The organism is Mycolicibacterium rhodesiae (assembly GCF_002086695.1).
GTDB lineage: Bacteria > Actinomycetota > Actinomycetes > Mycobacteriales > Mycobacteriaceae > Mycobacterium > Mycobacterium rhodesiae.
The window spans coordinates 1-55,407 of the sequence record NZ_MVIH01000013.1 but is presented as its reverse complement, the minus strand read 5'-3'; the positions used below and the strand labels follow the sequence as shown (position 1 = coordinate 55,407).

The 55,407-nt window shown below is 66.6% G+C and carries 61 protein-coding genes and 1 pseudogene; 39 read left to right on the top strand and 23 right to left on the bottom strand.

Annotation, left to right across the window (positions count from 1 at the left end):
- Nucleotides 1–16: 16 nt before the first annotated feature.
- Nucleotides 17–229, bottom strand: coding sequence for a hypothetical protein (locus BST42_RS22420; protein WP_083121523.1), 213 nt, complete (start codon nucleotides 227–229; stop codon nucleotides 17–19).
- Nucleotides 230–294: 65 nt separating this feature from the next.
- On the opposite strand from BST42_RS22420, the gene BST42_RS22415 reads away from it, so the two are divergent.
- Together BST42_RS22415 and BST42_RS22410 are read left to right on the top strand one after the other, a co-directional pair.
- Entirely contained in the window at nucleotides 295–1,800 is a 1,506-nt protein-coding gene (locus BST42_RS22415; protein WP_083121522.1) for an FAD-dependent oxidoreductase, read from the top strand.
- A 156-nt stretch (nucleotides 1,801–1,956) separates the two neighbouring features.
- A complete protein-coding gene (locus BST42_RS22410; protein WP_083121521.1) occupies nucleotides 1,957–3,123 on the top strand; it encodes a glycosyltransferase in 1,167 nt (388 codons plus the stop codon).
- Here BST42_RS22410 and BST42_RS22405 read toward each other — a convergent pair.
- Complete coding sequence (locus BST42_RS22405; protein WP_083121520.1) at nucleotides 3,098–4,114, bottom strand: DNA topoisomerase IB; 1,017 nt, start codon at nucleotides 4,112–4,114, stop codon at nucleotides 3,098–3,100. The genes BST42_RS22410 and BST42_RS22405 overlap by 26 nt on opposite strands.
- Nucleotides 4,115–4,326: 212 nt before the next feature.
- On the opposite strand from BST42_RS22405, the gene BST42_RS22400 reads away from it, so the two are divergent.
- Together BST42_RS22400 and BST42_RS22395 are read left to right on the top strand one after the other, a co-directional pair.
- Nucleotides 4,327–4,764: an ATP-binding protein gene (locus BST42_RS22400; protein WP_083121519.1), complete on the top strand. Its 438-nt coding sequence runs from the start codon at nucleotides 4,327–4,329 to the stop codon at nucleotides 4,762–4,764.
- 62 nt (nucleotides 4,765–4,826) lie between these two features.
- Complete coding sequence (locus BST42_RS22395) at nucleotides 4,827–5,552, top strand: RNA polymerase sigma factor SigF (RefSeq protein ID WP_237159554.1); 726 nt, start codon at nucleotides 4,827–4,829, stop codon at nucleotides 5,550–5,552.
- On the opposite strand, the gene BST42_RS22390 is transcribed toward BST42_RS22395, so the two are convergent.
- On the bottom strand, nucleotides 5,523–5,924 hold the full coding sequence (locus BST42_RS22390) for an STAS domain-containing protein (protein ID WP_237159546.1): 402 nt from the start codon (nucleotides 5,922–5,924) through the stop codon (nucleotides 5,523–5,525). The genes BST42_RS22395 and BST42_RS22390 overlap by 30 nt on opposite strands.
- Nucleotides 5,925–6,179: 255 nt before the next feature.
- Between BST42_RS22390 and BST42_RS22385 the strand changes: the two genes are divergently transcribed.
- Complete coding sequence (locus tag BST42_RS22385) at nucleotides 6,180–6,725, top strand: nucleotidyltransferase family protein (protein WP_083121516.1); 546 nt, start codon at nucleotides 6,180–6,182, stop codon at nucleotides 6,723–6,725.
- On the opposite strand, the gene BST42_RS22380 is transcribed toward BST42_RS22385, so the two are convergent.
- Both BST42_RS22380 and BST42_RS22375 read right to left on the bottom strand, forming a co-directional pair.
- Nucleotides 6,722–7,042, bottom strand: a complete 321-nt coding sequence (locus BST42_RS22380) for a hypothetical protein (protein WP_083121515.1) — start codon at nucleotides 7,040–7,042, stop codon at nucleotides 6,722–6,724. The genes BST42_RS22385 and BST42_RS22380 overlap by 4 nt on opposite strands.
- Before the next feature lies 1 nt (nucleotide 7,043).
- A complete protein-coding gene (locus BST42_RS22375) occupies nucleotides 7,044–7,394 on the bottom strand; it encodes a DUF1707 SHOCT-like domain-containing protein (RefSeq protein ID WP_237159545.1) in 351 nt (116 codons plus the stop codon).
- 10 nt (nucleotides 7,395–7,404) lie between these two features.
- Between BST42_RS22375 and BST42_RS22370 the strand changes: the two genes are divergently transcribed.
- Nucleotides 7,405–8,223 carry a phosphatase PAP2 family protein gene (locus BST42_RS22370; RefSeq protein WP_083121513.1) on the top strand — a complete coding sequence of 273 codons (819 nt, stop codon included), beginning with the start codon at nucleotides 7,405–7,407 and terminating at the stop codon, nucleotides 8,221–8,223.
- Between the two features lie 4 nt (nucleotides 8,224–8,227).
- Here the strand turns inward: BST42_RS22370 and BST42_RS22365 are convergent, their stop codons facing one another.
- From BST42_RS22365 to BST42_RS22335, 7 genes are all read right to left on the bottom strand, one after another.
- Nucleotides 8,228–10,015: an acetyl/propionyl/methylcrotonyl-CoA carboxylase subunit alpha gene (locus BST42_RS22365; protein WP_083121512.1), complete on the bottom strand. Its 1,788-nt coding sequence runs from the start codon at nucleotides 10,013–10,015 to the stop codon at nucleotides 8,228–8,230.
- Between the two features lie 114 nt (nucleotides 10,016–10,129).
- On the bottom strand, nucleotides 10,130–11,029 hold the full coding sequence (locus BST42_RS22360; protein WP_083121511.1) for a hypothetical protein: 900 nt from the start codon (nucleotides 11,027–11,029) through the stop codon (nucleotides 10,130–10,132).
- Between the two features lie 65 nt (nucleotides 11,030–11,094).
- On the bottom strand, nucleotides 11,095–11,508 hold the full coding sequence (locus BST42_RS22355) for a SufE family protein (protein WP_083121510.1): 414 nt from the start codon (nucleotides 11,506–11,508) through the stop codon (nucleotides 11,095–11,097).
- 2 nt (nucleotides 11,509–11,510) lie between these two features.
- Nucleotides 11,511–12,407: a sulfurtransferase gene (locus tag BST42_RS22350; RefSeq protein WP_083121509.1), complete on the bottom strand. Its 897-nt coding sequence runs from the start codon at nucleotides 12,405–12,407 to the stop codon at nucleotides 11,511–11,513.
- Nucleotides 12,408–12,427: 20 nt separating this feature from the next.
- Nucleotides 12,428–13,072, bottom strand: a complete 645-nt coding sequence (locus BST42_RS22345) for a Maf family protein (protein ID WP_083121508.1) — start codon at nucleotides 13,070–13,072, stop codon at nucleotides 12,428–12,430.
- 4 nt (nucleotides 13,073–13,076) lie between these two features.
- Nucleotides 13,077–13,355 (bottom strand): acyl-CoA carboxylase epsilon subunit, encoded by a 279-nt coding sequence (locus BST42_RS22340; protein WP_083121507.1) that lies wholly within the window; start codon nucleotides 13,353–13,355, stop codon nucleotides 13,077–13,079.
- A gap of 13 nt (nucleotides 13,356–13,368) precedes the next feature.
- A complete protein-coding gene (locus BST42_RS22335) occupies nucleotides 13,369–14,997 on the bottom strand; it encodes an acyl-CoA carboxylase subunit beta (protein WP_083121506.1) in 1,629 nt (542 codons plus the stop codon).
- A gap of 88 nt (nucleotides 14,998–15,085) precedes the next feature.
- Here BST42_RS22335 and BST42_RS22330 point away from each other — a divergent pair, with 88 nt between their 5' ends.
- Complete coding sequence (locus BST42_RS22330; protein WP_083121605.1) at nucleotides 15,086–15,604, top strand: PH domain-containing protein; 519 nt, start codon at nucleotides 15,086–15,088, stop codon at nucleotides 15,602–15,604.
- On the opposite strand, the gene BST42_RS22325 is transcribed toward BST42_RS22330, so the two are convergent.
- The gene (locus BST42_RS22325; RefSeq protein WP_083121505.1) at nucleotides 15,559–16,209 is read right to left on the bottom strand and encodes a GtrA family protein; all 651 of its coding nucleotides are present in this window, start codon (nucleotides 16,207–16,209) and stop codon (nucleotides 15,559–15,561) included. The two genes, BST42_RS22330 and BST42_RS22325, sit on opposite strands and share 46 nt — an antisense overlap.
- 99 nt (nucleotides 16,210–16,308) lie before the next feature.
- On the opposite strand from BST42_RS22325, the gene BST42_RS22320 reads away from it, so the two are divergent.
- From BST42_RS22320 to BST42_RS22310, 3 genes are read left to right on the top strand one after another with little or no spacing between them, the layout of a single operon-like run.
- The gene (locus BST42_RS22320) at nucleotides 16,309–17,487 is read left to right on the top strand and encodes a 5-(carboxyamino)imidazole ribonucleotide synthase (protein ID WP_237159553.1); all 1,179 of its coding nucleotides are present in this window, start codon (nucleotides 16,309–16,311) and stop codon (nucleotides 17,485–17,487) included.
- Nucleotides 17,477–17,983 (top strand): 5-(carboxyamino)imidazole ribonucleotide mutase, encoded by a 507-nt coding sequence (purE, locus tag BST42_RS22315; RefSeq protein ID WP_083121604.1) that lies wholly within the window; start codon nucleotides 17,477–17,479, stop codon nucleotides 17,981–17,983. Before BST42_RS22320 ends, purE begins: the two co-directional genes overlap by 11 nt.
- Nucleotides 17,984–18,024: 41 nt before the next feature.
- Nucleotides 18,025–19,185, top strand: a complete 1,161-nt coding sequence (locus BST42_RS22310) for an acyl-CoA dehydrogenase (protein ID WP_083121503.1) — start codon at nucleotides 18,025–18,027, stop codon at nucleotides 19,183–19,185.
- Between the two features lie 5 nt (nucleotides 19,186–19,190).
- Here BST42_RS22310 and BST42_RS22305 read toward each other — a convergent pair whose 3' ends face one another.
- From BST42_RS22305 to BST42_RS22295, 3 genes are read right to left on the bottom strand one after another with little or no spacing between them, the layout of a single operon-like run.
- Nucleotides 19,191–19,976, bottom strand: coding sequence for a biotin--[acetyl-CoA-carboxylase] ligase (locus BST42_RS22305; RefSeq protein ID WP_237159544.1), 786 nt, complete (start codon nucleotides 19,974–19,976; stop codon nucleotides 19,191–19,193).
- A gap of 10 nt (nucleotides 19,977–19,986) precedes the next feature.
- Nucleotides 19,987–20,700: a TIGR03089 family protein gene (locus BST42_RS22300; protein ID WP_083121501.1), complete on the bottom strand. Its 714-nt coding sequence runs from the start codon at nucleotides 20,698–20,700 to the stop codon at nucleotides 19,987–19,989.
- A complete protein-coding gene (locus tag BST42_RS22295; protein WP_110918727.1) occupies nucleotides 20,700–22,118 on the bottom strand; it encodes an LCP family protein in 1,419 nt (472 codons plus the stop codon). The genes BST42_RS22300 and BST42_RS22295 overlap by 1 nt, the downstream gene beginning before the upstream one ends.
- Before the next feature lie 145 nt (nucleotides 22,119–22,263).
- On the opposite strand from BST42_RS22295, the gene rfbD reads away from it, so the two are divergent.
- The 4 genes from rfbD (at nucleotide 22,264) to BST42_RS22275 (ending at nucleotide 26,121) form a co-directional block, all read left to right on the top strand.
- Nucleotides 22,264–23,142 (top strand): dTDP-4-dehydrorhamnose reductase, encoded by an 879-nt coding sequence (gene rfbD / locus BST42_RS22290; RefSeq protein WP_165760900.1) that lies wholly within the window; start codon nucleotides 22,264–22,266, stop codon nucleotides 23,140–23,142.
- A complete protein-coding gene (locus BST42_RS22285; protein ID WP_165760899.1) occupies nucleotides 23,139–24,026 on the top strand; it encodes a glycosyltransferase family 2 protein in 888 nt (295 codons plus the stop codon). Before rfbD ends, BST42_RS22285 begins: the two co-directional genes overlap by 4 nt.
- 5 nt (nucleotides 24,027–24,031) lie before the next feature.
- On the top strand, nucleotides 24,032–25,108 hold the full coding sequence (gene manB / locus BST42_RS22280) for a mannose-1-phosphate guanylyltransferase ManB (RefSeq protein WP_083121601.1): 1,077 nt from the start codon (nucleotides 24,032–24,034) through the stop codon (nucleotides 25,106–25,108).
- 104 nt (nucleotides 25,109–25,212) lie between these two features.
- The gene (locus BST42_RS22275; RefSeq protein WP_083121499.1) at nucleotides 25,213–26,121 is read left to right on the top strand and encodes an endonuclease domain-containing protein; all 909 of its coding nucleotides are present in this window, start codon (nucleotides 25,213–25,215) and stop codon (nucleotides 26,119–26,121) included.
- 19 nt (nucleotides 26,122–26,140) lie between these two features.
- Here BST42_RS22275 and BST42_RS22270 read toward each other — a convergent pair whose 3' ends face one another.
- From BST42_RS22270 to cofD, 3 genes are read right to left on the bottom strand one after another with little or no spacing between them, the layout of a single operon-like run.
- Nucleotides 26,141–26,680, bottom strand: coding sequence for an NUDIX domain-containing protein (locus tag BST42_RS22270; RefSeq protein ID WP_083121498.1), 540 nt, complete (start codon nucleotides 26,678–26,680; stop codon nucleotides 26,141–26,143).
- The gene (locus tag BST42_RS22265) at nucleotides 26,677–28,020 is read right to left on the bottom strand and encodes a coenzyme F420-0:L-glutamate ligase (RefSeq protein ID WP_435406059.1); all 1,344 of its coding nucleotides are present in this window, start codon (nucleotides 28,018–28,020) and stop codon (nucleotides 26,677–26,679) included. Before BST42_RS22265 ends, BST42_RS22270 begins: the two co-directional genes overlap by 4 nt.
- Entirely contained in the window at nucleotides 28,017–29,018 is a 1,002-nt protein-coding gene (gene cofD, locus BST42_RS22260; RefSeq protein ID WP_083121599.1) for a 2-phospho-L-lactate transferase, read from the bottom strand. The genes BST42_RS22265 and cofD overlap by 4 nt, the downstream gene beginning before the upstream one ends.
- Before the next feature lie 299 nt (nucleotides 29,019–29,317).
- On the opposite strand from cofD, the gene BST42_RS22255 reads away from it, so the two are divergent.
- Nucleotides 29,318–29,677, top strand: coding sequence for a WhiB family transcriptional regulator (locus BST42_RS22255; protein WP_083121497.1), 360 nt, complete (start codon nucleotides 29,318–29,320; stop codon nucleotides 29,675–29,677).
- 12 nt (nucleotides 29,678–29,689) lie between these two features.
- Here the strand turns inward: BST42_RS22255 and BST42_RS22250 are convergent, their stop codons facing one another.
- The gene (locus BST42_RS22250) at nucleotides 29,690–30,112 is read right to left on the bottom strand and encodes a metallopeptidase family protein (RefSeq protein WP_083121496.1); all 423 of its coding nucleotides are present in this window, start codon (nucleotides 30,110–30,112) and stop codon (nucleotides 29,690–29,692) included.
- 162 nt (nucleotides 30,113–30,274) lie between these two features.
- Here BST42_RS22250 and BST42_RS22245 point away from each other — a divergent pair, with 162 nt between their 5' ends.
- The 5 genes from BST42_RS22245 (at nucleotide 30,275) to BST42_RS22225 (ending at nucleotide 35,423) form a co-directional block, all read left to right on the top strand.
- A complete protein-coding gene (locus tag BST42_RS22245) occupies nucleotides 30,275–30,700 on the top strand; it encodes a DUF3499 domain-containing protein (protein ID WP_207569556.1) in 426 nt (141 codons plus the stop codon).
- 77 nt (nucleotides 30,701–30,777) lie between these two features.
- Nucleotides 30,778–32,169: a phosphomannomutase/phosphoglucomutase gene (locus tag BST42_RS22240; RefSeq protein ID WP_083121494.1), complete on the top strand. Its 1,392-nt coding sequence runs from the start codon at nucleotides 30,778–30,780 to the stop codon at nucleotides 32,167–32,169.
- The gene (locus tag BST42_RS22235) at nucleotides 32,166–33,242 is read left to right on the top strand and encodes a TobH protein (RefSeq protein WP_083121493.1); all 1,077 of its coding nucleotides are present in this window, start codon (nucleotides 32,166–32,168) and stop codon (nucleotides 33,240–33,242) included. Before BST42_RS22240 ends, BST42_RS22235 begins: the two co-directional genes overlap by 4 nt.
- 7 nt (nucleotides 33,243–33,249) lie before the next feature.
- On the top strand, nucleotides 33,250–34,476 hold the full coding sequence (gene manA, locus BST42_RS22230; RefSeq protein ID WP_083121492.1) for a mannose-6-phosphate isomerase, class I: 1,227 nt from the start codon (nucleotides 33,250–33,252) through the stop codon (nucleotides 34,474–34,476).
- Between the two features lie 26 nt (nucleotides 34,477–34,502).
- Entirely contained in the window at nucleotides 34,503–35,423 is a 921-nt protein-coding gene (locus tag BST42_RS22225) for a cation diffusion facilitator family transporter (RefSeq protein ID WP_083121491.1), read from the top strand.
- On the opposite strand, the gene BST42_RS22220 is transcribed toward BST42_RS22225, so the two are convergent.
- A complete protein-coding gene (locus BST42_RS22220) occupies nucleotides 35,380–36,771 on the bottom strand; it encodes an FAD-dependent oxidoreductase (protein WP_237159543.1) in 1,392 nt (463 codons plus the stop codon). The genes BST42_RS22225 and BST42_RS22220 overlap by 44 nt on opposite strands.
- A 58-nt stretch (nucleotides 36,772–36,829) precedes the next feature.
- On the opposite strand from BST42_RS22220, the gene BST42_RS22215 reads away from it, so the two are divergent.
- From BST42_RS22215 to ahcY, 6 genes are all read left to right on the top strand, one after another.
- A complete protein-coding gene (locus tag BST42_RS22215) occupies nucleotides 36,830–38,311 on the top strand; it encodes an amino acid permease (RefSeq protein ID WP_083121597.1) in 1,482 nt (493 codons plus the stop codon).
- A 162-nt stretch (nucleotides 38,312–38,473) separates the two neighbouring features.
- Nucleotides 38,474–39,634 carry an alkane 1-monooxygenase gene (locus tag BST42_RS22210; protein ID WP_237159551.1) on the top strand — a complete coding sequence of 387 codons (1,161 nt, stop codon included), beginning with the start codon at nucleotides 38,474–38,476 and terminating at the stop codon, nucleotides 39,632–39,634.
- The gene (locus BST42_RS22205; RefSeq protein ID WP_083121489.1) at nucleotides 39,631–39,804 is read left to right on the top strand and encodes a rubredoxin; all 174 of its coding nucleotides are present in this window, start codon (nucleotides 39,631–39,633) and stop codon (nucleotides 39,802–39,804) included. The genes BST42_RS22210 and BST42_RS22205 overlap by 4 nt, the downstream gene beginning before the upstream one ends.
- On the top strand, nucleotides 39,801–39,989 hold the full coding sequence (locus BST42_RS22200; RefSeq protein ID WP_083121488.1) for a rubredoxin: 189 nt from the start codon (nucleotides 39,801–39,803) through the stop codon (nucleotides 39,987–39,989). Before BST42_RS22205 ends, BST42_RS22200 begins: the two co-directional genes overlap by 4 nt.
- A gap of 86 nt (nucleotides 39,990–40,075) precedes the next feature.
- Nucleotides 40,076–40,618, top strand: coding sequence for a TetR family transcriptional regulator (locus BST42_RS22195; RefSeq protein WP_233209406.1), 543 nt, complete (start codon nucleotides 40,076–40,078; stop codon nucleotides 40,616–40,618).
- Between the two features lie 106 nt (nucleotides 40,619–40,724).
- Nucleotides 40,725–42,185 (top strand): adenosylhomocysteinase, encoded by a 1,461-nt coding sequence (gene ahcY / locus BST42_RS22190; protein WP_083121596.1) that lies wholly within the window; start codon nucleotides 40,725–40,727, stop codon nucleotides 42,183–42,185.
- An 86-nt stretch (nucleotides 42,186–42,271) separates the two neighbouring features.
- On the opposite strand, the gene BST42_RS22185 is transcribed toward ahcY, so the two are convergent.
- Complete coding sequence (locus BST42_RS22185) at nucleotides 42,272–42,826, bottom strand: TetR/AcrR family transcriptional regulator (RefSeq protein WP_083121486.1); 555 nt, start codon at nucleotides 42,824–42,826, stop codon at nucleotides 42,272–42,274.
- A 97-nt stretch (nucleotides 42,827–42,923) separates the two neighbouring features.
- Here BST42_RS22185 and BST42_RS22180 point away from each other — a divergent pair, with 97 nt between their 5' ends.
- From BST42_RS22180 to BST42_RS22125, 13 genes are all read left to right on the top strand, one after another.
- Nucleotides 42,924–43,796 (top strand): LLM class flavin-dependent oxidoreductase, encoded by an 873-nt coding sequence (locus tag BST42_RS22180; RefSeq protein WP_083121485.1) that lies wholly within the window; start codon nucleotides 42,924–42,926, stop codon nucleotides 43,794–43,796.
- 8 nt (nucleotides 43,797–43,804) lie between these two features.
- Entirely contained in the window at nucleotides 43,805–44,434 is a 630-nt protein-coding gene (locus BST42_RS22175) for a dTMP kinase (RefSeq protein ID WP_083121595.1), read from the top strand.
- Between the two features lie 72 nt (nucleotides 44,435–44,506).
- Nucleotides 44,507–45,193, top strand: coding sequence for a two-component system response regulator MtrA (gene mtrA / locus BST42_RS22170; RefSeq protein ID WP_071947075.1), 687 nt, complete (start codon nucleotides 44,507–44,509; stop codon nucleotides 45,191–45,193).
- A 22-nt stretch (nucleotides 45,194–45,215) separates the two neighbouring features.
- The gene (mtrB, locus tag BST42_RS22165) at nucleotides 45,216–46,886 is read left to right on the top strand and encodes an MtrAB system histidine kinase MtrB (protein ID WP_083121484.1); all 1,671 of its coding nucleotides are present in this window, start codon (nucleotides 45,216–45,218) and stop codon (nucleotides 46,884–46,886) included.
- Complete coding sequence (lpqB, locus tag BST42_RS22160; protein WP_083121483.1) at nucleotides 46,883–48,649, top strand: MtrAB system accessory lipoprotein LpqB; 1,767 nt, start codon at nucleotides 46,883–46,885, stop codon at nucleotides 48,647–48,649. Before mtrB ends, lpqB begins: the two co-directional genes overlap by 4 nt.
- 11 nt (nucleotides 48,650–48,660) lie before the next feature.
- Nucleotides 48,661–49,191: a VOC family protein gene (locus BST42_RS22155; RefSeq protein WP_083121482.1), complete on the top strand. Its 531-nt coding sequence runs from the start codon at nucleotides 48,661–48,663 to the stop codon at nucleotides 49,189–49,191.
- 81 nt (nucleotides 49,192–49,272) lie between these two features.
- The gene (locus tag BST42_RS22150) at nucleotides 49,273–49,593 is read left to right on the top strand and encodes a WXG100 family type VII secretion target (protein WP_165760898.1); all 321 of its coding nucleotides are present in this window, start codon (nucleotides 49,273–49,275) and stop codon (nucleotides 49,591–49,593) included.
- Entirely contained in the window at nucleotides 49,586–49,876 is a 291-nt protein-coding gene (locus tag BST42_RS22145; RefSeq protein WP_083121480.1) for a WXG100 family type VII secretion target, read from the top strand. Before BST42_RS22150 ends, BST42_RS22145 begins: the two co-directional genes overlap by 8 nt.
- A 22-nt stretch (nucleotides 49,877–49,898) precedes the next feature.
- Nucleotides 49,899–52,625, top strand: a complete 2,727-nt coding sequence (locus BST42_RS22140) for an ADP-ribosyltransferase (protein WP_083121479.1) — start codon at nucleotides 49,899–49,901, stop codon at nucleotides 52,623–52,625.
- Nucleotides 52,625–53,218, top strand: coding sequence for a hypothetical protein (locus BST42_RS29405; RefSeq protein WP_133057502.1), 594 nt, complete (start codon nucleotides 52,625–52,627; stop codon nucleotides 53,216–53,218). Before BST42_RS22140 ends, BST42_RS29405 begins: the two co-directional genes overlap by 1 nt.
- 3 nt (nucleotides 53,219–53,221) lie before the next feature.
- Nucleotides 53,222–53,680: a hypothetical protein gene (locus BST42_RS22135; RefSeq protein ID WP_083121478.1), complete on the top strand. Its 459-nt coding sequence runs from the start codon at nucleotides 53,222–53,224 to the stop codon at nucleotides 53,678–53,680.
- Between the two features lie 62 nt (nucleotides 53,681–53,742).
- Nucleotides 53,743–54,306 carry a hypothetical protein gene (locus BST42_RS29400; protein ID WP_133057501.1) on the top strand — a complete coding sequence of 188 codons (564 nt, stop codon included), beginning with the start codon at nucleotides 53,743–53,745 and terminating at the stop codon, nucleotides 54,304–54,306.
- Between the two features lie 106 nt (nucleotides 54,307–54,412).
- Complete coding sequence (locus tag BST42_RS22125; RefSeq protein WP_083121476.1) at nucleotides 54,413–55,168, top strand: SseB family protein; 756 nt, start codon at nucleotides 54,413–54,415, stop codon at nucleotides 55,166–55,168.
- Between the two features lie 13 nt (nucleotides 55,169–55,181).
- Here the strand turns inward: BST42_RS22125 and BST42_RS29915 are convergent.
- A pseudogene (locus BST42_RS29915) lies at nucleotides 55,182–55,407 on the bottom strand (hypothetical protein); the annotation flags it as partial.

The window sequence follows — 55,407 nt, the reverse complement described above, 5'->3', positions numbered from 1 at the left end:
CCAAACATTTCCCTGACTAACGAATCTCGTCCGGGTCCGGATCCTCGACGACCTCGCGTTGTTCCTGCCAATCCGATTCGTTGCTCTCCAGGGACAGGGCGCCATCGTCGACCGGCACACGCTCGTCGATATCGAGACTCTCCAGGTCGGCGGACTCTGTCACGGGCCGGATTTGCTCGATGGCATCGGGAACAGGGACATCGTCGGGTATGGGGTCGTGCTCGATCATTCAGCACAATTTACCCCCTTAGGCCGCTGCGGTTTCGGCCAGTCAACCGCGGGTATCGGCTCTCCATGACTTCCCTGTGGCTCGACGGCGCCGGTATGCGCCACCCCCAAATTGACGGTGGCGCAACAAAAGACGCTCTGAACGCGGAGATCGTCGTGGTAGGGGCGGGGATCACCGGATTGGTGGCGGCGGTCCTGCTGGCCCGGGCGGGCAAGCGGGTGCTCGTGGTGGAGGCTCGCACCCCGGGTGCTGTCACCACCGGCAACACCACAGCCAAAGTCAGTCTGCTGCAAGGAAGCCGACTGTCGACGATCGCCAAGCGACACTCGGCCGACCTGGTTGGCCAGTACGTGGAGGGCAATCGGGAAGGCCAAGCCTGGCTGGCTCAGTACTGCACCGAGCGCGGAATCGCGCTGCAATACGAAGATGCCTACAGCTACGCGCAATTCGAGCGTGGACTGCCCACCGCCCGTGCGGAATTCGAGGCAGCCGAAGCCGCAGGTCTCGGCGTGAGCTGGGTTGACCAGCTGGATGTCCCGTTCGAGTTCCGCGGTGGCGTCCGACTGGCCGACCAGATTCAGTTCGACCCGATGCCTTTCCTGGGCGCGCTGATCTCCGAACTGCATGAGCGCGGCGGCCGGCTGATGACCGGGCAGCGCGTGTATGCCGCATCGACGGCGGGTGGCCGAGTCAGCCTCAAGCTGCGCGATGCCGAGGGCGGTGAGCAGGTCGCCACGGCTGATCACTGCATCCTGGCAACGGGGACGCCCATCCTGGACCGTGGCGGCTTCTTCGCCCGGCTGCACCCGAGTCGGTCCTATTGTGTGGCCTTCGAGGTGCCCGGGTCGCTACCGCGGCCGATGATGCTGTCGGTCGATCAACCGACCCGCTCGGTGCGTTACGCCCCGACCGCAGACGGCGAGCGATTGATCGTCGGCGGCGGTGGGCACACCGTCGGGCGCAAGGACAGCGCCCGCACGTCCTACGACGAACTGGTCGGCTGGACCAAGCGACATTTCCCCGGTGCGCAACCAACCCACTTCTGGTCGGCCCAGGATTACGTCCCCGTCGACGAGCTTCCCTATGTCGGGCCACTGCTTCCCGGCTCAGACCAATTCTTGGTGGCGACCGGATTCGCGAAGTGGGGAATGACCAACGGCGTGGCCGCCGCGCTGTTGCTGGCGAAGCATCTCCTCGGCGGACAGCAGGCCCGTTGGGCATCAGCGTTCGCCAGCTGGAGCCCGCACGAACTCACCGGCCTGACGACCGCGCTGAAGATCAACATGGAGGTGGGTTGGCACATGGCGGCCGGTTGGGTGACACCGGTCGCACACCGCAACGGTCAGCTGCGGGACGGCGGCGGTTCGGTTAGTGGACCGCCTTGGCACATGGTGGCCCGCAGCATGGTCGATGGGGTCGAGCGGTGCGTCTCGCCGGTGTGCACCCATCTCGGCGGGGTGCTGTCGTGGAACGACGCCGAAAAGTCGTGGGATTGTCCGCTGCACGGTTCGCGATTCGGACCGGATGGGACCGTGCTGGAGGGCCCCGCCACGCGCGATCTCTCGCGCTGACCGACTGCGGCTCGCCGTTTGACGGGCACCCGCACGGGTATGCCCACACCGTGGCTGTGCCGATCTGCAGCCGCGCTGTGCTGGCCTCAATAGCCCTTTGCTCCTGGTACAGCGGGAACGGACAGTCCGATTCCCGATCTGGAACGGGAGAAACTGATGAAAATCGCGATGGTTTCCGAAGGCGCGAGCCCGCTGGCGCAATCGATCAGCGACAGCACCGATGGGCAGGGCGTCCACGTCGCGGGTCTGTCGGCCGCGATGGCGCGAGCCGGCCACGACGTCACCGTCTACACCCGGTGTCACGAGGCCGGCAGCCCCGAACGAGTGCTTGCACCCGGCGGCTACGCGGTGGTGAATGTCGCAGCCGGCCCCGCAGAGCTTGCGGAGTACCTGAATGCGCAGTGGGCCGCCGAGCGGCCGGATGTGGCGCACGCGTTCTTCTGGACATCGGGACTGAGCACCCAGTTGGCTGCGCGTGCCCACGGAGTGCCGACCGTGCAGACCTTTCGCTCACTCGCGGTGACCGAGCACAGCCACGACATGCGCGGCAGCGCACTCGATGACCGCTCGAAGGTGGAACGACTTCTGGCCCGACAAGCTGACTGGGTGGTTGCCACGTGCACGGACGAAGTCTCTGATCTGACGCGGCTTGGCCGGCCGCGCGGGCAGATCTCCATGGTGCCGTGCGGTGTGGACACCGATGTGTTCTCCACCGAGGGCCCCGCTGCCGATCGCAACGAGAGTCCTCGCATCGTCGCCGTCGGAAAACTGGCGCCGCACAACGGATTCAGTACCGTGATCAAAGCCCTACCGGGCATTCCCGACGCAGAGTACGTCGTGGTCGGTGATCTCGACGACGAACAGGTGGGTGCCGAGGAGGAGCATCGGCGGTTGCGCGCGCTGGCAGTCGACCGGGGAGTGTCTGACAGGGTGAGATTCGTTGGCCCCGTTGAGTATTGCGATATGCCCGCCCTGTTGCGCTCAGCCGATGTGGCGACCTGCACACCGTGGTACGAGGCCTTCGGTCTGGTTTCGCTCGAGGCGATGGCCTGTGGTGTACCCGTGGTGGCCTCCGGGGTCGGGGGGATGCTGGACGCCGTCGTGCACGACGTCACCGGGCGGCTCGTGACGCCGCGTCGGCCGCGGGAGTGCGCCGAACAGATCACGGCGATCCTGCGAGATTCGTTCCTGCGGCGCAGCCTCGGCCTGGCCGGCCGGGACCGGGCGTGCGCGCGCTTCACCTGGGACCGCGTCGCAGCCGACACCGCACGGGTGTACGACCGGCTGGTCGGTGCCGTCAGCGACGCTTGGCAACCCGCCTGATCATCGTGGCGGTGGCCTTCTCGAGGATGGCCTGCCCGCGGTCGGCGTTGCGCTCCTTGCGGGCTCGGCGCGCCGCCGCGGCGATCGTCGTCCCGTTCTCGTAGGCGGTGACCACCCTCGGGTCGACATACGAGCTGCGTGCCACGGCGGGAGTGTTGCCGAGTTCCTCGGACACCTCCTTCATCACGGCCGACTCCACGCGTTTGCGCACCGTCTTGTTGACCGGCGGGTCGGCGTCGACGAAAGCCGCTGCGGCGAGGACGGTCCCGTGCCAGGTGCGCAAATCCTTGACGCTGTAGTCCTCGCCCAGCAGTTCCTTGAATTTGGCGTTGAGATCATCGGAATGGATGTCGACCCAGCCGGAATCGGTCTGGCACACCAGGAGCCGTCCGCTCGGGCTGCAGCGGCGTAGCTCGCGAACAACGCTCACCACGTCCGGGTCCTCAATGGTCCAATTCCGCTGCACCCCGCTCTTGGCCGGATAGTCGAACACCACGGCGCCGCCCTTGACGGTCACGTGCTCGCACAGCAGCGTGGCGATCCCGTAGGAGTTGTTCTCCTCGGCGTAGGCCTCGCCGCCGGCGCGGAAATACCCGCGATCGAGTAGGTGCAGAGCCAATGCCAACACCCGGTCCTTGGAGAGACCGTGGCCCTGCAGATCCCTCGCGATCTGCGAACGCCACTGCGGCAGTCCCGCCGACATCTGCAGCACCCGGTCGAACTTCTCCTCGCTGCGCTCCTCCTGCCACTTCTGGTGATAGAGGTACTGGCGACGGCCCGCGGCATCGGTGCCCACGGCCTGGATATGTCCGCTGGGATGCGGGGAGATCCACACCTTGCGCCAGGCCGGTGGGATCACCAGATCCTTGATCCGCTGCACCGTCTTCTCGTCGGTGAGCAATTCGCCGTCCGGGGTGTAGTAGGAGAAACCCTTACCGCGACGAACGCGGCGGAGACCGGGTCCGTCGACCGAGCTGCGCCGAAGTCTCATCGCTGGACGAACAAGAATTTGCGGCGCGCAGGTTTGAAAAGTGCGGCCGGATGGGTACGAAGGGGCCACCATGACGACGACTTCCTGGGTAGCGCTGCGCTCGCTTCCGGCCTCATGCGCACCGGTTACCCGGCCAACTCGGTCATCACACGACCGTGGTTAGCACGCCCGTGGGCTGGAGTAGTGTCGGGTCGACATTGCCAGGAGGCCAGATGACGGACGGCGAAAGCCAAGGCGGCGCGCACCAGCGAGGCGAGAACGCTGTCGAATTGAGGGTTGCTGCCAAGTTGGAGAACTTGGCCGTACTGCGCACGGTGGTTGGCGCGGTCGGCACGTTCGAAGACCTGGATTTCGACGCGGTGGCGGACTTGCGCCTCGCTGTCGACGAAGCCTGCACTCGGTTGATTCGTTCGGCATCGCCCGACGCGACGCTGATCGTCGTCGTCGACGCCCACGACGACGTGGTGGTGGTCGAAGCGTCGACGACATGCGATACCAACGATGTGGTCACTCCCGGTAGCTTCAGCTGGCACGTCCTGAGTTCGCTGACCGACGATGTGCAGACATTCCACAACGGTCACGAGTCCAGTAGCGACGGGCAGGTCTTCGGTATCACCCTGACCACGAGGCGGGCGGGCTCCGGGCGGTGAATTCCCGAGCCACGGATAGTTCGCCAAGGCGGACCAACTCGGAGTACGCCGACGTTCCGGACATGTTCCGGGAGTTGGCGAAGGTGGATCCTGACTCCGCTCAATTCCAGCGACAGCGCGATCGCATCGTCGAGCGCTGCCTGCCGCTGGCCGACCACATCGCCCGCCGCTTCGACGGTCGCGGCGAACCCCGCGACGACCTCGTTCAGGTAGCCCGCGTCGGCCTGGTCAACGCGGTCATCCGCTACGACGTCGAGACCGGTTCGGACTTCGTCTCATTCGCGGTCCCCACCATCATGGGTGAGGTCCGGCGCCACTTCCGGGACAACAGCTGGTCGGTCAAGGTGCCTCGCAGGCTCAAGGAACTGCACCTGCGGCTGGGCGCCGCCACCTCGGAACTGTCCCAGCGGCTGGGGCGCGCACCGACCGCCTCCGAACTCGCCGAAGAACTCGGCATGGAGCGCGAAGAGGTCGTCGAGGGTCTGGTCGCGGGCAGTTCCTACAACACCCTGTCGATCGACAGCGGCGGCGGCGGCAGCGACGAGGACGCGCCGGCGATCGTCGACACCTTGGGCGATGTCGACTTGAGCCTGGATCAGATCGAGAACCGGGAGGCGTTGCGTCCGCTGCTCGCGCAGTTGCCCGAGCGCGAACGCACCGTCCTGTTGCTGCGGTTCTTCGAGTCGCTCACGCAGACTCAGATCGCCGAGCGCGTCGGCATATCACAGATGCACGTCTCGCGTCTGCTCGCGAAGTCGCTAACTCGGCTCCGGGACCAGTTGGAGTAGCCGTCGGGGTTCGCCGTCGAGCAGTTCGACGGCCTCCCGTACGGAGTCGGCGACCGGCAGGGTGTGGTCGGGATCGCAGACCCGCAACAGCCGCGACACCGCCTCGCCGGTCACCATCACCCATCGTGCCGAGGCGTTGGCGCAGCGGACGTTGATGGTGTGCAGCGCCGAAAAACCCGCGGTTCCGAAAAAACTGAGCGGGCTGAGGTCCAAGACCAGACGGTCGCCGACTGCCGCGCACGCGTCGACATGGTCGGCGAAGGCGATGGCATTGGACGCGTCGAGCTCGCCCTGGACGGTGATGATCCCGACGGTCTCGTCGGGCCAGATGGTGGTGAAGCGAGCGGTGTGGCAATCGTATGAATGCGACACAGCCGAACGCTCGGGTTGATCTGTAGTGAAGACAGACATAGTGACTCCATCAGCGAACGAATATTCGTACTGTGGATCACGCCAGAGTGGGTAGGCCCGTGTAGTGCGGGAGTTCGCACGCCTCGCACGTCTTTGACGTTTTTCCGGGCGGCTGTGAACTCAACCTGAGTTGAACTGTACGCCTCTTGCCGGACCAGCGAACAGCAATAAGGTGGGTTCTCACGATCCTCTTGCAGTTGCGGTCACACTGTGTACATGTCGAAGCCGGGCCGGTCAGCCGGAGTCCTGCTGGCCGCCGGTGCGGGTTCCCGCTACGGTATGCCGAAAGTGCTTGCCGCCCAAGGTGAATGGCTGCACTCGGCAGTCGAGGCCCTGGCCGGCGGCGGCTGCGATGACGTGGTGGTGGTGCTGGGCGCGGCGATTGTCGACGTTCCGGCCCACGCCCGCCCGGTGGTCGCCGACGAGTGGCGGCGCGGGATGGGGGTTTCCCTGCAAACCGGATTGGCGGCCATCTCCGACGCCGACTACGCGGTGATCCTCACCGTCGACACCCCCGACGTCGGCGCCGACGTCGTCGCCCGGGTGCTCGGGGCCGCACGCGAGTCCCCGTCCGGGCTGGCCCGGGCCGGCTACGACGGGCGGCCGGGCCATCCGGTCGTCATCGCCCGCAGGCACTGGCCGGCATTGCGAGCCACTCTGGACGGCGACGAGGGCGCCCGGCGCTTTCTGGCGGCCCGCACTGATGTGGTGACGGTCGACTGTGCCGACCTCGCCACCGGGCACGACGTCGACGAGCGTTAACCGCCGCCGATCGACTGGGCGAAGCGGCGCACCGAGTCGGCCGCGGTCTGGGTCGCTTCGGCATGACCGCGGCGAGCCCGCAGCTGGATCATCCCGGTGCCTACGTCGAGGATCACCTCGCCGAGCAGTTCACCGGTGGTCGGCTCGCAGACCGCCCAGGAGTAGACCCGGTCCTGTTCCCACCCGGCAAGACTTCTCGTCACGTACTCCGGATCGGTCTCGCCGAGATCGGCAAGCGCAGGGCGGTCGTCGATCCGCTCGTCGGCCCGCAACGCGCGCAAATACCAAGCGCCCGCGTTGATTTCGACGGGATCCATGTCAGCGGCGACCGTAGAGCAGCAGGCCGAGCACAGGCAACGCCAACCACGCGAGCCAGCCGTGCGGCACCACAATGGTGCACGCCAGCGCGACCAGCGGGATGAGGGCCATGACGACGGCCCGCCAATCCCGTTGGTGTGCGATGTCCGGGGTGCGGTGCTCTCCGGGTCTGGCCGGAAGGTCGGCGAATATCGGCGCGAGGTCGGCGCGGGTCACCGCGGCGGCGACCGCGGCGCTGCGCTCGGAGAACTCGTCCGGGTTCAGTCGGCCTTCGGAGAACTGGCGGCTGAGCAGCTCCTGCGCCTCCTCTCGCTCGGCGGTGCCGATCCGGACCCCCTCGTCTTCTTTCACACCATTCATCATGCTGGATGCCGGGATCACGCGGCGATGGCACAATGCCGGCATCGACATTCTCACCAGCGCGCTCATGGGTTCGGGGTTGCTACTGGCAGCGGGCGCCGTGAAGAGCAGCCGAAGTTGGGCTCCGACGTTGATTGTTTCTGGATTGGTCGTCGCCCTGCTGGGATTGACCGTCAGCGTGCACGTCCATGGTTGGGTGACCGCTGTGGATGCGCCGATCACCGCCTGGATCGATCAGTGGACGCAGCGATTCCCCCGGATCCATCGGGCCGGGGCAGCGGTGGCCTACATCGGCAACCCCAGGGCCATCGCGATCGCGGGCGTTGTCAGCGGGGCGGTGCTGTCGATCCGATTCAGATCAGTGATACCCGGCGTCGTGGTGGTCACGACCACCGGCGCCGCCGTGCTCGCCAAGAACGTCATGGCAGCACTCATCGAGCGCCCCGTCAGCCAAGCGGAAATGGCGGTAAGCCCGATGCTCGGCGACGAGCCCCACCCCTTTCCCTCGGGGCATGTCGCCGGCACCGCCACGCTGCTGGGGATCGTCGCTGTCGGCATCGCTGTGCGGGGCGGCCGGACATTGCGCAACATACTGGCGGCCCTCGCAATCGCGGGTACCGCAGCCGTCGCGGTCAGCCGCCTTGTCATCCATGCGCATTGGGCGAGCGACGTCGTCGGCGGAGCGCTCCTCGCGGCGATCATGGTCACCATCGGAGCGGTCGCGCTCGACGGAGCCGCCCGTGCGCGTACCCGAGCGCAGCGGGGAGGTCCCGCCAGGGAGCACAGGGAGAATCAGGCGCGGCGGCGCCTGCGTACGTGACCGGTTACTTGATCTCCGCCAGCACGGTGCCCTGGGTGATCGCGGCACCCGGCTCGACGGCCAGACCGGTGATGACACCGTCCTTGTGCGCGGTCACCGGGTTTTCCATCTTCATGGCCTCGAGCACCACGACGAGATCACCGGCGGCCACGGTCTGGCCCTCTTCGACGGCGACCTTGACCACGGTGCCCTGCATGGGCGCGGTCACCGCGTCACCCGAGGCGGCGGCGCCGGCCTGGGAGCCACGCTTGCGTGCCTTCGGCTTCTTGCGGATGGCGCCGGATTCGGCGTGACCGCCGCCGTTGCCCAACGCCAGATCACCGGGCAGCGAGACCTCGACACGACGGCCGCCGACCTCGACGACCACCTTCTGGCGCTGCTGAGCTTCTTCCTCGTCGACCTGGCCGCCACCGGTGAACGGCTCGACGGTGTTGTCCCACTCGGTCTCGATCCAGCGGGTGTGGACGGTGAATCCGTCACCGTCACCGATGAAGGCCGGATCGCTGACCACCGCACGGTGGAACGGGATGACCGTGGCCAGACCTTCGACGTGGAACTCGTCCAGTGCACGACGGGAACGCGCCAGCGCCTCTTCGCGGGTGGCGCCGTACACGATCAGCTTGGACAGCATCGAGTCGAACTGACCACCGATCACCGAACCTGCCTCGACGCCCGAGTCCAGGCGCACGCCGGGGCCGGTGGGGATGTCGTAGCGGGTGACGGGTCCGGGTGCGGGCAGGAAGCCACGGCCGGCGTCCTCGCCGTTGATCCGGAACTCGATTGCGTGGCCGCGGGGAGTCGGGTCCTCGGTGATGTCCAGCTTCTCGCCGTTGGCGATCTTGAACTGCTGCAGCACCAGGTCGATGCCCGCGGTCTCCTCGGTGACCGGGTGTTCCACCTGCAGGCGGGTGTTGACCTCGAGGAAGGAGATCAGACCGTCCTGGCCGACCAGGTACTCGACGGTTCCGGCGCCGTAGTAGCCGGCTTCCTTGCAGATGCGCTTGGCCGACTCGTGGATTTCCTTGCGCTGCGCGTCGGTGAGGAACGGTGCCGGTGCCTCTTCGACCAGCTTCTGGAAGCGGCGCTGCAGCGAGCAGTCGCGGGTACCGGCGACGATCACGTTGCCGTGGGTGTCGGCGATGACCTGAGCCTCGACGTGGCGCGGCTTGTCCAGGTAGCGCTCGACGAAGCACTCACCGCGGCCGAACGCCGCAATCGCCTCGCGGGTGGCCGACTCGAACAGCTCGGGGATCTCCTCGATGGTGCGGGCCACCTTCATGCCGCGGCCGCCGCCACCGAATGCTGCCTTGATCGCCACCGGCACGCCGTATTCCTTGGCGAAGGCCACCACCTCGTCGGCGTCCTTGACCGGGTCGGGGGTGCCGGGCACCAGCGGCGCCTGGGCGCGCGCGGCGATGTGGCGCGCGGTGACCTTGTCGCCGAGGTCGCGGATGGACTGCGGGCTCGGGCCGATCCAGATCAGACCGGCGTCGAGCACGGCCTGGGCGAAGTCGGCGTTCTCGCTCAAGAAGCCGTACCCGGGGTGGATGGCATTGGCGCCGGACTTGGCCGCGGCGTCGAGGATCTTGCCGAAGTCCAGATAGGACTCCGCGGACGTCTGGCCGCCCAGCGCGAACGCCTCATCGGCGAGCCGCACGTGCGGTGCGTCGGCGTCGGGCTCGGCGTAGACCGCCACGCTGGCCAGTCCGGCATCCCTTGCCGCTCGGATCACCCGGACCGCGATCTCACCACGGTTGGCTACGAGGACTTTGGAGATGGTCTGACTGGGCACCGCGCCTCCTGCTTTGCGTGACTCTAAGAACGTTCTTTAAAAATAGGTTCGCACGGCAGTGTAAGCGCCGCTGCTTAGACACGAATCAGCTGGTACCCCTACCAATGAGTAAGTTCAGCATCCGGCGAGCAATCCGATCGGATCTGTGCCGATCGCCTCGGCCGCTTTGCGCAGTAGACGACGGTCGTGCACGTTGTCGTGGTACGAGACCGTGATACTGCGCTCGTGGCCGATCTTGCCGCTGAAGACCGAGATGTCCGACGGCGCCCATGGCTGCAGTGCCGCGTTGATCGACCGGGGGCGGTCCGGCAGCCAGGGCAGCGTCTCGAACGGGGACAGGCGGCCGACGTCGGAGTAGCCCAACTGGACCGCCGAGTGCTGCGCCGGGCGCTTGTCGCGGGTGGCCCGCAGCGGGACGGCGAGCGTGCGCGCTGACGTGGCGACCAGGGCCAGCAACGGCAACGCCGCCTCCAGGTCCTCCTTCACCGCGGCGTCGATCGCGCCGAGGCGCCCGTCGACGGGTGCCTCGACACTGAGCCCGGAGATGAAGTTGGCGTTGACGCGGTCATCGGTCGGCAGATACCGGCGGCAGTCCACGACCAGCCGGGCGGCGTCGGTCAGCGGAAGCCCCGCTCGGGCCAGTGCCGTGCGGACGATCATCAGCCACGTGACCGCTCTGCTGGCGCCCGGGGCGTCGGCCGTGCGCCAGCTGTCGACTTCGCGTTCGAGTGCGGCGTCGACGTGGATCACCTCCACCGCGGGAGAGGGCAGCCCGCTGGCGGTCGCCGGCGGGGCTGCGCGGTGCCAGACGGGTCGGGGACGTTGCCGCGCTTCGGTCCAGGTGTTGCGCAACCGTCCCGGTCTGGCCGCGAACGTGTGCATCAGCGCGCGCACGATCGGGTTGGCGGTGTCGCGGTCGCGCAGCCAGCTCGTGTCGGCTCCCTCGATCAACCCGAAAATCGTTGTGACGCAATCGACGTAGAGCCGGGCATCGCCGAGGCCTGGCAGTTCCACGTCAACGCCCGCGGCGGAACCACCACATTCTCGAGGCAGCCCACTTACTGGGTTCCCGCCATCAACTACGTTGTCGCGCGCAGACGACGTTTGATCCTGGCCAGCATCGCCGACATTCCGCGCAGCCGAAGTGGACTGATCAAGGCGGCCAAACCCAGCTCGGAGTAGAAATCGTCCGGTACCGCCAGGATGTCGTCTTTCGGCTGGCCGTCGAGGCCGGCCGCCAGGATCGACGCGAAGCCGCGGGTGGTCGGGGCCTCCGCGGGGGCGCTGAAGAACAGCCGGACATGCTCGGTGTCGGAGGCGTCGACATGCAGGAACAGCGGCGACTGGCACTCCGGCACCGGTTCCATGGCCGCCTCCTCGAGGTCGGCAGGCAGATCAGGAAGATCGTCGGCGAACTCCAGCAGCAGCTTGAGTTTGTCCTGGCCAGCCACGTCGGCGAAGTCGGACACGACCTCGGCGAGCGCAGCAGGCATGCTCACGATGCCCCGGGCGCTGATCCTGGTTCAGCACCGGCCACGATCGGCACCCGAACGGTGTTGCCCCACTCGGTCCACGATCCGTCGTAATTGCGAACGCCGGGGATGCCCAACAGATACGTGAGCACGAACCACGTGTGGCTGGACCGCTCGCCGATGCGGCAGTAGGCGATGATGTCATCGCCTGGAGCGACGAACGAGTACACGTCTTCGAGTTCGGCGCGGTTGCGGAAGCGGCCGCTGTCCTCGGCGGCCTTGGCCCACGGCACCGACACGGCGGTGGGGATGTGTCCGCCGCGCAGCGCGCCCTCTTCGGGATAGTCGGGCATGTGGGTGCGTTCGCCGGTGTACTCCTGGGGCGAGCGCACATCGATCAGCGTCGAATGACCAAGGGACGCAAGCACATCGTCCTTGTAGGCCCGGATCGCGGCATCGTTGCGTTCGACCACCGGGTAGCCGGAACCGGCCTTGGTCGGGACGTCGAGGGTGGTGTCGCGCCCGTCGGAGATCCACAGGTCGCGGCCGCCGTTGAGCAGCCGGACGTCCTGATGGCCGAAGAGGGTGAAGACCCACAGCGCGTATGCGGCCCACCAGTTGCTCTTGTCGCCGTAGATGACGACGGTGTCGTCGCGGGAGATGCCCTTGCGGTTCATCAGCTCGGCGAATTGCGCCCCGCTGACGTAGTCGCGCACCTGCGGATCGTTGAGATCGGTGTGCCAGTCGATCTTGACGGCGCCCGGGATGTGGCCGATGTCGTAGAGCAACACGTCTTCATCGGACTCCACGATGGCCAGCCCGGGGGTGCCGAGGTGCGCCGACAGCCAGTCGGCGGTGACCAGGCGCTCCGGGTGGGCGTAGTCCTTGAGGGTGGGGCTGGGATCTGCGGGAAGCGGCACGACGACGAGCCTACCGCTGATCAGCGGACCGGATTAGCCGCCCATAGATCGCCGATCGGCAGGTTGACGGCGCTCAGCAGTCGGCGCGTCACCGACAAGCCGAGCCCGACCACGTTGGACGGATCGCCGTCGATGCCGTCGACGAACCAGCCGCCGAGGCCGTCGAGGGTGAACGCACCGGCAACCTGCAGCGGTTCACCACTGGCCACGTATGCCGCCAAGTCGGCGGCCGTCGGGGTGGCGAACCGGACCCGGGTCACCTCCGCCTGCGTCGCGGTGTGCGCGGCCGCGCCGTGCAGCACCCGGATCACGCAGTGCCCGGTATAGAGCAATCCGATCCGGCCCGCCATCGAATCCCATTGCGCTGCAGCCTGTTCGGGGGTCCCCGGTTTGCCGCGCAGTTCCCCGTCGAGGTAGAGCATCGAATCACAGCCGATGACAACGCAATCCGCTGCGACGCCGGGATCCAGCACCTTGTGCACGGCGCCTGCTTTCGCCTGAGCCAGCGCGGTGACCACGTCACCGGGCTCGGCGTCGGCGCCGAGATTTGCCACGATCGCGTCCTCGTCGACGCCGGAGACGACGACGAGCGGGTCGATACCTGCGTTGCGCAGCACTCGCAGCCGGCCGGTCGAGGCCGAGCCCAGAACTACTCGAGTCACGATGCGCTCATCGGCGCATGTGGGTCCGCTCCAGCAGGGTCACGCGATTCCAGCTGTGGATCGAGTAGCGCAGCTTGTCGACCGGATGGCCCCACAGGTTGAGTTCCTGCGGACCCGGGGTGGCATTGCCACCGCTGGCCGCGGCCAGCACGGTCACCAGAGCGGCGATGTCCTCGTCGCTCGGGTTGCCCCGCTCGATGCGGATCTCGGGGGTCAGCGGCTCCGGGTTGTCGAGCGTGATGTCCCGCGGGTCGCTGAGTTCGGTGATGTCCTCGTGCTTGCTCACGCTGCTCCTCGACTCACAGTGGGATGTTGCCGTGCTTCTTCGGCGGCACCTGAGCGATCTTGCGCTCCAGCAGCCGCAGGGCGGTCGAGATGTACCCGCGGGTGTGCGACGGCGGGATCACCGCGTCGACGTAGCCGCGCTCGGCGGCGATGTACGGGTTCACCAGGGTGTCCTCGTAGGTCTGCTGCAGCTCGAGGCGCAGCGCATTGACGTCAGCGCCGTCCTGCTCCGCCTGCTTGAGGTCCTTGCGGTAGACGAAACCGACTGCGCCCGAGGCGCCCATGACCGCGATCTGGGCCGTAGGCCAGGCGATGTTGACGTCGCAGCCCATGTCCTTGGAGCCCATGACGCAGTAGGCGCCGCCGTAGGCCTTGCGGGTGATGACGGTGATCTTGGCGACGGTGGCCTCGCCGTAGGCGTAGAGCAGCTTGGCACCACGCCGGATGATGCCGTTGTACTCCTGCTCGGTGCCGGGCAGGAAGCCCGGCACATCGACCAGCATCACGATCGGGATGTTGAAGCAGTCGCAGGTGCGCACGAACCGGGCGGCCTTCTCGGAGGCGTTGATGTCGAGGCAGCCGGCGAACTGGGTGGGCTGGTTGGCCACGATGCCGACCGGTCGACCGTCCACTCTCCCGAAGCCGACGACAATGTTCTGGGCGTAGCCGGCCTGCACCTCGAGGAACTCGTCGTCGTCGAGGATGCGGGTGATGACCTCGTGCATGTCGTACGGCTGGTTCGGCGAATCCGGGATCAGCGTGTCCAGTTCGAGGTCCTCGTCGGTGAGGTTGTCCTCGATCGCGCCCGGGTGCGGCGGCGCCGGGTAGCGCGGCGGCTCGGCGTAGTTGTTGGGCGGCAGGTAGCTCAGCAGATCGCGCACGTAGTCGAGCGCGTCCTGCTCGCCGGAGGCGACGTAGTGCACGGTGCCGGACTTGGCCATGTGGGTGTGGGCGCCGCCCAGATCCTCCATGGTGACGTCCTCGCCGGTGACGGTCTTGATGACGTCGGGGCCGGTGATGAACATCTGGCTGGTCTGGTCGACCATGATCACGAAGTCGGTGAGCGCGGGGGAGTAGACGTGGCCGCCTGCCGCCGCACCCATGATCAACGAGATCTGCGGGATCACGCCGGAGGCCTTGATGTTGTTGTGGAAGATCCGGCTGTAGAGGCCGAGCGAGACCACACCTTCCTGGATGCGGGCGCCTGCGCCGTCGTTGATGCCGATCAAGGGGCGACCGGTCTTGAGGGCGAGCTCCTGGACCTTGACGATCTTCTCGCCGTAGACCTCGCCGAGGCTGCCGCCGAACACCGTGGCGTCCTGGCTGAAGATGCAGACCTCGCGGCCGTCGATGGTGCCGTAGCCGGTCACCACGCCGTCGCCGACCGGACGGTTCTCCTGCAACCCGAAGTTGGTGCTGCGGTGCCGGGCCAGCGCGTCGAGCTCGACGAAGGAGCCTTCGTCGAGCAGCGCCAGGATGCGTTCGCGAGCGGTGAGCTTGCCCTTGGCGTGGACCTTCTCCACAGCGGTCTCGCCGACGGGGTGCAGCGACTCCTCGGCGCGCTGACGCAGATCGGCCAGCTTGCCTGCGGTGGTGTGGATGTCGATCGTGTGCCCGGCGGCCGGTTCCTTGACGCTCGTCATGGGTGACGATGGTATCGGCAACCTTAAGGAGTCCGTAAGGCGACCACGTCTCTTGCCTTCACGTGTCCGGTGCCGTAGGTAGATGACCATGGGATATCCCGAGAACGTGCTGGCCGCGAACGAACAGGTCGTGCTGCACCGCCACCCGCACTGGAAGCGGCTGGTGGGTCCGATCCTGGTGCTGCTGATCGCCACGATCCTGGCGGCCTTCGTGGCCGCACTGGTCAACACGACGAACTGGGACCCCACCGCGAAGAAGGTGCTCTTCGGGGTCATCGCCGCGATCTGGGTGATCCTGGTCGGCTGGCTCACGTTGTGGAAGTTCTTGAATTGGCTCACAACGCATTTCGTGATCACCGATCGCCGGGTGATGTTCCGTCACGGGCTTTTGACCCGGTCGGGTATCGACATCCCGCTGGCGCGGATCAACAGTGTGGAATTCCGTCACGGTCTACTCGACCGGATGCTGCGCACCGGCACGCTGATCATCGAGTCGGCGAGCCAAGATCCCCTGGAGTTCCACGACATTCCCCGCGTGGAGCGGGTGCATTCACTGCTGTATCACGAAGTCTTCGACACTCTGGGTTCTGAAGAGTCGCCGAGCTGACGCGATGAGCGTCGGCGGCGCAGCGGCGTGACATTGGCGCCGGACTCGTATTCGTCCTCCATCGCCTCGGCGAACCCGCCGCCGGTGAGGGTGGACTCCAGCCCCTTGTCGTGGCTGGGGCCGAACTCGTCGGGGAAGACCCAGCGGCGGAACGCCCAGAACCGGAACGCCATCTGCAGCAGGTTGCCCAACACATAGGCGGAGATGAAGTCCGCGATGTTCTCGTTGGTCAGTGAGACGTGCGGCACCCGCAGTTCCAGGACGTAACTGGAGAACCACAGCGGGGCCATGCTCAGCAGCACGCCGACACCGCTGACCCCGAAGAACAGCAACGCTTCGTGGTGACGTTCGTGGCCGCCGCGGTTGCGGAAGCTCCACTCCCGGTTCAGCACGTAGGAGGCGATCACCGCGACGATGCCCGCGATCACCTTGGCGGTGACCGGCTTGGGCTCGAGGATCGTCAGCTTCAGCGTGTAGAAGATCGCGGAGTCGATGATGAACGTCGTAGCGCCGACGATCGCGAACTTGATGAGCTCGTGATGCCGCTCGGCGAAGGGCCGGATCGGTCGGGGCAGCCGAGCGATGGTGGCATCAGCAAAAGACACAAGGAGCAAGTCTACGGAAGTCACCGTAGGTGTGCGTACTCGCGCAGGTCTGACACCATGATGGCCGTGTCGAAGCGCCCCACACCCCCCATCGTCGCCATGGTCGGCGGCGGGCAGTTGGCCAGGATGACCCACCAGGCGGCGATCGCCCTCGGACAGAGCTTGCGGGTCCTGGCCGTCAGCCCCGACGACCCGGCCGCCCAGGTGACTCCCGACGTCGTCATCGGCGCCCACACCGACCTCGAGGCGCTGCGCCGGGCAGCCGCGGGCGCTTCGGCGCTGACGTTTGACCACGAGCACGTGCCCACCGAACTGCTCGACACGCTGGTCGCCGAAGGCGTCACGGTCGCGCCGCCGCCGGAAGCCCTGGTCCACGCCCAGGACAAGCTGGTGATGCGGCGCAAGTTGGCCGATCTTGGCGCGCCGATCCCGCGGTTCACCGCCGTGTCGGCCGTCGACGACGTCGACGCGTTCGCCGCCGCTGTCGGCGGCCCTGTCGTGATCAAGACCGTGCGCGGGGGTTACGACGGCCGCGGCGTTGTCCTGGCCCGTGATCTTGCCCACGCCAGGGACGCGGTCGCCGGATATCTGGCGGACGGCGTGCCGGTGCTGCTCGAGGAGCGGGTGTCGATGCGCCGCGAACTCGCGGCCTTGGTGGCCCGCTCACCGTTCGGCCAGGGTGCGGCGTGGCCGATCGTGGAAACAGTGCAGCGCGACGGCATCTGCGTCACGGTTCTCGCACCCGCGCCGGGCCTGTCCGAAGACCTGGCAGCCGAAGCCGAGCAATTGGGTCTGCGACTGGCCGGCGAGTTGGGCGTGGTCGGGGTGCTCGCCGTCGAACTGTTCGAGACAACCGATGGCACGCTGCTGGTCAACGAGCTCGCGATGCGACCGCACAACTCCGGGCACTGGACCATGGACGGATCGGTGACCAGCCAGTTCGAACAGCACGTCCGGGCGGTCCTGGACTACCCGCTCGGCGACACCCGGCCGGTCGCGCCGGTGACGGTGATGGCCAACGTGCTGGGCGCGCCGGAGGCTCCGCAGATGAGCGTCGACGAGCGGCTGCACCACCTGTTCGGCCGGATCCCGGAGGCCAAGGTCCACCTGTACGGCAAGGCTGAACGGCCTGGTCGCAAGGTAGGTCACGTCAACATCGTCGGTGCGGCGGACGGTGACGTGGACCGGGTGCGTGAACGTGCGGAACGGGCGGCACACTGGTTGTCGCACGCGGAGTGGACGGACGGATGGGATGGGCACAGCGCAGATGACCGCTAAGCCACGAGTCGGGCTGATCATGGGTTCCGACAGCGACTGGCCCGTCATGGAAGCGGCCGCCGAGGCGCTGGCCGAGTTCGAGGTGCCGTTCGAAGTCGGTGTCGTCTCGGCGCACCGGACCCCGGGCCGGATGCTGGAGTACGCGCGCGGTGCAGCGGCCCGCGACATCCAGGTGATCATCGCCGGTGCCGGCGGAGCGGCTCACCTGCCCGGCATGGTCGCCTCGGCCACCGCACTGCCGGTGATCGGGGTGCCGGTGCCACTGGCCAAGTTGGACGGCCTGGATTCGCTGCTGTCGATCGTGCAGATGCCGGCGGGTGTGCCGGTGGCCACCGTGTCGATCGGCGGCGCACGCAACGCGGGGCTGCTGGCGGTGCGCATCCTGGCCACGTCCGATGCCGCGCTACGCAAGCGCATGGAGAGCTTCCAGGACGACTTGGAAGCGCAAGTACTGGCGAAGGACCGGGCGCTGCGGGAGCGATTACTCGGTGAGTGATGAGCCGGGTAAAGTTACCGGCGAGTAGCAAGGAGGCTGTGATGGCTGGGAACCCCGATTTCGACGTATTCAAGTTGCCCGAGGAGCACGACGAGCTGCGGACCGCGATCCGCGCGCTGGCGGAGAAAGAGATCGCGCCGTACGCGGCCGACTGCGACGAGAACTCGCGCTTTCCGCAAGAGGCGCTCGATGCGCTGAACGCCTCGGGATTCAATGCGGTCCACGTGCCGGAGGAGTACGGCGGCCAGGGAGCGGACTCGGTGGCGGCGTGCATCGTCATCGAAGAGGTCGCCCGGGTCGACGCGTCCGCGTCGCTGATTCCCGCCGTCAACAAGCTGGGCACGATGGGGCTGATCCTGCGCGGGTCGGACGAACTAAAGAAGAAGGTGTTGCCATCGATCGCCTCCGGTGAGGCGATGGCGTCGTACGCACTCTCCGAGCGGGAGGCCGGCAGCGACGCGGCGTCGATGCGCACCCGGGCCAAGGCTGACGGCGACGACTGGATCCTCAACGGCGCCAAGGCGTGGATCACCAACGGCGGCAAGTCATCCTGGTACACCGTGATGGCGGTGACCGATCCCGACAAGGGCGCCAACGGTATCTCGGCCTTCATGGTGCACATTGACGACGAGGGCTTCACGATCGGGCCCAAGGAGCGCAAGCTCGGCATCAAGGGTTCCCCGACCACCGAGCTGTACTTCGAGAACTGCCGCATCCCGGGCGACCGGATGGTGGGCGAACCGGGCACCGGCTTCAAGACCGCGCTGGCCACCCTCGACCACACCCGCCCGACGATCGGTGCGCAGGCGGTCGGAATCGCGCAGGGCGCGTTGGACGCCGCGATCGCATACACCAAGGATCGCAAGCAGTTCGGCACCTCGATCTCCGATTTCCAGGGCGTGCAGTTCATGCTGGCCGACATGGCGATGAAGGTCGAAGCGGCCCGGCTGATGGTGTACTCCGCGGCTGCGCGCGCCGAGCGCGGTGAGCCCAACCTCGGGTTCATCTCGGCGGCGTCGAAGTGCTTCGCCTCCGATGTCGCGATGGAGGTCACCACCGATGCGGTGCAGCTGTTCGGCGGTGCCGGCTACACCGTGGACTTCCCGGTCGAGCGGATGATGCGCGACGCCAAGATCACTCAGATCTACGAGGGCACCAACCAGATTCAGCGGGTTGTGATGTCCCGGGCGCTGTTGCGCTGAGCTAGCTAGTCGGCGGGTCTCAGGTGGGTGATGTCGCCCGCCGACACCGTGATGACCTCGGTGCCCGTGTCGATGCGGAGCCGGCCCAGTTCGTCGACATCCACTGCGGCACCGGTGATTTCGTGATCGCCGGGCATAACGGCCCGCACCTCGCTGCCCAGGGTGCTGCTGCGCTGTCGGTAATCTTCGACGAGGGTCGGGTCGGGTCCTGGTGTGGTTTGCCACTTTTCGATGCGGGCGGTCAGTTCACGCACGATCGCTGCCGTCAGCGCATCGCGGTCGAGCTGCGCGGCGCCCAGCACCTGCAGGGAGGTGGCTCTGGGGTCGGGCGCCTCGTCGGGAGTCAGGGTGACGTTGAGTCCCAAACCCACCACGATGACCGGGTCCGGTGCGGCCACCTCGGCCAGGATGCCGGCGAGCTTGCCGGTCCCCACCAGGACGTCATTGGGCCACTTCACTCTCGCCTCGATGCCGGTGGTCGCTTTGACCGCGTCGACCAGTGCTATCCCGGTGAGCAACGGCAGCCAGCCCCAGCTCTCCGGCGGGACACCGTCGGCGCCGACGCCGATCGACAGCGCGATCTGCGAGCGTGGCGGCGCCGACCAGCTGCGGCCATTGCGGCCACGGCCCGCGCTCTGGTGCTCGGCGAGCAGCACGGCGCCTCGGATGTCCTCGCCGGCGGCGTGCCGGGCCAACAGGTCTGCATTGGTCGAACCGGTCTCGTCGACGACGTCGATGCGGCGCACCGGAAGTGCGGACAGGGATGCGAGATTCAACGGCGCGCGAGTCACCTCAACGAGACTAGTGGGCCAGATCCTTGGTGACCTTCTCGGTGGTGCGGCGCCGTTCCAGCGCTGTCGCATCGGGGTTGGCCACCTGAACCAGTGACGCGCCCGCGACGAACACCGCGAGCAGGTTGGCGATGACGTCGTCTGGGGTGGACCATGGCAACGACGACATCACCCGATCACCCGCTGTGAGAGCGGCGCCGGCGGCGGAATCGGAAGCGGCGGAAAGCACTTCGTCGACCGACCTGCCGTCCAGTGCCGGACCCGGTCGCAGCTCGGCGGCGTACTGGTCACCGTGGACCCGGACCGCCGTCGCGTAATCGGTGACGCCGATCGGCAGATCGGGTGCCGGCTTGCCGAACGGATCCAGCGAGAGCACAGCGACTTCGCCGCCGGCGACCGCAGCGTCGGCCTCGTCCAGTCGCTCTGATGTGCACAATGCGAGATCCGCCGCTCCGGACATCACGACCTCGGCGCCGATCCACCACACGCCCAGCAGAACCGCGGCGGTCTGCCAGTGTGCGGGCAACAGCACCGCAACGCGAGTGCCAGGGCCTGCGCCGAGTTCATCGCGCAGCAGGTTGGCGGTCTTGGCCGCCCAGTTGGCCAGCGTCACCGTCGAGAGCTCGATGCGCTCACCGGTTGCGTCGTCGTAGTACGTGATCCGCGGACCCATCGGGTCGGCCCGTAGCAACGGATCCAGAACGGCGGCAGTCAGGTTGGTCATCAGTTGACGCACTTGGGGTCGTCGGACCCCGCGGTGATGATGGGCGACGGCGGCGGAGGGGTGGCGTCGCCTGCCTGACCGGCCGCCTGGCTGACCGCAGCCGACGTCGGCAGCGAACCCTCCAGGCCTGAGCCCGGCCCGGTGTAATCGCTGGACAACACCACCCGCACGGTTCCCGCCGGGATCGCACTGTCGGCCACCACCGGCAGCCCGCCCAGCTCCTTGGCGACCGCCTGGGCGCCCAGGTCGTCCTCCTTGGCCGCCTGCACCTGACTGTGCGTCACATGGTCCTTGTCATTGTTGCCGATGTCGCCCGCGCCAAAGCCCTTGCCGGTGAGCACTTCTGACACCGCACCCGCAAGCCCGTTGATGTCGGTGTCGTTGACCACGTCGGCCTTGGTCTGCTCAGGGGAGTAGGCGATCTTCTCGGTCTTGCCCTCGGCCTGATCGTGCAGCAGGCTGGCAACCCATTCCTGCACCTGAGACGGGTCGACCCGCACCACGGACTGCATTCCGTCGTCGCTCCAGCCGGCTTCGTCCAGCACGGGGATGGTCGCGAACGCCACGTTGCCGCCCGCAAGGTTCTCCAGCTGCTTGATGAAATCCATGATGTCCCAGCCCGACGAGAGCACCACCGATCGCTGGATGGCGTCCTGCAGCCTGTTCAGCGTCGACGGGCTGGTCAGTGTCTTACCCGAAATCACCTGGTGCGCCAGGGATGCCATCACGACCTGTTGGCGCACCACCCGGTCGAGGTCGCCGCGGGGGAGGTCGTGACGTTGCCGGACGAAGCTCAATGCCTGCGGTCCGTTGAGCTTCTGCCAGCCGGCCGGGAAGTCGGCACCGGAAAGTGGTTCGTAGACAGCATCTTTGAGGCAGACATTGACACCGCCGAGCGCATCGGTGATCAGGGAGAAGCCGAGCAGGCCGATCTCGGCGTAGTGGTCGACGGTCACGCCGGTCAGATCGGCGACGGTCTTGATGAGCGCTTCACGGCCGGCCTCGACAGCTTTGGGTTCGGCCTCGGCCGGATCCATGCCCTGCTGCTCGACCAACTGCTTCATCTTCTCGAGCTTCACCTGGCCGTAGACGCCGTTGATCTTCGTCTTGTCCAGGCCCGGCGCCTTGACATAGGAGTCGCGGGGGATCGAGATCGCCGTCGCGGACTTCCCGTTGTTCGGGATGCGGACCAGGATGATCGTGTCGGTGTTCGTCGACACGTCGTCGCCGGCGTGCAACGCCGCGAGTTCGTCTTCGGACAGCGGGTTGCCGTGGGCATCGGTACGGCTGTCCATCCCGACCAGCAGAATGTCGATCGCGCCGTCCTGTCCGCCGCCGCCGAGGGCTGCGGTGCTCATGTGGAAGATGCCGTTCTCGAACGAGCGGATCTTGCCCCACGCGACACCGGTGCTGACCATCACGGTCACGGCGATCAACGCGAGCACAGTCCGGGCCACCCGCTGGGCGCCCGTCCGTGCTTCGGTGTCAGCAGGCATCAGCCCAGGCTACTGGCGAGACGGGCGCATCCCGGGTAGCCGAAACCGGCGTGCCAGACTCGTAATTGTGGTGGCGAGGATCGTGATTACAGGTGCCGGCGGCCAAGTGGGGACGTTTCTCGCAGGTGAGGCGGCCCGTCGGGGCTTCGAGGTCAGCGCGTTGACCCATCGGCAATGTGACATCACCGACCCGGCCGCCGTCGAGCAGTTCATCGCCAAATCGGACCTGGTGGTCAACTGCGCGGCCATCGCGAACGTGGACACCGCCGAGGCCGACCCGGACACCGCCCACGCCGTCAACGCCACCGGGGCGGAGAACGTCGCGCACGCCTGCGCTCGGGTCGGTGCGCAGCTGGTGCACATCTCCACCGACTACGTCTTCGATGGCCGGCAGCGCCACCCCTACGACGTCGGCGACGAGGCCGCGCCGCTGGGGGTCTACGGACGCACCAAGCTCGCCGGCGAGGTGGCCGTACTGGCCGCGATGCCCGACGCCCACATCGTGCGCACCTCGTGGGTGTACACGGGCGCCGGGGGCAACGATTTCGTGGCGGGGATGCGTCGGCTGGCCGGCACCGACGACACCGCCGACGCGGTCGACGATCAGATCGGGTCACCCACCTACGTCAAAGACCTCGCCGATGCGATATTCCAGATCGGCCAGGGCCGCGTCCGGGAGCCGGTCCTGCACGTCGCCAACGAGGGCGCATGCACCCGCTTCGAGCTGGCCCAAGCCGTGTTCGAAGAGCTGGGGGCCGACCCGCAGCGGATCCGGCCGGTGAGCACGGCGCACGTAGGCCGCCCGGCCCCGCGTCCGGCGTATTCAGCGCTGTCGATGGCGCTCTCGGTGCGGGCCGGACTCACCCCGCCGAGACCGTGGCGCGAGGCCCTGGCCGAGGCGCTTGCCCAGCCCGTCACCGGCGGACAGTTACCCTCTACGCCGTGACGTCGAGCCGCCCCCTGACCGTGGTGACGGTGACATACTCCCCGGGCTCACATCTGGATCGCTTTCTGTCCTCGTTGACGGTGGCGACCGACCGTCCGGTGACGGTGGTGCTGGCCGACAACGGCTCCACCGACGGGACACCGGAGGAGGCGGTGGAGCGCTACCCCGGCACCCGCCTGCTGCGCACGGGCGCAAACCTCGGCTATGGCAGCGCCGCCAACCGTGGTGTGGCGACGGTTCCCGCCGACGACGAGTTCGTGATCGTCGCCAATCCCGATGTGGTGTGGGGTCCCAACAGCATCGACGAGCTGCTCGACGCCGCGCAGCGGTGGCCGCGCGCAGCCACGCTGGGGCCGTTGATCCGCGACCCCGACGGTTCGGTCTACCCGTCGGCGCGCCACCTGCCGAGCCTGGTGCGCGGCGGCATGCATGCCGTGGTCGGCTTCGTCTGGAAGACCAATCCGTGGACCAGGGCCTACCGCCAGGAGTACCTGGAGCCCACCGAGCGGCCGGTGGGCTGGCTGTCGGGATCGTGCCTGCTGATCCGGCGCGCGGCATTCGAGCAGGTCGGCGGGTTCGACGAGCGCTACTTCATGTACATGGAAGACGTCGACCTCGGTGACCGGCTGGGCCGGGCCGGCTGGCTCAACGTCTACGTGCCCTCGTCGGAGATCCTGCACGCCAAGGGTCACTCGACCGGCCGGGACCCGGCCAGCAACCTGCGGGCACATCACGAAAGCACCTACCTATATTTGTCCGATCGGCATTTTGGCTGGTGGCGCGCGCCGCTGAGATGGACTATGAAGAGCGCACTGATGGTTAGGTCACGCGCGGCGGTACGGAAGTCCCGTCGCGAGCTGGCGAGAAGTGGGGGGACCCGGTGAGTGGGATTGATCCGTCGAAGGTCGATGCGGTCGTACTGGTCGGTGGCAAGGGCACCCGGCTGCGGCCACTGACCGTGTCGGCAGCCAAGCCGATGCTGCCGACCGCGGGGTTGCCGTTCCTGACCCACCTGCTGTCCCGCATCGCCGAGGCCGGCATCGAACATGTCATCCTCGGCACCTCGTTCAAGGCGGCGACGTTCGAGAACGAATTCGGCGACGGGTCCAAGCTCGGCCTGCAGATCGAGTACGTCGTCGAGGATCAGCCGATGGGCACCGGCGGCGGGATCGCGAACGTGATTCCCAAACTGCGCAACGACACCGTGATGGTGTTCAACGGTGACGTCCTGTCCGGCATGGATCTGCGCCAGATGCTGGCCAGCCACCACGAGTCGCAAGCGGATCTGACTTTGCACCTGGTGCGCGTCAGTGACCCGCGGGCATTCGGCTGCGTGCCCACCGACGCCGACGGTCGCGTGGAGGCGTTCCTCGAGAAGACCGAAGATCCGCCGTCCGATCAGATCAACGCAGGCACCTACATCTTCAAACGCGAAATCCTCGATCAGATCCCACGCGGTCGTGAGGTGTCGGTGGAGCGTGAGGTGTTCCCGGCCCTGCTGGCCGATGGTGTGAAGGTCTGCGGCTACGTCGATTCCAGCTACTGGCGCGACATGGGCACACCGGAGGACTTCGTCCGCGGCTCGGCCGATCTGGTCCGTGGGCTGGCGCCGTCGCCCGCGCTCGGCGGACGACGCGGGGAAAGCCTTGTGCACGACGGGGCGTCGGTGTCTCCGGGCGCGGTACTGGTCGGCGGGACCGTGGTGGGCCGGGGTGCCGAGATCGGGCCGGGCGTCCGTCTGGACGGCGCGGTCATCTTCGACGGGGCGCACATAGAGGCGGGTTCGGTCGTGGAGCGGTCGATCATCGGGGCCGGCGTCAGGATCGGACCGCGTGCGTTACTGCGCGACGCCATCATCGGCGATGGCGCGAACATCGGTGCGCGCTGCGAACTTCTGCGCGGTGCGCGGGTGTGGCCGGGAGTTGTCATCCCGGACTGCGGCATTCGCTACTCGTCCGACATCTGAGGCCTGTTCCGCCGAGTGGCCAGTTAGAGCACGCTTTTCGCTCACATGCGTGTCAAAAGTGGCCACTCGTGAAACCTGTCAGACGGCTCTGCCAGGGTTTCGCCATGGTTGACCTGGAAGAGCCGTTCCGCGGATCCGCGGCGATCGCTGCGGGCCTCGTCAGTCGTCGAAGTCTCCACCGTAACTATCGTGCTATCTATCGCGACGTCTACGTTCCGCGCGACCAGGAACTGACGCCGGCGGTGAAGGCCAAAGCTGCTTGGGCGTGGTCCGATAAGACCGCGACGGTCGCGGGCCTGTCGGCGGCGGCCCTGCTCGGATGTCGTTGGATCGATGATCGTCACCCTGCCGAATTGATGCGCCGTAACGGCAAGCCGGTGAACGGCATCCTCATCCATCGCGACGAGCTCGACCCCGACGAGATCTGTGACGTCGGCGGTATAGCGGTGACGACGGCGGCGCGCACTGCCTTCGATCTCGGCCGACGAGGAAACCTCGAGGAGGCCGTCATCCTGCTCGACGCCCTGGGCAACGCGACCGGTCTGAGCGACGCTGACGTCCGTGCGGTAGTGGACCGTCGCCGGGGCGCGCGAGGGATCGTGCAGTTGCGCCAAGCGCTCGACCTGACGGACCCCGGCGCAGAGTCGCCCCAGGAGAGCCGCACGAGATTGCTCATCGTCCGCTCCGGGTTGCCGATTCCCACAACGCAGATCAAGGTCCTCGATGAGTTCGGTCATCTGATAGCGCGCCTCGATATGGGCTGGCCGCAGTGGCGCGTCGCGGTGGAGTTCGACGGGGCCCAGCATTGGCTCGACCCGGCTCAACGCACTCGAGACATCAATCGGTTCGCCGAGTTGGAAGAGTGCGGTTGGCGGATCATCCGGGTCAACAGCCAGTTGCTGCGCAATGCCCCCGGCTTGGTCGTCGAACGCGCCGTCACTGCGCTAGGGGCTGCTGGTTGTCGCATCGAGTGGCCAGTCAGAGCACGCTTTTCGCTCAAACACGTGTCATAGCTGGCCACTCGGCGAGTGATTATGTTCGCGAGCGGCCGACCGACACCAGGTGTGCGACCGCGGCGTCGATCCCGTCGGGGAGAGCGTCGACCGGCCACCACTGCAGATCGAGCGATTCGTCGCTGATCTCGATCGTCGCGTCCGCGGGGGCACGGACGATGAACTGGAGATCCAGATGCCGGGTGGGCACGCCCAGTGAACAGGTCAGTGCGTGAACGTGGATGGCGCCCAAGGCGGCGTCGATTTCCAGGCCGTCGATCCCGGACTCTTCGGCCGCCTCCCGCATCGCGGCCGCGACGATGTCGGCATCGGAGTCCTCGCAATGCCCGCCGAGCTGAACCCAACGACCGAGCCGCGGATGCAGGGTGAGCAGCACCTGGTCGCCAGTGTGGTTGACCACCAATGCCGAGGCGGTGATATGGCCAGGGACGCAAGCGCGCTCGCAGGCATCGAGGCGGGCAAGCAGAAAGGCCAGGACCGAGTGACGCAGCGAATCCTGGCAGTCGTCCGGTGCATCCCATGCGGTCAGCAGCTCGATGGCCGACTCCCGCACGCTCACTTGCGCACCAGCAGATCGCCGACCGGCGCCGGGTCGCGTGGTTCGGGCGGTTCGACCGGATAGCCAATCGCGACGGCACCCAGCGGTTCCCAATCAGGCGGCAGGTCAAGGGTTTCCCGGACCAGGTCGGCCGCGAAGATGGTCGAGCCGATCCAGCAGCTGCCCACGCCGCGCACCGCCAGCGCCACCAGAAGTGCCTGTACCGCGGCGCCGACCGCGACGGTGAACATCGTGTGCTCGGCCTGGGTGCGGCCGGGATCGGGATAGCTGTGAGCACCCTCGGGCACCAGAAACGGGATGATGACCTCAGGGGCGTCATAGAGGATCTGACCGCGGGCGACCCGCCGCTCCACGGCATCGGCCGGCTTGCCGTCACGGGAGAGATCCTCGCGCCAGGCATCTTTCATCCGGTCCAGCAGTGTGACGCGACGGCCGTGGTCGGCCAACCACACGAAGCGCACCGGCCGGGTGTGGTGCGGGGCGGGCGCGGTGAGCGCCTCGGCGACGGCCTCCTCGATCAGGGTGTGATCGACCGGCTCCGGTGCGAACTGTCGCACCGAGCGGCGCAGCAGTTGGGCCTGGCGGCGGCCGAGTTCCAGCGACTCGGCGGTGCCCAGCCAGAACAAATCGTCCTCACCGCCGCGCAGCAGACTCGCCGCTGTGGACCCGTCGTCCTCGAGTTCGAGGCCGCGGACCACCGCGACGGGAACCGCGGTCAGCTTGCCCTTCACCAGATCGGCGGCGGCGGCGATCTCGTCGGCGACAGCGACTTCGGTGACCACCAACTCGTTGCCGTGCCGGTCGACGGCGCCTGCGTAACCGTAGAGGACAGGCAGCCCGGCCGAGCCGATCGCGGCGTCGGTCTGGCCGTTGCGCCAGGCCCGACCCATGGTGTCGGTGACCAGGACGGCGACCTTCACGCCGAGCCGCTCGCGCAGCGCCGCACGCAGCGCGGCGGCGCTGCCGTCGGGATCGACCGGCAGCAGGGCCAATTCGGTTGACCCGACGTTGGAGCCGTCGACGCCCGCGGCCGCCTGCACGATGCCGTTGCGGTTCTCGGTGATCAGCGTCCGGCCCTTGCGGGCCAGCACCCGCACGGCCTCATCGTCGATGATCCTGCGGCGCAGCGCGTCCCGCTCTTCGGGGTCGGCCGGCGCCGCGACGATCCGGCCCTCGCACTTGGACATCACCTTGCTGGTGACCACGACGATGTCGCCGTCGCGCAGCCACGGCGCCGCGGAAATGAGGGCGCCGGCCAGATCGTCGCCGGGTCGGAATTCCGGAAGCCCGGGGACGGGCAGGATTTCGACGGGAGCTGCCGTGCCGTGCTCGAGGCTCACGGCGTCACCCCCGCCAATTCGAGCCCGGCGCGCACCATGTCGGCGGTGGCCGCGGGATCGGACATCAGCAGCGGTATCGAGTGCACCGTCAGTCCGGGTACGTCGGCGTGATCGCCTTCGGACACCAGCCAGTAGTCCAGGATGCCGGTGGCCGAGCGTGCGCCGAAGTGGTGGGCGACGGCGTGTGAGGAGGTTTCGACCCCGATCACCGACAGGCATTCGTCGGCCATGCCGCGCAACGGCTTTCCGCCGATGATGGGGGAGTAGCCGATGACCGGGGCGGGGGTGGAGCGCAGCGCGGCGCGAACGCCGGGGATGGCGAGGATCGCGCCGATGCTCACCACCGGGTTCGATGGGGCGAGCATCACGACGTCGGCTTCGGTGATCGCGTCGACGACACCGGGCCCGGCACTGGCGTTTTCGGACCCCACGAACGCGAAACTGTGAGTGGGCACCTGGGCCCGGTATCGCACCCACCATTCCTGGAAGTGGATGGCCTTGCGGTCACCGGTGTCGGGATCGTCGATGACAACGTGGGTTTCGCACCGGTCGTCACTGGCGGGCAGGAGTGTGGCCCCCGGCTGCCAGCGGTGGCACAGCGCCTCGGTCACCTGGGACAGGGGATATCCGGCACGCAGCATCTGGCTACGCACGAGATGTGTGGCGAGGTCGCGGTCGCCGAGGCCGAACCAATCGGGTTGCACGCCGTAGGCCGCCAATTCTTCTTTCGCGTGCCACGTCTCGTTGCGGTGTCCCCAGCCGCGCTCGGGGTCGATACCTCCACCTAAGGTGTACATGCAGGTGTCGAGGTCGGGGCAGATGCGCACCCCGTGCATCCATGCGTCATCACCGATGTTGACCACGGCGGTCAGCGCGTGATCAAGATCGCCTGCGGCTCCGGATATCTGGCCCGCGAACTGCCCCAGGCCGAGCATTCGTTGTACGCCCAACAGGAAGCGGGCACCCCCGACGCCGCCGACCAGAACGGTGATCTTCACACCGATCGACACTAGGCGGTCGGCCTTTTCGGCGACGAACGCGGTCACGATCTCGTCACTGCCGAGACACGCCGGGGCATCGACTCGCCGAATTATCCAAGGGAAATGGTATTAATTTCGGTTCAATCGCTTGACCGGGCCACTGCATAAGTGTCTAATCACATCAGTGTCATTTCCCGGTCGGACCAGCCGGTTTCGGTGTCCCAGACCGCGATTCGACCAAGTGTTCGAACGAGTTGGGCACACTTCAATAGTGGGCGACATGCAAAAGATCTACGAAACCAGGTGAGGAGGCGGAAATGTCCTATGAGCACGTGTTCGGCACGATGGGGTTGCCGCAGTCCGTTACCGGTTCGCAGACGATGGGGGTAATGGCACGCGCTCACCTGAGTTTGGTGCCAGACCCGATCATCGATGCGACGCCGGATTCGGCCGATGACGAAGACCAGTGGCAGGAACGCGCGCTGTGCGCGCAGACCGATCCCGAAGCGTTCTTCCCCGAGAAGGGCGGTTCCACTCGCGAGGCCAAGCGGATCTGCTTGGGCTGCGAGGTCCGCGAGTCGTGCCTCGAGTACGCCTTGGCCAACGATGAGCGCTTCGGTATCTGGGGCGGACTCTCCGAGCGGGAGCGTCGTCGCCTCAAGCGCGGCATCATCTGACCGCGCGCGAAGCTAGTCGTCGTCGATGCTCGGGTCGATGACCGACGGTTCGACCCCGAGATAGGTGGCCACCTGCGCCACCAGAATCTCGTGCAGAAGATCGGTCAGGTCGATCGAGTCCTTGGCCCGGCGCTCGATCGGCTTGCGAAACAGCACAATTCGGGCGCGTGTCGAGTTTCCGCGAACGTCCACGCCGGCTGGGATCAGCCGGGCCAACGCGATCGGGCCGTCGGCCACCACTTCCGCGGGCCACTGCACACTGTCCGGATCCTTCGGCGCGATGCGCGGGATCTCGTCGACGGCAACGTCCAGACCGGTGAGCCGTTGTTGCCAACGCCGTTCGATCGGCTCGTACGCTTCCAGCACCGCCATGTCGAACCGCTCCGCGCGGCTGCGCCAGCCTGGCACCGTCGGCGGCAGCAATGGGCCCCGCATCTCACGTCCCCGGCGCGAGCCAGGGCTGCCACCGGATCGGCCACCTCGCCGGGAGCTGCGGGAATCGACCACGGATGTGATCGTAACGGTTGTGAATCGGCCGCCCGGCGGCTGCGCGTGTCCCCCGGCAACCTGTGAATGAACCGCGATAGCCTCACGGACGTGAATGTTCCTCGTCGCTGCTGCCGGCCTGGATGCCCCCATTATGCGGTGGCGACGCTGACGTTCGTCTACTCCGACTCGACCGCGGTCGTCGGGCCACTGGCAATCTCCCGAGAACCGCATTCGTGGGACCTGTGCATCACTCATGCCAACCGCATCACCGCCCCGCGCGGCTGGGAGCTCGTCCGCCACGCCGGGCCGCTGCCGGAGTTCCCCGACGAAGATGACCTCGTCGCTCTCGCCGACGCGGTCCGGGAAGGCCGTGAGTTGCCTGCGCGGGCCCCGATTGCCGGGTTCTCCGATCCCAGCGGCGCCGCGCACGCGCCTGCGACCGGAACCCCGATGATGCCGGCGGCCGCCCAGCGACCGACCACCGCCGGCCGCCGCCGTGGGCACCTGCGGGTACTGCCGGACCCCACCGACTGACCCGATAGCCGCCCTTGCCGGGGGCCCGGAACAGATAGGCTGGCGGCCAAGAGTCCCTCTCGGTCAGGAGATCTGTCATGTCGAGGCCCGCCGACGCGGTTCGCCGTGTGATCAAGGCTTATGACGTGCGCGGTCTGGTCGGCCAAGAGATCGACGACGCGTTCGTCTCCGATGTCGCGGCCGCGTTCGCCCGCCTGATTCGCGACGAAGGCGGCGACCGGATCGCGATCGGTTACGACATGCGGATGAGCTCGCCGGCGCTCGCCGCGGCATTCGCCGACGGGGTCACCGCCCAGGGGCTCGATGTGGTGCGGATCGGCCTGGCGTCCACCGATCAGCTGTACTTCGCCTCCGGTTTCCTGGACTGCGCGGGTGCCATGTTCACGGCGAGCCACAATCCGGCCGCCTACAACGGCATCAAGCTGTGCCGCGCCGGGGCCAAGCCGGTCGGGGAGGACACCGGACTGGCGATCATCCGCGACGAAGTGATCGCCGGAGTTCCCGGCTACGACGGCCCGCGCGGGCAGGTGCGCGATCAGGATGTGCTCGCCGACTACGGACAGTTCCTTCGTTCGCTGGTCGATGTCGCCGGTTCGCGGCCACTGCGGGTCGCGGTCGACGCCGGCAACGGCATGGCCGGACACACCACGCCTGCGGTCCTCGGGCCGATCGAATCGCTTACGGTGCTGCCGCTGTACTTCGAACTCGACGGGTCGTTCCCCAACCACGAAGCAAATCCGCTGGAGCCGGCCAATCTCGTCGACCTGCAGAAGTTCGTGGTGGAGACCGGCGCCGATATCGGACTGGCGTTCGACGGTGACGCCGACCGGTGTTTCGTCGTCGACGAACGCGGCGGCCCCGTGTCGCCGTCGGCGGTCACCGCGCTGGTGGCCGGGCGCGAACTCTCCCGGGAGATCGGTGCCACCGTCATCCACAACCTGATCACCTCCCGCGCGGTGCCCGAGTTGGTCGTCGAACGGGGCGGGACGCCGGTGCGCTCACGCGTCGGGCACTCCTATATCAAGGCGCTGATGGCCGACACCGGAGCGATTTTCGGTGGTGAACATTCGGCGCACTATTATTTCCGCGACTTCTGGGGTGCGGACTCCGGCATGCTGGCCGCTCTGCATGTGCTTGCCGCGTTGGGCGAGCAGGACCGGCCGCTGTCGGAACTGATGGCGAACTACCAGCGCTACGAGGCCTCCGGGGAGATCAACTTCCGGGTCGCCGACGCGCCGGCGTGTGTCGAATCGGTGCTGAAAACCTTTGGGCAACAGACTGTCTCACTCGACCATCTCGACGGGGTGACGGTCGACCTCGGCGAGGGAGCCTGGTTCAACCTGCGCACTTCCAACACCGAACCGCTGCTGCGGCTCAACGTCGAAGCGCGCAGCACGCAGGAGATCGAGGAGATCGTCCGCCGCGTCTCCGAGGACATCGCGGCTCAGCCGGCCGGGGCGGCGCCATGAGCGCAGCCCATGCCACCGTCGACCTCGACGACACCGAGGGCCTGCTCGAAGCCGACCGCGACGGGCTCCTGCGGGCCGCCGCGATGGCGGGCGCCCAGGTTCGCGCCACCGCGGCCGCCGTCGACGAGGGCGAACTGGCACTGCTGGCCGCCGACTACCGACCGCGGACCGTCATCTGGGTGGCCGCGCACGGTGCCGCCGAGAGCGCGGGCTCGATGCTGGCCGCCACCCTCGGTGGAGTCGCCGGGGAGCCGATCGTGGTGGCCGCCGAATCTCCGCCCTGGATCGGCCCGCTCGACGTTCTCGTCGTGGCCGGTGACGACGCCGGGGATCCGGCGCTGGTGTCCGCCGCGGCGACGGCGGTGCGCCGCGGCGCCCGGGTTGTCGTCGCCGCGCCGTACGAAGGTCCGCTGCGCGAGGCCACGGCAGGGCGGACCGCGGTGCTCGAGCCCCGGTTGCGGACCCCCGACGAATTCGGGTTGAGCCGCTACCTTGCGGCCGGGCTTGCGACAATGCAGGCTGTCGACCCGGCACTGCAGACCGATCTGGCCGGCTTGGCCGACGAGCTCGACGCCGAGGCGTTGCGCAACAGCGCAAGTCGCGACGTGTTCACCAATCCGGCGAAGGCGCTGGCCGAGCGGATGTCCGGCAGGCAGGTCGTGCTCGCCGGTGAGAATGCGGCCACCCTGGGGCTGGCACGCTACGCCGCGACGGTATTGCTGCGGCTGGCCGGCCATGCCGTCGCCGCGGCCGGCCTGTCCGACGCGCTGGTCGCGTTGCGTACCGGCATCGCACATCAATTCGGCGATCCGGTGGACGCGCTGTTCCATGACGAGGAGCTCGACGGTCCGCTGTCGAGGGGCCCGAAGGTGCTGGCTTTAACTCTGGACGCCGAACGCCCGATGCTCGCCGCGCGGGTGAGTGGCTTCGACGACGTCGACCTGGTCGGGGCGCAAGACTTCGGGGAGGGGGGGTCGGTTCCGGCCCCGACAGGGCGAGCCGAACAACAGCTCGCCACGCTGGCCGTGCGATTGCAGATGGCCGCGGTTTATCTCAGATTGGTGGGGGGATAACGTCCCAGTGGAACTGCTACGTGGTGCCATCCGCACCTACGCATGGGGATCTCGGACAGCCATCGCGGAGTTCACCGGAAGACCTTCGCCAACAGCGCATCCCGAAGCCGAGTTGTGGCTGGGCGCTCATCCGGGGGACCCGGCATGGCTGGAGACCGCAGACGGCGAGACGTCGTTGCTCGACGCCGTGCGAGCTGATCCGGACGGCCAGTTGGGGCCTGCCGTACGCGGTCGCTACGGCGACGTGCTGCCCCTGCTGGTGAAGGTGCTGGCCGCCGAGGAGCCGCTGTCGCTGCAAGCCCATCCCAGCGCGGAGCAGGCCGTCGAAGGTTACGTGCGCGAGGACCGATTGGGCGTGCCGCTCAACTCCCCGGTCCGCAACTATCGCGACCGCAATCACAAGCCCGAACTGTTGGTCGCGCTCAGCGAATTCCACGCGCTCGGCGGCTTCCGGCCTGCCGCGCGTTCGGTCGATCTGATGCGCGCGCTGGCGGTGCCGGAACTCGATCCGTTCATCGGACTTCTCAGCGGCCAGCCCGATGCCGACGGTCTGCGCGCCCTGTTCACCACATGGATCACCGCCCCGCAACCCGATCTGGATGTGCTGATCCCGGCTGTCCTCGACGGCGCGGTCAACTATGTACGTTCCGGTGCAACGGAATTCGGCGATGAAGCCAGGACGCTACTGGAGCTGGGGGAGCGCTATCCCGGCGATGCCGGTGTGCTGGCGGCCATGCTGCTCAACCGGATCACGCTGGAGCCCGGTGAGGCGATCTTCATGCCGGCGGGCAACCTGCACAGCTACATCCACGGCGTGGGCATGGAGGTGATGGCCAACTCCGACAACGTGCTTCGCGGTGGCCTGACCCCGAAGCACGTCGACGTGCCCGAGCTCTTGCGCGTGCTGGACTTCATGCCTGCCGACGAGACGATGCTGCGCGCACCCACCCACCGCGATGGCATCGAGTTGGTCTATGAGACGCCGGCGAGTGAGTTCGCCGCCTGCATCCTCATGCTGGACGGCGAGAACCTCGGCCACGAGATCGACGCCCCGTCCCGCCACGACGGTCCCCAGATCCTGGTCTGCACCCAAGGTTCAGTGCTCGTGCGCGCGAAGTCTGATGTGGTGGAGCTCAATCGCGGGTCCGCAGCCTGGGTGGCCGCCGACGACGGTCCGATCCGCCTGGAGGCGACTTCGCCCTCCCGGTTGTTCCGGGCTACGGTTGGCCTTTGAGCAACTGAGCCTGGGGAGGACACCGCATGTCGACCGAGGGCAGCACCAAGGCGATTCTCGCGGCGCTGGCCGCCAACGCGGGCATCGCGGTCGCGAAGTTCGTCGGGTTCCTGATCACCGGCAGTTCCTCGATGCTCGCCGAGTCGGTGCACTCGGTGGCCGACACGTCGAATCAGGGGCTGTTGCTGTTCGGTCAGCGCCAGGCCCGCAAGCAGGCCGACAGCCTGCATCAGTTCGGGTACGGCCGCAGCCGCTACTTCTACTCGTTCGTCGTGGCGCTCGTGCTGTTCAGCCTGGGCTCGATCTTCGCCCTGTACGAGGGCTATCACAAGATCGGCCACCCCGAACCGCTGACCTCGCCGATCGTGGCGGTGGTGATCCTGGCGGTGGCAATTGCCCTGGAGTCCTACAGCTTTCGTACCGCGATGGTGGAGTCACGTCCGTTGAAGGGCACCAGTTCGTGGTGGCAGTTCATCCGCCGTTCGCGCAATCCCGAGTTGCCCGTGGTCCTACTGGAGGACACCGGTGCCCTGGTCGGTCTGGTGTTCGCACTCGCCGGCGTGGGCCTGACGATCCTTACCGACAACCCGGTGTGGGACGGCGTCGGCACCATCTTGATCGGGGTGCTGCTCGGTGTCATCGCGGTGATCCTGATGGTCGAGATGCACAGCCTGCTGATCGGCGAGGGTGCCACCCCCGACGAATGCCGGGCGATCCAGTCGGCGCTGGAGCAGACCGCGAACGTCGATCGGGTGATTCATCTGCGCACGCAGTACCTGGGTCCTGAGGAGATGCTGGTCGGGGCCAAGATCGCGCTGGCCCCCGACACCGACCTGGCCACAGTGGCCGTCACCATCGACGCCGCGGAGGCGGCCGTGCGCTCGGCGGTGCCCGCGGCGCGGGTTATCTACCTGGAACCGGATCTGGATCGAGCACTGGCGCGGTAGCCCGCTTCTGTGCCCACCATGACGACATGTTGTGGCGGATCGCGCGGCCGATGACCGAGGCGGGCGGGACCATGTACAAGCTGTCCAGCAGGCTGAACCGGCGCAAAAACCATTCCGCCAGAACACGATCGCTCTCCGCGGCGCCGAGGAATTGATCGAACAACGACCCGACCGGTCGGTACCACCATGGCGCCGGGCCTTCGGTGCCGTGCAGGGTCAGGTCGCCGATCGCGTTCATCGTCCAGACGGGATATGTGGTTTTCGCGGTCGCGCGGCCCAGTTCGTAGGCCAGGTGGCGGGTATCGGAGTCCAGTAGCCGACGCAGGTGGCCGGCCTGCAATGCGGTCATCGTCATGCCCTGGCCGTAGGTGGGATTGAAGCTCGCGACGGCGTCGCCGATCGGCACGATCCCGCCGGGAAAACGCTGGAGCTTATCGTAGCGGCGCCACCGGCTGATCGGGTAGCGGTGGAAAGCGATGTCGCCCAAGGGTTCTCCCTGGCGAATCGCGGATGCCAGCGGCGCCGGTAGCACGTCGTCGGCAATCCGGTGTATCTCGGACAGCGTCTGCGGCGGTGGGACGTGATTGACGGTGAACGTGGTCAAGCCCCAGGTGCCGTCCTCGTAGAACAGCATTCCCAACCCGGCTTGCTGAGCGCGCGATGCGCCCGCCACCACGACCTTCTCCTTGATCAGGCCGTCTGGAATGCGCAACTGCTGTGTGGCGTAGCAGATTCCGACGTCGACGGTCTGCTCGCGAGGACGGGCGAACCCCCATTCATCCAGCCATGACGGTAACCGGGTGCCGCGACCGGAGGCGTCCACGACGAGGTCGGCTGGCACGATTTCGTCCCCTCCGGGCGCGGACAGCTCGACCCCGGTGACAGTTTGGCGCTCGCCGTCGAATCGCGGGGCGTTCACGTCGCGCTGCACGATGTCCACATTCGGCAGGGCGGCGGTGCGCCGGCGGATCTGCCACTCGAGCTGTTTGCGGCTGGGCACGTAGGCAGTGAACTCGCGCTGCAGCGTGTGCCCGGTGCCCAGCACATGGCCGGCGGCGCCGAAGTGGATGCAGTCGGGGCGGTTCTCGAGCTTGGCCACCCCCGCGGCGACCATGTCGTCGAGCAGACCGGGAAACAGTGTTTCGAACTCGTGGGCACCCCGGGCCATCAGGATGTGTACATGCCGGTCCTGAGGCACCGCGCCGCGGTGGGCAGGTTCCGGGGGCAGAGTGTCGCGTTCATAGACCGTCACCCGGTCGTAGTGGTCGGACAGCACTCGGGCAGCGCACAGCCCGGCGATGCTGGCCCCGATGACGATGGCATGGTGACGCTTCGGGGGTATGCCCACGACCTCTTAGATACCCGCTCAAACTTCTGCTAACCGGGGTAATAGAAGGAACATGCAGATGACCTCTAAGTGGCGGACCAAGTCGGTGGAGCAGTCCATCCTCGACACCGACGAGCCGGGCACCCGGCTCCGCAAAAATCTGACGTGGTGGGACCTCACGGTCTTCGGCGTCTCCGTCGTCGTGGGCGCGGGCATCTTCACCGTCACCGCGTCGACGTTCGGCAACATCACCGGCCCCGCCATCTCGGTGTCGTTCGTCATCGCTGCTGTGACCTGCGGTTTGGCTGCGCTGTGCTACGCCGAGTTCGCTTCGATGCTGCCGGTGGCGGGCAGCGCCTACACCTTCTCGTACGCGACGTTCGGGGAGTTCGTCGCCTGGATCATCGGCTGGGACCTGATCTTGGAGTTCGCGGTCGGCGCCGCCGTGGTGGCCAAGGGCTGGTCCAGTTATCTGGGCACCGTCTTCGGTTTCTCCGGTGGGGTCGTGGCCATCGGCCCGCTGAACTTCGACTGGGGTGCCCTGCTCATCGTCGCGATCGTCACCACCCTGCTCGCGTTGGGCACCAAACTCTCGGCGAACGTCTCGGCAGTGATCACAGCCATCAAGGTCGCGGTCGTCGCGCTCGTCGTCATCGTCGGAGCGTTCTACATCAAGGCGGCCAACTTCTCCCCGTTCATCCCGCCGTCCGAGAGCGGCGCGGGTTCGTCCGGAACGGGCGTCAACCAGTCCGTCTTCTCCCTGCTGACCGGCGCCGAGAGCAGTCATTACGGCATGTACGGAGTGCTGGCCGGGGCCTCGATCGTGTTCTTCGCATTCATCGGGTTCGACGTGGTGGCCACGACGGCCGAGGAGACCAAGAACCCGCAGCGAGACGTCGCGCGAGGCATCCTCGCCTCGCTGGCGATCGTGACCGTCCTCTACGTGTCGGTCTCGATCGTGTTGTCGGGCATGGTCCGATTCAGCGACCTGCGCGACAAGGCCGAGAACGGCCACGCCAACCTCGCCACCGCGTTCTCGCTCAACGGTGTGGACTGGGCGGCCAAGGTGATCTCGATCGGAGCGCTGGCCGGCCTGACCACGGTGGTCATGGTGCTGATTCTCGGGTTGTCGCGGGTGTTGTTCGCGATGGCGCGCGACGGCCTGCTGCCGCGTCAGCTGGCCCAGACCGGCAGCCGCGGCACGCCGGTGCGGATCACCGTGCTGGTCGGCGTGCTCACCGCGGTCGCGGCCACCGTCTTCCCGATCGACAAGCTCGAAGAGATGGTGAACGTGGGGACGCTGTTCGCGTTCATCCTGGTCTCGGCCGGCGTGATCATTCTTCGCCGGACCCGCCCGGACCTGGAGCGCGGGTTCCGTGCGCCGCTGGTCCCGGTGTTGCCGATCCTGTCCATCGCGGCGTGTGGCTGGCTGATGCTCAACCTGACCGGTCTGACCTGGATTCGGTTCCTGGTGTGGATGGTCATCGGGGTGGGGTTCTACCTGCTCTACGGGCGATCCCACTCGGTGTTGGCCAAGCGGGAGGCCGCCGCCGCCCGCTGATTTACAAAGACCAGCGATTTGTCTAGACACCCGACAAATCTGCCTCTATAGTCAAATCAATCGAACCTGACTTAGGAGGTAACCGTCGTGACGTCTCAGCTGGACAACGCCGTCCCTGCGCCGACTGCGCAGTGGCGGGACAAGAAGCGCTACCTGTGGCTGATGGGCCTGATCGCACCGACCGCGCTGTTCGTGGTGCTGCCGGTCATCTGGGGTCTGAACCAGCTCGGTTGGACCGCGGCGTCCCAGGTGTTTTTCTGGGTCGGCCCGTTCCTGATCTACGCGCTGCTGCCGGCGCTGGACCTGAAGTTCGGCCGCGACGGCCAGAACCCGCCGGACGAACTGATGGAGTACCTGGAGAACGACAAGTACTACCGGTACTGCACGTACGCGTTCATCCCGTTCCAATTCCTCAGCCTGATCTTCGGCGCCTACATGTTCACCGCGTCGAACCTCAGCTGGCTGGGCTACGAGGGCTCGCTGAGCTGGTTCGCCAAGATCGGTCTGGCGCTGTCGGTGGGCGTGCTCGGCGGAACGGGCATCAACACCGCGCACGAACTCGGACACAAGAAGGACTCGCTGGAGCGCTGGCTGTCGAAGATCACGCTGGCGCAGACCTGCTACGGCCACTTCTATATCGAGCACAACCGTGGCCACCACGTGCGGGTCGCCACCCCGGAGGATCCGGCGTCGGCCCGCTTCGGCGAGACGTTCTGGGAGTTCCTGCCGCGCAGCGTGTTTGGTAGCGCCCGCTCAGCGCTCACACTCGAGGCGGCCCGTATCCGCCGACTCGGCAGGAGTCCGTGGGATCCGCGTACCTGGCTGGGCAACGACGTTCTCAACGCCTGGCTGATGTCGGTGGTGCTGTTCGGCGCGCTCATCGCGGTGTTCGGCCCCGCGCTGATTCCGTTCCTCATCATCCAGGCGGTGTTCGGCTTCTCGATGCTGGAGTCGGTGAACTATCTGGAGCACTACGGACTGCTGCGCCAGAAGAACGAGAACGGACGATACGAGCGGTGCTCCCCGCAGCACAGCTGGAACTCCGACCATCTGGTGACCAACCTGTTCCTGTATCACCTGCAACGGCACAGCGACCACCACGCCAACCCGACCCGGCGTTACCAGACGCTGCGCAGCATGTCCGAGGCGCCCGAATTGCCGAGCGGCTACGCGACTTTGATCGGCGTGACGTACTTCCCCTGGGTGTGGCGCCGGATGATGGACCACCGGGTGATCGAGCACTACGACGGTGACATCACCAAGATCAACATCGATCCGCGCCGGCGGGCGAAGATCCTGGCCCGGTACGGGGTGCCCGCATGAGCGCCTACCAGTGCCCGATCTGTGACTACGTATACGACGAAGCGAAAGGCGCTGCGCGCGAGGGCTTCCCGCCAGGCACCGCCTGGGCCGACGTACCCGACGACTGGTGTTGCCCCGACTGCGGGGTGCGAGAAAAAGTTGACTTCGAAGAGATAGGTGTCAAGCAATGAGCGAGCAGGACTACAAGCTGTTCATCTGTGTGCAGTGTGGATTCGAGTACGACGAAGCAAAGGGCTGGCCGGAGGACGGCATCGCGCCGGGCACCCGCTGGGACGACATCCCGGAGGACTGGAGCTGCCCGGACTGCGGCGCGTCGAAGTCGGACTTCGAGATGGTGGAAGTCGCGAGGCCGTGACCACTACTCTCGCGCATGTGAAGAGTCCTCGGGTGCCCTATCCCGAGGCCTCTCGCGCGCTGCTGCGGGACTCGGTCCTCGACGCGATGCGCGAGGAACTTCTGACCAAGGACTGGTCCGCGATCACCCTGTCCGACGTGGCGCGCACCGCGGGGGTCAGCCGCCAGACCATCTACAACGAGTTCGGTTCCCGGCAAGGCCTGGCGCAGGGGTACGCGATTCGGCTGGCCGACCGCCTGGTGGATGCGATCGGGACCGCGATCAGCTCCAACGTCGGCGACGTGCTGGCCGCCTTCACCGAGGGTTTCCGGGTGTTCTTCACCGAGTCGGCCGCCGACCCGCTGGTGATCTCGTTGCTGACCGGCGTCGCCAAACCTGACCTGCTGCAAATGATCACCACCGACAGCGCGCCGATCATCACCCGCGCCTCGGCCAAGCTCACCGAGGCCTTCATGAACAGCTGGGTCAGTGCCAGCGAGGCCGACTCGGGGGTGCTGGCCCGCGCGATCGTGCGGCTGGCGATGAGCTACGTGTCGATGCCGCCCGAGGCCGACCACGATGTGGCCTTAGACCTGGCCCGATTGATGACGCCGTTCGCCGAACGCTACGGTGTAGTCGATATTCCTTAGCTGTCAGAGCGCTCCAAGCGCCTGTCCCGCGAGCCCGCAGGCTGAGGGTGTCGCCAGCGCGCGTATCGCGCGCTCACCGGCAATGACGAACGAAAAGGGGCTCTACATGTCTGAAATGACCGTCGAGGTGCGCAACGGCATCGACTTCAAGGTCGCCGACCTGTCGCTGGCCGAATTCGGCCGCAAGGAAATCCGGCTGGCCGAGCACGAGATGCCCGGCCTGATGGCGCTGCGCCGCGAATACCACGACGTCCAGCCGCTCAAGGGCGCCCGGATCTCGGGTTCGCTGCACATGACCGTGCAGACCGCGGTGCTGATCGAGACGCTGGTCGCGCTCGGTGCGGAGGTCCGCTGGGCGTCCTGCAACATCTTCTCCACCCAGGACCACGCCGCGGCCGCCGTCGTCGTCGGCCCGCACGGCACCCCCGAGGAGCCGACCGGCACCCCGGTGTTCGCCTGGAAGGGCGAGACGCTGGAGGAGTACTGGTGGGCCGCCGAGCAGATGCTCACCTGGGAAGGCGAGCCGGCGAACATGATTCTCGACGACGGCGGCGACGCCACCATGCTGGTGCTGCGCGGTGCGCAGTACGAGAAGGCCGGTGTGGTTCCGCCCGCCGAGGACGACGACTCGGCCGAGTGGAAGGTCTTCCTGGAGCTGTGCCGCAAGAGCTTCGAGAACGACAACACCAAGTGGACGAAGATCGCCGAGTCGGTCAAGGGTGTCACCGAGGAGACCACCACCGGTGTGCTGCGGCTGTACCAGTTCGCCGCCGCCGGTGAGCTGGCCTTCCCGGCCATCAACGTCAACGACTCGGTCACCAAGAGCAAGTTCGACAACAAGTACGGCACCCGGCACTCGCTGATCGACGGCATCAACCGCGGCACCGACGTGCTGATCGGCGGCAAGAAGGTGCTGATCTGCGGCTACGGCGACGTGGGCAAGGGCTGCGCGGAGTCGCTGGCCGGGCAGGGCGCTCGCGTGCAGGTCACCGAGATCGACCCGATCAACGCGCTGCAGGCCTTGATGGACGGCTTCGACGTGGTCACCGTGGAGGACGCGATCGGTGATGCCGACATCGTCGTCACCTCGACCGGCAACAAGGACATCATCACCCTCGATCACATGAAGGCGATGAAGGACAAGGCCATCCTGGGCAACATCGGCCACTTCGACAACGAGATCGACATGGCCGCCCTGGAACGGTCCGGCGCCAAGCGGATCAACATCAAGCCGCAGGTCGACGAGTGGATCTTCGGTGAAGACGGCAAGTCGATCATCGTGCTGTCCGAGGGCCGCCTGCTGAACCTGGGCAACGCGACGGGTCACCCGTCGTTCGTGATGAGCAACAGCTTCTCCAACCAGGTGATCGCCCAGATCGAGCTGTGGACCAAGAACGACGAGTACGACAACGAGGTCTACCGGCTGGCCAAGCACCTCGATGAGAAGGTGGCCCGCATCCACGTCGAGGCTCTCGGTGGCACGCTGACCAAGCTCACCAAGGACCAGGCCGAGTACATCGGCGTCGACGTCGAAGGCCCGTACAAGCCGGAGCACTACCGCTACTGATTTTCATCGCGCCGAGTGTGCGCGTCGATCGCGATCTCGTCTGAGATCCCGATCTGCGCGCACGCTCGGCGCTGTCATGTCCGGCGTCAGACGCGCAGCCCCTGCACCAGCAGTCCGACCATTTTGCGCGCGTCGTAGCGTTCATCGTCGCTGCCGATGCACAGATTGCCGACGGCGCGCAGCAATCCCAACGGTTCGATCCCCGGTTCGATTTCACCGGCGGCAGCGGCCGCTTCGAGCAGCGTCGTGCACACCGGAACCAATCGATCGATGAAGTACGCGTGCAACGTGTCGAATCGTGCGCTGTCGGACTGAAGTGCCGCCGCCAGGCCGTGTTTGGTCACCAGAAAGTCGACGAATTGGTCGATCCACGCGGTCAGTGCGGCGTGCGGTGACGCGTTGTTTTCGAGCAGGTCGGCCCCGGCCGCGGCGCAGGCCTCGACCTGGTGCTCGTACACGGCGATGATCAAATCGGCGCGGGTGGGGAAGTGCCGGTAGATCGTGCCCATGCCGACCCCGGCGCGGGCAGCGATATCGCGGACCGGGGCGTCCACTCCCGACGCGACGAACGCTGCCGCGGCCGCTTCGAGCAGGTTCTGCGCATTCCGCCGGGCGTCGGCCCGTTTGCGTTCCGCCGCCATCGGCTCACCTCCTCGCGGTTGCTAAGCGGAACAACGCTCCGTATGTTGAAGAGGAGCGGCGTTCCGTTTAACGGTATCGCAGAACCGGGAGGACTCCATGAGCCACGATCACGCGCGGTTCGGCATCATGACCGCGCCCCAGCAGGTCGGCTATCACGACATTGCGAGAGTGTGGCGCGAGGCCGATTCAATTCCCGAAATCGAACATGCCTGGCTGTTCGATCACCTTCTTCCCATCGCCGGTGACCCCGGCGGCCCCATCTTCGAGGGGTGGACACTCTTGTCGGCGCTGGCGGCACAGACTGAGCGACTCCGGCTCGGACTTCTGGTCACGAGCAACCGATTTCGCCCGCCGGCGGTATTGGCCAAGGTCGCGACGACGGTCGACATCGTCTCGGACGGTCGCCTCGATTTCGGCATCGGTGCGGGATCACGGCCGTCGCATCCGGCTGCCCGCCGCGAATACGACGCGCACGGGCTGCCCTACAACGACGCCGAGCACGCGGTCACCGCGCTCTCCGAGGCGTGCACCGTCATCCGCCGATTGTGGACGTCGGACGAGCCCTTCGACTTCGACGGGGACGTCATCAAACTTCAAGGCGCGTATGGCAATCCGAAGCCGAAGCAGCGTCCGCATCCGCCGATCCTGATCGGCGGACAGGCTACGTCGACGCTGCGGGTCGTCGCCGAACACGCGAACATCTGGAACTTCTCCGGAACTGACGTCGCCGAGGGGGCCCGCCGCAGCGCGATGCTCGACGGGTTCTGCGCCGAGATCGGCCGCGACCCGGCAGCGATCGAACGTTCGATCACCGTAGGCGTCGACTACGACGCCCCTGCCGCGACTCGTTCGGCGATCAGGCAGCGACTCGACGCGGGGTTCACCCACCTCATCTTGATCGTGCCCGCGCCGTATCCGGCCGGCGTCGCGCGGTGGGTGGCGGACGAGCTGATCACCGCTCGGGCATGATGGCGGCCGTGCTCATCGTCATCGAGGGACTCGACGGGGCCGGCAAGCGGACATTGACTGCCGGACTTCAGCGCGCCTTGGAAGCCGACGGCAAGTCGGTCACCACGCTGGCCTTCCCCCGCTACGGCCAGTCGATCCATGCCGACCTGGCCAGTGAGGCGCTGCACGGCCGGCACGGTGACCTGGCGTCGTCGGTGTATGCGATGGCGACGCTGTTCGCCCTCGACAGGGCCGGGGCGATCGATCACATCGCCGATCTCCGTCGCAGGCACGACGTGGTGATCCTGGATCGCTACGTCGCCTCCAACGCGGCGTACAGCGCGGCCCGATTGCATCAGGATGCCGCGGGTGAGGCGGTGTCGTGGGTGGGCGACCTCGAGTACGGCCGGTTCGGCCTGCCCAAACCCGATCGGCAGATCCTGCTCGACGCGTCGGTCGAGTTGGCCGCCGAGCGGGCCAGGCACCGGGCCCAGCAGGAGGTCGACCGGGCCCGCGACGCCTACGAGCGCGACGACGGACTGCAGCGCCGGACGGGCGCGGTGTACGCCGAACTCGGTGCCGCTAACTGGGGTGGGCCCTGGTCGATCGTCGCCCCGGACGTCGATCCGGAGGCTTTGGCGGCCTCGCTGCTGGGTTAGAGGACCCCACCCAGCGGAAATGTCGCAACTCGCCCGTGTGGTAGCCGGGGTTTGTCGCAATTCGGTGACACCATGGACACCATGAGGCAAAGGATTCTCGTAGTCGACGACGACCCATCGCTGGCCGAGATGCTCACCATCGTTTTGCGTGGCGAGGGTTTCGACACCGCGGTCATCGGCGACGGCTCGCAGGCGCTGACGGCTGTGCGTGAGCTCCGCCCCGATCTGGTGTTGTTGGACCTCATGTTGCCCGGCATGAACGGCATCGATGTGTGCCGGGTGCTGCGCGCGGACTCCGGCGTGCCGATCGTCATGCTCACCGCCAAGACCGACACGGTGGACGTGGTGCTCGGCCTGGAGTCGGGCGCCGACGACTACGTGATGAAGCCGTTCAAACCCAAGGAGTTGGTGGCGCGCGTCCGTGCCCGGCTGCGGCGCAACGAGGACGAGCCGGCCGAGATGCTGTCGATCGCCGACATCGACATCGACGTGCCGGCGCACAAGGTCACCCGGGAGGGTGAGCAGATTTCGCTGACCCCGCTCGAGTTCGACCTGCTGGTGGCGCTGGCACGCAAACCACGCCAGGTGTTTACTCGAGATGTGCTGCTCGAACAGGTGTGGGGATATCGCCACCCCGCGGACACCCGTTTGGTGAACGTGCATGTCCAGCGGTTGCGGGCGAAGGTCGAGAAGGACCCGGAGAACCCGCAGGTGGTGCTGACCGTTCGAGGAGTGGGTTACAAGGCCGGACCGCCGTGATGCGCTCGGAGGAGCGCCGCAGGTGATGTTCGGCTCGAGGCGGCGCATCCGCGGTCCGTGGGGACGATCGGGTCCCCTGGTTCGGGGTACGAGTGCGCTGAGTCGAGCACTGGGGTTGATCTGGCGCCGGTCGCTGCAGTTGCGGGTGGTTGTGCTGACGTTGGGTCTGTCGGCCGCCGTCATCGTGGCCCTCGGCTTCGTGCTCACCAGCCAGATCACCAACCGGGTGCTCGACGTCAAGGTCCACGCGGCGACCGAGGAACTGGACCGGGCGCGCAACACCGTCAGCGGAACGGTCAGTGGTGAAGAGGCGCGGTCTCTGGACAGCAGCCTGCAGCTGGCGCGCAACACCTTGATCTCCAAGACCGGCCAGTCGTCCGGGGCGGCCCTGGCCGGCACGTTCGACGCGGTGCTGATGGTCCCTGGTGACGGACCGCGGGCGGCCACCGCTGCCGGGCCGGTCGACCAGATCCCGAAATCGTTGCGCGACTTCGTCAAAGCCGGCCAGGTCAGCTACCAGTACTCGACGGTGCGTACCGACGCGTTCAGCGGCCCGGCGCTGTTGATCGGTACGCCGGCACCGTCACGCGTGCCGAATCTCGAGCTCTACCTGATCTTCCCGCTCAACAACGAAGAAAACACGATCACTCTGGTGCGTGGCACCATGGCCACCGGCGGGTTGGTCCTGCTGGTGCTGCTGGCCGGGATCGCGCTGCTGGTATCGCGCCAGGTCGTGCTGCCGGTGCGTTCGGCGTCCCGGATCGCCGAGCGCTTCGCCGAGGGCCACCTCTCCGAGCGGATGCCGGTGCGTGGTGAGGACGACATGGCCAGGCTGGCGGTGTCGTTCAACGATATGGCCGAGAGCCTGCAGCGTCAGATCACCAACCTCGAGGAGTTCGGTAATCTGCAGCGCCGCTTCACCTCCGACGTCAGCCACGAGTTGCGCACCCCGCTGACCACGGTGCGGATGGCGGCCGATCTGATCCACGATCATTCCGAAGAACTGGACCCGGCGCTGCGCCGGTCCACCGAGCTCATGGTCAATGAGCTCGACCGGTTCGAGACTCTCCTCAACGATCTGCTCGAGATCTCCCGCCACGACGCCGGCGTCGCCGAACTCTCGGTCGAAGCAGTCGATCTGCGATCCACGGTCAACAGCGCATTGGGCAACGTCGGGCACCTGGCCGATGAGGCCGGTATCGAACTGATGGTCAACCTGCCGGACAGCGAGGTCATCGCCGAGGTCGACGCCCGCCGCGTCGAGCGCATCCTGCGGAACCTGATCGCCAACGCGATCGACCATGCCGAGCACAAGCCGGTCCACATCCGGATGGCCGCCGACGAGGACACCGTCGCCGTCACGGTCCGCGACTACGGTGTCGGCTTGCGCCCTGGCGAGGAGAAGCTGGTGTTCAGTCGGTTCTGGCGTTCGGACCCCTCCCGCGTGCGTCGGTCCGGCGGAACAGGTTTAGGCCTCGCGATCAGCATCGAGGATGCCCGGTTGCACCAGGGCCGACTCGAGGCCTGGGGCGAACCCGGCAAGGGTGCCTGCTTCCGGCTGACCCTTCCGCTCGTGCGTGGCCACAAGGTCACAACCAGCCCGTTGCCGCTCAAACCCGTTGCTGCAGAACGCGATAGTCGCAAGGACTTGCGCCAGGTAAGGCAGCGGGAGCCGGCGGGGGAGAGCGTGTGAGACGCCGGCTGCTGGCCCTTTTGGTGGCCGGGCTGGTCGCGATTACCACAGGCGGATGTGCCGGAGTACCGAATTCCTCTGCGCCGCAAGCGATTGGAACCGTCGAACGACCCCAGCCCAAGAGCCTGCCCAAGCCGACCCCCGGGATGGACCCCGACCAGTTGCTGCGGGAATTCCTCAAGGCCACCGCCGACCCGGCGAACCGGCATCTTGCCGCGCGACAGTTCCTCACCGCTTCGGCCTCCAGCGGATGGGATGACCAGGGCAGTGCGCTGCTGATCGACAACGTCGTATTCGTCGAAACCCGGTCCACTGAACGGGTTGCGGTGACGATGAAGGCCGACATGCTCGGGTCGCTCTCCGATGTGGGCGTTTTCGAAACCGCCGAGGGCCAACTGCCCGACCCGGGTCCGCTGGAGTTGGTTCAGACGCCCGACGGCTGGCGGATCAACAAGCTGCCCAACGGGGTCTTCCTGGACTGGCAGCAGTTCCAGGCCACCTACAAGCGCAACACCCTCTACTTCGTCGACCCGACCGGCAAGACCGTCGTTCCCGATCCGCGCTATGTGGCGGTGTCCGACGGCGACCAGCTGGCCACCGAATTGCTCAACAAATTGATCGCCGGGCCACGCCCGGAGATGGCGCGCTCTGTGCGCAACCTGTTGGGGCCGGTGAAGATGATGGGTCCGGTGACCCGCGCCGATGGCGGCAAGACGGGGATCGGCCGCGGCTACGGCGGCGCGAAGGTCGACCTGGAGAACCTGACCACCACCGATCCGCACAGCCGGCAACTGCTTGCCGCCCAGATCATTTGGACGCTGGCGCGGGCCGACATCAAGGGCCCGTATGTGATCAACGCCGACGGCGCGGCTCTGGACGACCGCTTCGCCGAGGGCTGGGACACCACCGATGTCGCGGCCACCGATCCGGGCGCCGTCGACGGCGCCGCGGCCGGGGTGCACGCGCTGATCCGCGGATCGCTGGTCTCGCTGGACGGGCAGCGGGCCACACCGGTGCCCGGTTCGTTCGGCCAGATGAATGATCAGGTGTCGGCGGCCCTGTCGCGGACCGGCCAGGCGATCGCGTCGGTGACGGTGCAGCGGCCCGGGGCGCCGGACATGCTGTCCTCGCTGTGGATCGGCCCGAATGGCGCAGTTGCGGCGAAAGCCACCGACGCCCGCTCGTTGACGCGGCCGTCCTGGGCGTTGGACGACGCGGTGTGGGTGGTGGTGGACGGTAACAGCGTCGTCCGCGTGATCCAGGAACAGGCATCGGGGCAGCCCGCGCGGATCCCTGTCGACTCCGCAGCCGTGGTGTCCCAATTCCCCGGCGCGATAACCGAATTGCAACTTTCCCGGGATGGCACTCGGGCAGCCATGGTGATCAACGGGCAGGTGATTCTGGCGAACGTTGAGCAGACCCCGGCCGGCGAGTTCTCGTTGACCTATCCGCGGCGGCTCGGTTTCGGGCTGGGGTCGTCGGTTGTGTCGCTGTCGTGGCGCACCGGTGACGACATCGTCGTCACGCGAACCGATGCCGCGCACCCGGTCTCGTACGTGAACATCGACGGGGTGAACTCCGACGGGCCGAGCGGCAACATCGTGATGCCGGTAACCGCGGTCGCGGCCAATCCTGCGGCGGTGTACGTGTCCGACAGTCGCGGAGTGTTGCAGCTGTCGGGTAACAGTGCCGAGAACAGCCAATCCTGGTCGGATGTACGGCCTTTCCTGACGCCCGGCGCGGTGCCGGTGCTGCCCGGCTGAGAGGAGATCTGGTGCCCGGACCTGTATTGCCCGGCGTGATCCGCCAAATCGGTTACATCGTGCAGGATTTCGACGCCGCTCTGGCGACCTGGCTGGAACTCGGTGTCGGTCCGTTCTACGTGCTGCGCGGTATCGAGCAGACGGGAATCTACCGCGGCCAGGAGTGCACGGTGAAGCTGACACTGGGGTTGGCCAACAGCGGCGACTTGCAGATCGAGGTCATTCACCAGGACAACGATGCGCCGTCGATCTACTCGGAGTTCACCTCGGCGGGTGGGGACGGTTTCCACCAGCTGGCCTATTGGGCGCAGGACTACGACGCCGCGCTGGCGGCCGGGCAAGCGGCAGGGTGGCCGGTGGTGTGGTCGGGTGGCGATCCGGGCACGGCCCGCTACGCATATTTCGAACCGCCGCCCGGGACGGCGGCGACGATCATCGAGCTGATGGAGCTCACCCCGGCGACGATCGGAATGGGTGAGCTGGTGCGCCAGGCAGCCGTGGACTGGGACGGCAGCGAGCCGATCCGGACGCTGTTCGGGTAGCGGTGCCTGCGGGTTTTTGACCTTGACCCGCTGCTCAGAGGTGAATTGTGGCGGCGGTGTCAGGCCAGTAGCGTTTGCTCTGTGAGTGGAACTGGCGATGGCGGCGTGCTGAAGGTCGACCCTGCGGTTCTCCGGGCGGCGTGCGAGGCATTGACCGCGGGGGCGCAGCATTTGCAAGCTGGGCTGCGCGAGCTCGACACCGAGGCGCAGCAGGTGCTGGGGACCTGGGAGGGGTCGGCCGGCGGATCGTATGGCACCGCGTGGAAACAATGGCATGACGGATCGCTGAAAGTGCAGCAGGCGCTCGCGACCATCGCGGAGCGGCTCGGTCAAGCCGGCCAGGCCTTCGAGGCTCACGAGCAGGCCTCGGCGTCGGAGCTGCGGGGAGTTCACCGTGGCTGAGGCATTCTCCGTCGATCTCGACCGGCTGGCCGACATCGTCGAGCGGATGGCGTCCTACCAGACGGTGGTCGATTCAATGCTCGAAGAGTGTGATGCTGTGGTGGCCAACCTGCATGCGCAGTGGGAAGGTGCCGCCAGTGAATCCCATGCCGCCGTCCACAAACAGTGGAAGGAAGGCGCAGACATGATGCGAAATGCGCTGAGCCAGTTGCGGTCCGCCGGGCAGCATGCGCACACCTCCTACAGCGGCGCGGTCGAGGCGAACCTGAAAATCTGGGGCTAGATCATGTCCGCTACGAGGCGCCATGGGTGAACCGTTGCGGGTCGATCCGCCCGCGCTCTCGGGTGCCGGCGCAGCCGTCGGTGAGGTGAGTGGCGCGATCGTGGCCGCGGTGGGCTCTTTGACCGGTTCGTACAACGCAGACACCGGGCAGGATGCGGCGGGAACCGCTTTCGGCTTCGCGTATCAGGACTCGGCGCGCGCGTTGATCGACGGTGTCGCCAAGGGGATCAATGCCCTGCAGCATGTCGGCTATCTGATTCAGGGTTCGGCGACCAACTATTCGCACGCGGAGGCCGCCGCAGACATCGGCGGCGGGGCCGCTCCGCTGCCGGCCCCGGTCGCTCCGCCGCAGTATTCAGCACCAGGCGGAGACCCAGATGTCAACGGTCCCGGTCAAACTCCGCCGGTGTTGTGGTATCTCGTCGAGTTTCTGGTCGGGGACTGGTGGCCCAACGGTGAGCCCACCGAGCTCAGGGCGGCCGCGGCCGCGTGGTCCGTTTTCGCCACCCCGCTCTACGGGGTGGCTGCGGCGAACTCCGGTGCCTACGCAACCATCGATGCACAGCAGATGCCCGACAAGGAGCCGATGAAAGCGGCTGTGCGCGATGTCGGGACCGCGATGGCGTCGCTGGCCGGCGAGGCGCAGCAGATCGCCAGCCAATTGACCAGTTTCGCAAACGATGTCGAGACAACGCAGAACGCGATTCGCGACCTGTTGAACAAGCTGAAGGATGTGGTGGGCTCGGTCATCGACCAGGGCATCATGGGCACTGTCTTCGAGCTGATCACCGGCGACGCCGAAGAGAAGATCCAAGAGGTCGCCGACGATATCAAAGCCGTGATCGCCAACCACAAGCGGCAGTCGGCCGCCCGTAAAGATCTGCTGGCGCAGCTGAACAACAGCATCAAGAACTACACGCGCGCAATGGAAATCGTCACGCGCGTCGAACTGGTCAAGTATCTCGGCGAGGATGCCGGCCGGGTCGCGGCCAACATCAACGACGCATTCACCGATGCGACGACCGGCGCCTCGCTCAGTGCGATCAATACGGTCGGCGGATTGGTGACGGCATTCGATCCTCTCGGTGATCCGAAAGGCACATGGGAGAACATCGAAAACCTGAGCAAGATGGCTCTGACGTTCAACCCGATGACTGCTCCGACGGCGTTCGCGATGGATCCCGAGGGCTCCATCGACATGGTCAAGAACGTCACGCATTTCGACGACATCTTCACCAGCAACCGGCCGTTCCTCGGGCTCGGTGAGCTGGGATTTGACGTCGGAACCGCAGTCATACCCGGGGGAGCGGGTGTCAAAGCCGCCGGAGGCGCACGTGCCGCGGAGGGGGCAGCCGCGCGTGCGGAGATCGGCGCCACCGAGCGCGCTGCCGGTGAGGTGGCCGGGATATCCTCTGCGGCAGGGAGTTTACGCAACGTCGCAGGCGACATTGACCGCGTCACATCGAAACTCGATGACCTGAACAAGACCGGTCTCGACGGCGGCAAGCCGCCGTCCGGGAGCCCCGGCCCGCTGCCGAAGCCGGCGGAACCGGGGCCCCCGCCGACACCGCGTGACCCTGCGCCTGGGCCGGCGGGCGGGAAGCCGACATCCGCTCCGGCTTCGGGTGATCCTGTTTCCCCGCCAGTGACCCATACGCCGGATGGCGCCCCGGCGCCGAAGACTGAAGTGCCCTCTGCACCTGCGACTTCCGAGTCGGCACCGGCCGGTGCGCCGGTGAGTGAACCCGCTCCTGCTCCTAGCGGACCATCTGGTGGCCACCCGTCCGCACCTCCGATGGACGCGCCAGGCGGGCCGCCGTCTGGCGGCATGCCGCACGGCGGGGATGGTGGTACCCCTAACGGGGGCGGAGGAGGCGTGCCTGAGATTGCTCCTCCCCACGGTGACGGCGGCGGTGCGCCTCACGGTGGTGGAGGTGTTGCGCACGAGGGCGGGTCTCCGCACGGAGGCGGTTCAGTCCATGACGGGGATGGCCATGGAGTTCCGCAGGGAGATCGCCAGCCGAATAACCCACCACACACCGGGTTGCATGATCCGCCTGCCAATCACGGGGTACCCGGTGACCAGTTGCCGGACCTAGCCGAAATCGACAACGAGTTTCGACTTCCAGACGGAAGTATTGATCCGTCGCGGTTCTCTGAGTGGGCTCAGTCTGTATCGGACGCCTATCCAGCTCTCAGCAGAGACCAGATTGAGGCGATATACAAGTACACGACGGAGAACTATCAGAGCATTAATCCGTACCTTCGAAACATGGACGATCTAACGCCGTTCCAGCAGCAGATGCTGGGGTCTGAATCGGTTGGGGCCATGACGCAAGAGCAACGTTTGGCTATGGAATCGCAGATATCGCAGACCGACGACGGACTGGCCGGCTTGCCGCCGTATCGCGGCGACCTGTCAGATCTGACCTCCACGACTTGGCGTGGACTCCGCGCACCGGACTCGTTACTCAGTCAATTGAAGGAGGGCGACATCTTTCAAGACCCTGGTTACCTCAGTTCCTCGTTGAACGAGCGCGTGGCCGAGTCCTTCGCGCGCGGAGCGGGCGATGGCGAAACACCGACACTGTTGACCGTATTGGGTGACAACGGTGTGAACGTGGCTCCGCTGTCTAGGTGGACCGACGAAGCTGAGATCCTTTTCCCGCGAGGATCTAACTTCGAAGTAATCTCTCGCGAACTTGGTGCTGATGGGTTATTGCGCATAGTGATTAGGCAGGTCAGGTGATGGGAAGTCCCGAAGAGAGCGCGTGCGGTGAGGTGTTGGAATCTCCTGCTGTATTGGCAGATTGGCTATGGCGGCATCTGCGAAAAGGTGAAGGTCTGACCCACCCGTACGCGCGGAAGTTGGAGATCTCCAACTACCGCCCGACCCACTCACTGTGGACGGCGTGGACGGAGGATCGTCTGCTCACGTTCGCAGCCGGGCTAGTAGCGATTCAGCGCCCAATTCGCGCAGCGTCGAACGGAGTGGTGGTGGAGCTGCCGGGGAGGGTGGTCACAGTTGCGGCGAATCGAAGCGCTCCGGGTGACGGTCCGCCCGATGCTTACCTCCTTCAAATCGACGTCCGTAAACCAGCCGACTACACAGGGGATACGCCCGAGGTAGTTGTCGAAATTGTCCGCAATCTTCTCGCTCCTGCGCCCGCCCCAATCAACGATGACCGGGTTCAGATCGGATTTCCGGGGCGGCCGGGAGGCGCGACGATATACGTCGGCAGCTGGCAATGGGATGTACACGGCGAGGCTCGTGAGACTGAATTTGTAAACCGCGCCGCAGCAGCCACGTTGGCGGCGATTGAAGCTGCGGAAGAGGGATAGGCCATGGCTGACGACATCCTGACAGCTTTGTCGGCACTTCCCGCGATGCCGACAATCACATATCGGGGTATGGCGGGTCCGAGGCCGAACGCGTCCTTCACGCTCAGTGGGATCCTGCCCACTTCGATGGATCCACGAGTCGCCAGTGAGAACTTCACCGCCGAATGGTTGGCCGCAATCGTCAGCATCACGGGTCGTCTTGTAGCGCCGTTCGCGCGCTATCGCGAGGAGCAGGAGATCGCCATGCTTCCAGGCACTTTGCTTTTGCTCGCCGGCTCGGTGGATGTGCCAGGTCTGCCAGGCAGTGTGGTGCTTCTTGCGGAACCGGGCGATGCGCCTGGGCTGCCTGCTGATTCGTCGGCACTGAAAGAAGCTGTCATTCAACAGGTCACGGCCGCTCTGGCGCGACCAGACGTCACGGTTAACACGCCAGGTCGGTTCGCATTCCGCCCACCACCGTGAATCGCCCCGGTGCGGGCACCAAGGAACTCGAGGTATCCACACGAGATTCCCTAGGGAGACAGATGTATTCCAGTGAGAATGGGGCTGCTGCGGAATGGCAGAATCTGTTGGCTCGGTACGAGAAGTGGCGCCGCGTCTACGCACTCGCGGGAAAGGCGCCCAGAGACGACCCGGTGTGGGAGGCGGGACGGCTACACCTGCGATCCGGATTTCCATATCCGGGGTGGGCCGGATTTATTTTGCAGCCCAACGACGTGGGATGGGCGGTCCTGAGGGTTACAAGCGAGCGTCGGAATGAACCACTCGAGTCCCTCTGCGGTGTTTTCTCGTCCGTTGATGAAGCAGGCAAATACATCGTGCTCAAAGTGGGTGAGTATTTGAGAATCGACCTTCGACTCGACCCAATCGAATGGGCATGGGAGGACTCCGGGCTAGATCAGCGGGTCCGCCAGCTGTCCATCGAACAATACGTCTCGAGATTCGAGTTGAAGGATGACCCCAGCAGATACTTTGTGCTTCAAGTTGGTGGCGTCCAGCCGGTGAATAAACTATTGACCCTTTCGTACGACGAGCTAGATGCATTGCTCCTCGAAGGGATGCCCGAATCGGTGCTATCGGGGTTATGACATGACGGCGCTTCGAGAAGCTGCGGGAACTGCCCGCGGCCTGTCGTGTCTATCGGTCAGTGCTACGGCTCGTACTCGGGGCGTAACCGTCTGATGGCAAGCTGACATGAAACTGGTCGACAACACCATCGTCCGCGCGGCCGTCGCATCCTTTGCGGCACAACCGAACCAGGCGGCCGCGCTGGAAGTCCTGCGATCCTGCATGTTCGGCGATCTCCTGTTGGACACCACAGGCTCCGATGCGCCGACTGCGACCGGCTTCGCGCCCGGCGCACGGTTGCAGATCCGTCGCGGCACAGGGCCGGACGGCAAAGGTGCACTCTTCGCGTTCACGCGCAACGAAGAGATCGCGCGCCTTCACCCGCCCGGGACAGCCACCATGTCGCTGGTCAACCCGGCAGTTGGCGTACTCGAACTCGCCAAGTCGCAGCAGGATGCCTGGCTCTACATCGATCCCGCCGGACCGACCTGCGCGATCTCGGCGGCCGAGATCGACTTCGCATTGCGCAACCCCAACAACGAGCAACTCAAAGCTGCCACGGTGGATTTCAATGCTGGACGCATCGACCGGCAGGCAGTGCTCGCCTTGCTCAGGCAGGACAGCCCGTTACTTCTCGGGGTCGACGAGACATCGCAGCCCGGGGAGATGAGGTTTCGCGCGACCGCGATGCCGGACGGGTCGCCCGGACTCTTCGCCTTCACCAGCGCCCCAGAGGTCTTGGCGCACAACGCCGCCGACGCTGTCATGGCGAGCACAACCACCATGGCAATCGAGATAGCCCGCAAGGACGGCTACAGCGGCCTGGTCATCAATCCCAGCGGCCCATATCTCGCGGTCACGCTGGCGGAACTCAACGCCTGACCGCCCACCCAACTTAGTTCTCCGGTGGCGCCTTGGGTTGGAAGGGTTGGTACCACTTCCATTGGGCGCGTTCGCCGGTGGGTCCGGGGCAGGGCGGGACGTCCGGTGGTGGGTGGTTCGGCGGCCGTGCCAGAGATCGCGACGTGAGTGGGTCGCCGTCGCTGTCGAGGACGGTGAGTTGGTGGGCGGGTCCGGTGATGGTGATGTCGCCGTGGTGGTGTGCTCGGTGGTGGTAGGGG

Bases quoted from the DNA above. Each gene is read 5' to 3' on its own strand.
- BST42_RS22420 (WP_083121523.1), bottom strand. From the start codon at position 229: ATGATCGAGCACGACCCCATACCCGACGATGTCCCTGTTCCCGATGCC.
- BST42_RS22415 (WP_083121522.1), top strand. From the start codon at position 295: ATGACTTCCCTGTGGCTCGACGGCGCCGGTATGCGCCACCCCCAAATT.
- BST42_RS22410 (WP_083121521.1), top strand. From the start codon at position 1,957: ATGAAAATCGCGATGGTTTCCGAAGGCGCGAGCCCGCTGGCGCAATCG.
- BST42_RS22405 (WP_083121520.1), bottom strand. From the start codon at position 4,114: ATGAGACTTCGGCGCAGCTCGGTCGACGGACCCGGTCTCCGCCGCGTT.
- BST42_RS22400 (WP_083121519.1), top strand. From the start codon at position 4,327: ATGACGGACGGCGAAAGCCAAGGCGGCGCGCACCAGCGAGGCGAGAAC.
- BST42_RS22395 (WP_237159554.1), top strand. From the start codon at position 4,827: ATGTTCCGGGAGTTGGCGAAGGTGGATCCTGACTCCGCTCAATTCCAG.
- BST42_RS22385 (WP_083121516.1), top strand. From the start codon at position 6,180: ATGTCGAAGCCGGGCCGGTCAGCCGGAGTCCTGCTGGCCGCCGGTGCG.
- BST42_RS22380 (WP_083121515.1), bottom strand. From the start codon at position 7,042: ATGGATCCCGTCGAAATCAACGCGGGCGCTTGGTATTTGCGCGCGTTG.
- BST42_RS22370 (WP_083121513.1), top strand. From the start codon at position 7,405: ATGCTGGATGCCGGGATCACGCGGCGATGGCACAATGCCGGCATCGAC.
- BST42_RS22355 (WP_083121510.1), bottom strand. From the start codon at position 11,508: ATGCCTGCTGCGCTCGCCGAGGTCGTGTCCGACTTCGCCGACGTGGCT.
- BST42_RS22335 (WP_083121506.1), bottom strand. From the start codon at position 14,997: ATGACGAGCGTCAAGGAACCGGCCGCCGGGCACACGATCGACATCCAC.
- BST42_RS22330 (WP_083121605.1), top strand. From the start codon at position 15,086: ATGGGATATCCCGAGAACGTGCTGGCCGCGAACGAACAGGTCGTGCTG.
- BST42_RS22320 (WP_237159553.1), top strand. From the start codon at position 16,309: ATGGTCGGCGGCGGGCAGTTGGCCAGGATGACCCACCAGGCGGCGATC.
- purE (WP_083121604.1), top strand. From the start codon at position 17,477: ATGACCGCTAAGCCACGAGTCGGGCTGATCATGGGTTCCGACAGCGAC.
- BST42_RS22310 (WP_083121503.1), top strand. From the start codon at position 18,025: ATGGCTGGGAACCCCGATTTCGACGTATTCAAGTTGCCCGAGGAGCAC.
- BST42_RS22300 (WP_083121501.1), bottom strand. From the start codon at position 20,700: ATGACCAACCTGACTGCCGCCGTTCTGGATCCGTTGCTACGGGCCGAC.
- BST42_RS22295 (WP_110918727.1), bottom strand. From the start codon at position 22,118: ATGGTCAGCACCGGTGTCGCGTGGGGCAAGATCCGCTCGTTCGAGAAC.
- BST42_RS22275 (WP_083121499.1), top strand. From the start codon at position 25,213: ATGGTTGACCTGGAAGAGCCGTTCCGCGGATCCGCGGCGATCGCTGCG.
- BST42_RS22255 (WP_083121497.1), top strand. From the start codon at position 29,318: ATGTCCTATGAGCACGTGTTCGGCACGATGGGGTTGCCGCAGTCCGTT.
- BST42_RS22250 (WP_083121496.1), bottom strand. From the start codon at position 30,112: ATGCGGGGCCCATTGCTGCCGCCGACGGTGCCAGGCTGGCGCAGCCGC.
- BST42_RS22240 (WP_083121494.1), top strand. From the start codon at position 30,778: ATGTCGAGGCCCGCCGACGCGGTTCGCCGTGTGATCAAGGCTTATGAC.
- BST42_RS22235 (WP_083121493.1), top strand. From the start codon at position 32,166: ATGAGCGCAGCCCATGCCACCGTCGACCTCGACGACACCGAGGGCCTG.
- BST42_RS22225 (WP_083121491.1), top strand. From the start codon at position 34,503: ATGTCGACCGAGGGCAGCACCAAGGCGATTCTCGCGGCGCTGGCCGCC.
- BST42_RS22215 (WP_083121597.1), top strand. From the start codon at position 36,830: ATGACCTCTAAGTGGCGGACCAAGTCGGTGGAGCAGTCCATCCTCGAC.
- BST42_RS22210 (WP_237159551.1), top strand. From the start codon at position 38,474: ATGGGCCTGATCGCACCGACCGCGCTGTTCGTGGTGCTGCCGGTCATC.
- BST42_RS22205 (WP_083121489.1), top strand. From the start codon at position 39,631: ATGAGCGCCTACCAGTGCCCGATCTGTGACTACGTATACGACGAAGCG.
- BST42_RS22200 (WP_083121488.1), top strand. From the start codon at position 39,801: ATGAGCGAGCAGGACTACAAGCTGTTCATCTGTGTGCAGTGTGGATTC.
- BST42_RS22195 (WP_233209406.1), top strand. From the start codon at position 40,076: ATGCGCGAGGAACTTCTGACCAAGGACTGGTCCGCGATCACCCTGTCC.
- ahcY (WP_083121596.1), top strand. From the start codon at position 40,725: ATGTCTGAAATGACCGTCGAGGTGCGCAACGGCATCGACTTCAAGGTC.
- BST42_RS22185 (WP_083121486.1), bottom strand. From the start codon at position 42,826: ATGGCGGCGGAACGCAAACGGGCCGACGCCCGGCGGAATGCGCAGAAC.
- BST42_RS22180 (WP_083121485.1), top strand. From the start codon at position 42,924: ATGAGCCACGATCACGCGCGGTTCGGCATCATGACCGCGCCCCAGCAG.
- mtrA (WP_071947075.1), top strand. From the start codon at position 44,507: ATGGACACCATGAGGCAAAGGATTCTCGTAGTCGACGACGACCCATCG.
- BST42_RS22140 (WP_083121479.1), top strand. From the start codon at position 49,899: ATGGGTGAACCGTTGCGGGTCGATCCGCCCGCGCTCTCGGGTGCCGGC.
- BST42_RS29405 (WP_133057502.1), top strand. From the start codon at position 52,625: ATGGGAAGTCCCGAAGAGAGCGCGTGCGGTGAGGTGTTGGAATCTCCT.
- BST42_RS22135 (WP_083121478.1), top strand. From the start codon at position 53,222: ATGGCTGACGACATCCTGACAGCTTTGTCGGCACTTCCCGCGATGCCG.
- BST42_RS29400 (WP_133057501.1), top strand. From the start codon at position 53,743: ATGTATTCCAGTGAGAATGGGGCTGCTGCGGAATGGCAGAATCTGTTG.
- BST42_RS22125 (WP_083121476.1), top strand. From the start codon at position 54,413: ATGAAACTGGTCGACAACACCATCGTCCGCGCGGCCGTCGCATCCTTT.